Origin of the sequence: Micromonospora sp. NPDC002717, assembly GCF_040295705.1 — a bacterium.
Lineage (GTDB): Bacteria > Actinomycetota > Actinomycetes > Mycobacteriales > Micromonosporaceae > Micromonospora.
Map to the genome: position 1 here is coordinate 1 of NZ_JBEOVW010000045.1, position 41358 is coordinate 41358.

Consider the following 41358-nt stretch of genomic DNA (forward strand, 5'->3'; position numbering starts at 1 on the left):
GGTCGGCGCGGGCGGGTCTGACGCCGATGAGCGCCGAGACCGGGTTGGAGCTGTTCGACGCGGCCCTGGTGGCGGATCGGGCGGCCCTGGTGCCGGCCGTGATCGACGTACCGGCGCTGCGGGCGGCGACCGCCGGCGGTCCCGTACCGGCCGTGCTGCGCACCCTCATCGGCGTGACCAGCACCCGCCGCCAGGCGGGGCAGGGCGGTGGCGGGTGGGCCGACCGGCTCGCCGGACTGACCGAGGACGAGGGCCGGGCCCAGGTCGACGTGTTGGTGCGGGGCCTGGTCGCGCAGGTGCTGGGGCACGGCGGGGCGGAGGCGGTGCCGGCGGACCGGGCGTTCCGGGAGTTGGGCTTCGACTCGCTGACCGCGGTGGACCTGCGTAACCGGTTGAACGCGGCCACCGGGCTGCGGTTGGCCTCGACGCTGGTGTTCGACTACCCGACCCCGGCAGTGCTCGCCGACCACCTCTGGTCGGAGTTGGCCGGGGTGCGTCAGTCGACCGCCGACCCGGTCGCCGGCACGATCGTCGGCACCGACGAGCCGATCGCGATCGTGGGCATGGCCTGCCGCTACCCGGGTGGGGTGGAGTCTCCCGACCAGTTGTGGGAGTTGCTGGCGACCGGCGGCGACGGGATCTCGGAGTTCCCCGCCGACCGGGGCTGGGACCTCGAGTCGCTGTTCGACCCCGACCCGGATCGCAGCGGGACGTCGTACACGCGGCACGGTGGTTTCCTGTACGGGGCGGCGGAGTTCGACCCCGGGTTCTTTGGGATTTCGCCGCGTGAGGCCTTGGCGATGGATCCGCAGCAGCGGTTGCTGCTGGAGGCGTCGTGGGAGACGTTCGAGTCGGCGGGTCTGGACCCGGCGCGGCTGCGGGGCAGCCGGACGGGCGTGTTCGCCGGCGTCATGTACCACGACTACGCCTCCCGCCTGATGGAGCAGCCGGGCGAGGTGGAGGGCTACGTCGGCACCGGCACCTCCGGCAGCGTGCTGTCCGGGCGGGTGGCGTACACGTTCGGCCTGGAAGGCCCGGCGGTCACCGTCGACACCGCCTGCTCCTCCAGCCTCGTCGCGTTGCACCTCGCCGCGCAGGCGCTGCGCAGCGGCGAGTGCGACCTGGCGCTGGCCGGTGGCGTGACCGTGATGGCGACGCCGGGCACGTTCATCGAGTTCTCCCGGCAGCGGGGTCTGTCGCAGGACGGCCGGTGCAAGTCGTTCGCGGCGTCGGCCGACGGCACGGGCTGGTCTGAGGGCGTCGGCGTGCTGCTCGTGCAGCGGCTGTCGGACGCGCAGCGGGAGGGCCGGCGAATCTACGCCGTCGTGCGCGGTACCGCCGTGAACCAGGACGGCGCGTCGAACGGTTTGACGGCGCCGAATGGTCCGTCGCAGCAGCGGGTGATCCGGCAGGCCCTCGCGAACGCCCGGTTGACCACCTCGGATGTGGACGCGGTGGAGGCGCACGGCACGGGCACGGTCCTCGGTGACCCGATCGAGGCGCAGGCGTTGCTGGCGACGTACGGGCAGGATCGGCCTGCGGAACGGCCGTTGTGGCTGGGGTCGATCAAGTCGAACATCGGACACACGCAGGCGGCGGCCGGTGTGGCCGGTGTGATCAAGATGGTCATGGCGATGCGGCACGGTCTGGTGCCGCCGACGTTGCATGTGGACGAGCCGTCGCCGCACATCGACTGGACGGCCGGTGCGGTGGCGCTGGCCACCGAGGCCATGCCGTGGCCGGCTGTGGATCGGCCGCGTCGGGCGGCGGTGTCGTCGTTCGGTATCTCGGGCACGAACGCGCATGTGATCATCGAGCAGCCGCCGGCCGAGGTGCTGGAGGGTGAGGTCGTCGTCCGGGAGACGCCGCCGGTGGTGCCGGTGCTGCTGTCCGCCCGCTCGGATGCGGCCCTGGCCGCGCAGGCCGGACGGTGGGCGCGCTGGCTCGCCGCCGACGAGGCCCCGCGCCCGCTGGACGTGGCCTGGTCCTCGGCCACCACCCGGCCGGCGCTGGAACAGCGTGCCATTGCCGTGGTGGCCGACCGGGACGGCCTGCTCTCCGCGCTCCGGACCCTCGACGCGGGACAGCCTTCCGGCGCTGTCGTCACCGGCTCGGCCGCCGTACGCGGTCAGCTCGCGGTGCTGTTCTCGGGTCAGGGCGCGCAGCGTGCGGGCATGGGCCGGGAGCTGTACGACGGGTTCCCGGTGTTCGCGACCGCGTTGGACGAGGTGTGTGCGCGGCTGGATCCGTTGCTGCCGCGTCCGTTGCGGGAGGTGTTGTTCGCCGAGGCGGGCACGGCCGAGGCGGCGTTGTTGGATCAGACGGTGTTCACGCAGGCCGGGTTGTTCGCGGTTGAGGTGGCCCTGTTCCGTTTGGTGGAGTCGTTCGGTGTGGTGCCGGACATGCTGGCTGGTCATTCGATCGGTGAGATCACGGCCGCGTACGTGGCCGGTGTGTTGTCCCTGGGCGATGCCGCCGCGTTGGTGGCGGCGCGGGGTCGGTTGATGCAGGCCCTGCCGGCCGGCGGCGGGATGCTCGCCGTGGCCGCTGACGAGGCGGCGGTGGTGGAGTCGATTGCCGGGCTGACCGATCGGGTCGGGATCGCGGCGGTCAACGGTCCGACGTCGGTGGTGGTGTCCGGGGCGGTCGAGGCTCTGGACGACATCGAGCGCGTGTGGCGGGAGCGGGGTGTCCGCACCCGTCGACTCACCGTGAGTCACGGGTTCCACAGCCCGTTGATGGAGCCGATGCTGGCCGAGTTCCGTACGGTCCTGGACGGGTTGACGTTCGCGGCGCCGTTGCTGCCGGTCGTGTCGAACGTGACCGGCGCGCTCGCTGACGCCGACGAGATCCGCACGGTCGACTACTGGGTGCGGCACGTCCGTGAGGCGGTCCGGTACGCCGACGGGGTCGCCGCGTTGCGGGCCGCTGGTGTGGACACGTTCCTGGAGGTCGGCCCGCAGAGCGTGCTGACGGCGATGGCGGCGGACATCCTGCCCGACGACGACGTGCTGGCCGTCGCCGCCCAGCGCAGGGACCGGCCGGAGACGCACGCGCTGCTGCACGCCCTGGCCGAGTTGCACGTCCACGGTGTGCCGGTGACCTGGCAGCAGTGGTTCACCGACAGCGGCGCGCGGCGGGTCGACCTGCCCACGTACGCCTTCCAGCACCAGCGCTACTGGCCCGAGGGCGCGCCGGCGGAGCAGGTCGCCCCGGACAGCGGCGACGCCGACTTCTGGGCCGCCGTCGAGCGCGGCGACCTGGCCGCGCTCGCCGCCGAACTCGGCGACGACACCGAGGCCCTGGGTGCCCTCAGCCCGGCCCTGCCGGTCCTCTCGCGCTTGCGGCGGGCCCGGTCCCGGGACACCACGCTGGACGGATGGTCGTACCGGGTCGTGTGGGAACCGGTGCGGCCGGCCCCGGCGGCCGGGCTGTCCGGGCGGTGGCTGGTCGTCACCGTCGACAGCGGCGCCGACGCGGGCGTCGCGAAGACGCTCACCGAGGCGGGCGCGCAGGTCGACACGCTGACCATGCCGCCCACCCTCGCCCGGGCAGACCTGGGCGAGCGGCTGCGCGGGATCAGCGCGGACGGCTGGGCCGGGGTGCTCTGCGTCCTGCCCCGGCAGGACCAGCCCCTGGCCCACACCCCGGCGGTTCCCGCCGGCACGGCGGCGCTGCTCACCCTCACCCGGGCGCTCACCGACACCGGCCTGCCGGGACGGGTGTGGGCGCTCAGCCGCACCGCGATGCCGGTCACGGCGGGGGAGCGGGCCGGCGACGTCTGGGCCGCGCTGGCCTGGGGACTGGGCCGGGTCGTCGCCCTGGAACAGCCGGACCGCTGGGGCGGCCTGCTCGACCTGCCGGCCCGCGCCGACCGGAGCACCCGCGCCGGGCTCGTCGCGGTCCTGGCCGACGGCACCCTGGACCAGGTGGCCGTCCGCCGCAACGGCCTCTTCGGCCGGCGGCTGGTGCCGGCCGCGCCGCCCGCCGGTTCGGGCTGGCGGCCCGCCGGCACGGTGCTGGTCACCGGTGGTACGGGTGCGCTGGGCCGGCACGTGGCGCGGTGGCTGCTGGCCAACGGTGCCGGCGAGGTGGTGTTGGCTTCCCGGCGTGGCCCGGGTGCGCCGGGCGCGGTGGAGTTGGTGGCCGAGTTGGGTGCGGTGCGGGTGGTGGCCTGCGACGTGACCGACCGGGCGGCGGTCGACGCCCTCGTGGCCGGGCTGCCCGAGCTGACCGCCGTCGTGCACACCGCCGGCGCGTCCGGCGGCACCGTGCCGGCGTACGAGGTGACCGACGGCGAGCTGTCGGACACCCTCGCCGGCAAGGTGCTCGGCGCCGTGCACCTCGACGCCGCCTGCCGGGACCGGGACCTCGACGCGTTCGTGGTCCTCTCCTCGGTGGCCGGCGTCTGGGGCGGCGGCGGCCAGGCCGGCTACGCGGCCGGCAACGCCCTGCTCGACGCCCTCGTCGCCGCCCGCCGGGCGGCGGGCCTGCCCGCCACCGCCCTGGCCTACGGCCCGTGGGCGGAGGACGGCATGGCCGCCGGGGAGACCGCGGACGGCCTGCGCCGCCGCGGGTTCACCCCGCTCGCGCCCGACGCCGCCGTCGCGGCGCTGGGCCGCTGGGTGAACGCCCCGGAGGCGGCACCGGTGATCGTCGACGTCGACTGGTCCCGGTTCGTCACGGCGTTCACCGTGGCGCGGCCGAGCCACCTCTTCGACCGGGTCGCCCCCGCCGTCGCCGAGGAGCCGGAGCGGCCGGAGAGCGCCGCCGCCACCGACGGGCTGCGGGCCCGGCTCGCGGCGCTGCCGGCGACCGGCCAGGAGGCGCTGCTGGTCGACCTCGTCCGCGCGGAGGCGGCGGCCGTTCTCGGTCACGCCACCACCGACCAGGTGCCGGCCGGGCGGGCGTTCCGCGAGCTGGGCTTCGACTCCCTCGCCGCCGTGCAGCTGCGGGACCGGCTGGGTCGGGTCACCGGCCTGACCCTGCCGTCGACCGTGGTCTTCGACCACCCGTCGGCGGCGGAACTGGCCCGCTTCCTGCGTACCGAAATCGTGGTCGGCGCGGACGGCGGCCCGGCCGTCGGCGGCGCGACCGTGGTCCGGCCGCCGGTGGACGAGCCGATCGCGATCGTCTCGATGGCCTGCCGGTTCCCCGGCGGGGTGTCGTCGCCGCAGGAGCTGTGGCGGCTGCTGGCCGACGGGGTGGACGCGGTCACGCCGATGCCCACCGACCGGGGTTGGGACCTCGACGCCCTGTTCGACAGCGACCCGGAGCGGGTCGGCACCAGCTACACCCGCAGCGGCGGCTTCCTGCACGACGTGGCCGGCTTCGACGCCGCGTTCTTCGGGATCAACCCGCGCGAGGCCCTGGCGATGGACCCGCAGCAGCGGCTGCTGCTGCACGCCACCTGGGAGGTGTTCGAACGCGCCGGCATCGACCCGCAGCGGGTCCGTGGCTCCGCCACCGGCGTCTTCATGGGCACCAACGGGCAGGACTACGCCACGCTGCTGCTGGGCGCCCGCTCCCAGGTGGAGGGCTACCAGGCCACCGGCAACGGGGCGTCGGTGGTCTCGGGCCGCCTGGCGTACTCGTTCGGGCTGCACGGCCCCGCGGTCACCGTCGACACGGCCTGCTCGTCGTCGCTGGTGGCGCTGCACCTGGCCGCGCAGGCGCTGCGCAGCGGCGAGTGCGACCTCGCCCTGGCCGGCGGCGTGACCGTCATGTCCACCCCGGGCGCGTTCCTGGAGTTCTCCCGGCAGCGCGGCCTCGCCGCCGACGGGCGGGTCAAGGCGTTCGCCGCGGCCGCCGACGGCACCGGCTGGGGCGAGGGCGTCGGCGTCCTGCTGCTCCAGCGGCTCTCCGACGCCCAGCGGGACGGCAACCGGATCCTCGCCGTCGTGCGGGGCAGCGCGGTCAACCAGGACGGCGCGAGCAACGGCCTCACCGCACCGAACGGGCCGGCGCAGCAGCGGGTGATCCGGCAGGCGCTGGACAACGCGGGGCTGACCCCCGACGACGTGGACGCGGTCGAGGCGCACGGCACCGGCACCACGCTCGGCGACCCGATCGAGGCGCAGGCGCTGCTCGCGACGTACGGGCGGGGTCGACCCGCCGACCGGCCGCTGTGGCTCGGGTCGGTGAAGTCGAACATCGGCCACACCCAGGCCGCGGCGGGCGCCGCCAGCCTGATGAAGATGGTGCTGGCCCTGCAGCACGAGGTGCTGCCGGCGACCCTGCACGTCGACGCGCCGACCCCGCACGTCGACTGGACGTCGGGCGCGCTGGCGCTGCTCACCGAGGCGCAGCCGTGGACCGCCGCGGACCGGCCCCGCCGGGCCGGCGTCTCCTCGTTCGGGATCAGCGGCACCAATGCCCACGTGATCCTGGAACAGGCCCCGGAGCGGCCGGAGCCGGTCGCCCCCGACGGGGTGCGGCCCGAGGCGACGCTGCCGTGGCCGGTCTCCGCCGCCGACCTCGCCGGGCTGCGCGACCAGGCCGGCCGGCTGGCCGACCGGGTCGCGACGGGCGATGACCCCGCCGACCTGGTCGGCTGGGCGCTCGTCGACGGCCGGGCCCACCTCGGGCGCCGGGCGACCGTGGTCGCCGCCGACCGGGCGACCCGGCTGGCCGCGCTGCGGGCGCTGGCCGGCGGGGAGGACCACGCGGCGCTGGTCACCACCCGGCGGCGTTCGGGCGGCCTCGCCGTCCTCTTCTCCGGCCAGGGCGCCCAGCGCCCCGGCGCCGGCCGGCAGCTGTACTACACGTTCCCCGTGTTCGCGGCGGCCCTCGACGAGGTCTGCGGGGTGCTGGACCACCAGCTGCCGCAGCCGCTGAAGCCGGTGCTGTTCGCGGCCGAGGGCAGCGCCGAGGCCGCGCTGCTCGACGAGACGGTGTTCACCCAGGCCGGGCTGTTCGCGCTGGAGGTGGCCCTGTTCCGGCTGGTCGAGTCGTTCGGGGTGGTGCCCGGGCACGTCGCCGGGCACTCGATCGGCGAGATCACCGCCGCGCACGTCGCCGGGGTGCTGTCCCTCGCGGACGCCGCCACGCTGGTGGCCGCCCGGGGCCGGCTGATGCAGGCCCTGCCCGCCGGCGGCGGGATGCTCGCCGTCGCCGCCGACGAGGCGGCGGTGGTCGGGTCGCTGGCCGGGCTGACCGACCGGGTCGGCGTCGCGGCCGTCAACGGCCCCACCTCCGTGGTGGTCGCCGGTGCGGTCGACGCCCTCGACGGGCTGGAGCGGCTCTGGCGGGAACGGGGGGTGCGCACCCGCCGGCTGCGGGTCAGCCACGCGTTCCACAGCCCGCTGATGGAGCCGATGCTGGCCGGGTTCCGGGCCGTCCTCGCCGGGCTGACGTTCGCCGCACCGCTGCTGCCGATCGTGTCGAACCTGACCGGAAGGGTCGCCGACCCCGACGAGATCCGTACACCCGACTACTGGGTGCGGCACGTCCGCGAGGCCGTCCGGTACGCCGACGGCATCGCCGCGCTGCGCGACGCGGGGGTGGACACGTTCCTGGAGCTCGGCCCGCAGGCGGTGCTGACCGCGATGACCGCCGGCCTGCTGCCCACCGAGGACGACGGGACGGCCGTGGCGGCGCTGCGCGCCGGCACCGACGAGCCGGCCGCCCTGCTGTCCGCGCTCGCCGTCCTGCACGGCACCGGGCGGGACGTCGACTGGGCGGCGGTGCTCGGCGTGCTGGCCGGCCCCCGCCCGGATCCCCGCCGGCTGCCCGAGCTGCCCACGTACGCGTTCCGGCCGCAGCGCTACTGGCCGACGCTCGACGCGGCCCCGACCCCGGCCGCCGACCCCGTGGACGACGCGTTCTGGCAGGCGGTTACCGACGGCGACCTGGACCGGCTCGGCATCGACCCGGACCAGCCGCTGCGCGACCTGCTGCCGGAACTGGAGTCGTGGCGGCGCCGCCAGCACCTCGACGGCACCCTGGCCGGCTGGCGGTACCGGGTCACCTGGGAGCGCCGGGCGCTGACCGGCCGCGACCCGGGCACCTGGCTGGTGGTGGCCCCGCCGCACCAGGTCACCGACCGGGTGCTGGCCGCGCTCACGGCCGGCGCCGCGACGGCGCACCTGTTGACCGTCGACCCGGCCACGGTCACCCGGGACGGCCTGGCGGCCGACCTCGACCGGCTCACCGCCCTGCACCAGCCGACGGCGCTGCTCTCCCTGCTGGCGCTGGACGAGGCGCCGCACCCGGAGCAGACCGCGTTGCCCACCGGCCTGGCGGCGAACCTGCTGCTCGTGCAGGCGCACACCGGCCGCTCCGGCCCGGCCGTGCCGCTGTGGCTGGCCACCACCGGCGCCGTCGCCGTCGACGACGAACCGGTCGTCCACCCGACGCAGGCCACCACGTGGGGCCTCGGGCTCGTCGCCGCGCTGGAGCACCCCCGGCACGTCGGCGGCGTCGTCGACCTGCCGGCGGGCGCGGGCGAGGCGGCGTACGCGGTGCTGGTCGGCGCCCTGACCAACGGCGACGGGGAGGACCAGCTCGCCGTCCGGGAAGCCGGTGTGCACGCCCGGCGTCTGGTCCGGGACACCGGACGGCCGGCGGCGGGCGGCGGGTACCGCCCGCACGGCACCGTCCTGCTCACCGGCGGGACCGGCGCCCTCGCCCGGCACACCACGGACTGGCTGGGCCGGCAGGGCGCGGAGGTGCTCCTGCTGGCGGAACCGGCGACGGGCAAGCTCGGCGACCTGATGGAGCAGCTCGCCGCCGAGAGCCGGCCGGTCACCGCGCTCGTGCACGTCCCGGCGGAGACCGGCTCGGCGCCGCTGGCCGAGCTGACCCTCGCCGGCCTGGCCGCCGACCTGACCGCCACCGTCGGCGACGTGCCGAGGTACGCGGACGAGCTCGCCCACCGGCCGCTCGACGCGTTCGTGCTGTGCACCTCCACCACGGGGGTGTGGGGCGCGGGCGGGCGGGCCGGCCAGTCCGCCGGCGACGCGCTGCTGCACGCGCTCGCCGCGAACCGGCGGCACGGCGGTCTGGTGGCGACCGCCGTGGCGTGGGGGCCGTGGCGCGACGATCCCGAGTCGGCCGAGCTGGCGCAGCTGCGCCGGCGGGGCCTGCCGGGCCTGCCCCCGGACCTGGCCGTCGAGGCGTTCGGGCAGGCGCTGCGTGAGGAGGCGGCGCTGGTCGTCGCCGACGTGAGCTGGGACCGGTTCGTGCCGACGTTCGCGTCGATGCGGCCGTGCCCGCTGCTGACCGGCATCCCGGAGGCGCGCGCGGCGCTACCCGCCGACGACGACCGCCAGCCGGCGGACGACGAGGCGGCGACCGCGCTGCGGGAGCGGCTGCGCCCGCTGAGCCCCGGCGAACGGGAGGGCGTCCTCGTCGAACTCGTGGGCGGCCTGGCGGCCACCGTGCTCGGCCACACCGGGGGCGGGGGACTGGAGCCCGACCGCGCGTTCCGCGAGGTCGGCTTCGACTCGATGACGGCCGTGGAGCTGCGCAACCGGCTCCGCGCCGCCACCGGCGTGCAACTGCCCGCGAGCGTGGTCTTCGACTACCCGACGCCGGCCGCGCTCGCCCGGCACCTGCGCGACCGGCTCGTCGAGGACGGGGCCGCCGCGGCCGCCCCGCTGCTCGCCGAGCTGGAACGGCTCGACGGCGTCTTCGCGGCCAGCGCGCCGGACCGGCTGACCCGGCAGAAGCTGCTGGTGCAGTTGCAGGCGTTCGTCGCCCGGTGGGGCGACGACCGCGGTCCCGTCGAGGAGAAATCGGTCACCCACGCTCTCGACGACGCGACGGACGCCGAGATCTTCGATTTCATCCACCGCGAGCTGGGCGGGCCCGGCGGCAATTTGCCGGGCCTGTAGAAATGGGGCTTCCCGACCGTTGTCGACGGTCGTGACGCCCTCGGCCGGGCGGGGTCCCGCACCCGCCCGGCCGCACCCCGTGAGGGCGGTGCGCCGGGCCGCTCAGCAGGGCGGGTCGGCCCAGCCTGCACCCGTGCCGCCTAGGGGCACCCGTAGGGGCACGCTAGGGGTTGTGACCGCCGTCCGGCGACAATTACCTTTCCTCCGGCGAGTAAGACCTGGTGTGGGCTGAAACGCTTTTGTCTGGCAATTCGTGGTCGGCTGAATGGGCTTAGATCTTCGCGGCTTGTGGCGTCTGTGGACGGTATTGGGTCGCCTGTTTCTTTCCGGCCCGAAGAGGTGGCGCTAATGGCGACTGAAGATACGCTCCGGGAGTACCTGAAATGGGTGACGGCGGACCTTCACCAGACCAGGAGGAAGCTCGGCGAGCTTGAGGCGGCCAGCCGCGAGCCGATCGCCATCGTCGGCATGGCCTGCCGGTTCCCCGGCGGGGTGGGCTCCCCCGAGGAACTGTGGGAGCTGGTCGACTCCGGACGGGACGCCGTCTCCGCGTTCCCCGCCGACCGCGGCTGGGACCTGGCGCGGCTGTTCCACCCGGACCCCGACCACCCCGGCACGTCGTACGTCGCCGAGGGCGGCTTCGTCGACTCGGCCACCGACTTCGACGCCGCGTTCTTCGGCATCTCGCCGCGCGAGGCGATCGCCATGGACCCCCAGCAGCGGCTGCTGCTGGAGGCGTCCTGGGAGGCGTTCGAGCACGCCGGGATCGACCCCTCGGCGCTGCGCGGCCACCAGGTGGGCGTGTTCGCCAGCACCACCGGCCAGGACTACGTGGGGCTGCTCCAGCAGCCGCCGCCCGGCACCGAGGGCTACATCCTCACCGGCACCGCGGCGAGCGTCGTGTCCGGCCGGATCTCGTACGCGCTCGGCATCGAGGGCCCCGCCGTCACCGTGGACACGGCCTGCTCGTCGTCGCTGGTCGCGCTGCACCTGGCCTGTCAGGCGCTGCGGCAGGGGGAGTGCACCCTGGCGCTCGCCGGCGGGGCCACCGTCATGTCCACCCCGTCCGCCTTCATCGGCTTCAGCCGCCAGCGCGGCCTGGCCCTGGACGGCCGGGTCAAGTCGTTCGCCGCCGCCGCCGACGGCACCGCCTGGGGCGAGGGCGTCGGCCTGCTGCTCGTCGAGCGGCTCTCCGACGCACGGCGCAACGGCCACCCCGTCCTCGCCGTGGTGCGCGGCAGCGCGGTCAACCAGGACGGCGCGAGCAACGGGCTGACCGCCCCCAACGGCCCGTCCCAGCAGCGGGTCGTGCTCCAGGCGCTGGCCAGCGCCCGGCTCGCGCCCGAGCAGGTCGACGTCGTGGAGGCGCACGGCACCGGCACCACCCTCGGCGACCCGATCGAGGCCCAGGCGCTGCTGTCGACGTACGGGCAGGGTCGGCCCGCCGACCGGCCGCTGTGGCTCGGCTCGGTCAAGTCGAACATCGGGCACACCCAGGCCGCCGCCGGCGTGGCCGGGGTGATCAAGATGGTGATGGCGCTGCGGCACGAGACCGTGCCGGCGACGTTGCACGTCGACGAGCCCACCCCCAACGTGGACTGGACGGCCGGCGCGGTGTCGCTGGTGACCGAGCCGCAGCCGTGGCCCGCCGGGGAGCAGCCCCGCCGGGCGGGCATCTCCTCGTTCGGCATGAGCGGCACCAACGCCCACGTGATCATCGAGGAGGCGCCCGCCGCCGAGGCGGCCCCGTCGGAGACCCCGGACGGCCCCGACGCCGCGACCGACGCCGCCACCGTGCCGGCCGCCGCCACCGGCATCGCCCCGGTCACCGCGGCCGGCCTCGTGCCGGTGCTGGTCTCCGCCCGCGACGCCGACTCCCTGGCCGCCCAGGCGACCCGCTGGGCCGACTGGCTCGACGGCCGTCCCGAGCTGCGGCTGACCGACGTCGGCTGGTCGTCGGTGCGCACCCGGGCCAGCCTGGAACACCGCGCCGTGCTGCTCGCCGCGGACCGCGCCGGCCTGCGCGACGGCCTGCGCGCGCTCGCGGCCGGCGGCGACGCCCCGGGCCTGGTCACCGGCGCGGGGTCGCGGGGCGGCAAACTCGCGTTCCTCTTCTCCGGCCAGGGCGCGCAGCGCAGCGGCATGGGCCGTGACCTGGCTGCCGCGTTCCCCGTCTTCGCCGACGCGCTGGCGGAGGTCTGCGCCGAACTGGACCGGCACCTGCCCCGCCCGCTCGCCCCGGTGCTCTTCGCACCCGAGGGCGACGAGGCCGCCGCGCTGCTCAACCAGACCCTCTACACCCAGGCCGGCCTGTTCGCCGTCGAGGTCGCGCTGTTCCGGCTCCTGCGGAGCTGGGGAATCGTCCCGGACGTCCTGCTCGGCCACTCGATCGGTGAACTGTCCGCCGCGCACGCGGCCGGCGTGCTGTCGCTGCCCGACGCCGCCACGCTCGTCGCGGCCCGGGGCCGGCTGATGCAGGCCCTGCCGGCCGGCGGCGCGATGCTCGCCGTCCAGCTCCCCGCCGACGCGGTCCGGGCCGCCCTGGCCGGCATCGAGGACCGGGTCGCCGTGGCCGCCGTCAACGGGCCCACCGCCGTCGTGGTCTCCGGCGCCGCCGACGCCGTCGAGGAACTCGAACGCCGCTGGGCGGACCAGGGCGTACGCACCCGGCCGCTGCGCGTGAGCCACGCCTTCCACAGCCCGCTGATGGAACCCATGCTCGCCGAGTTCGCCGCCGTGGTGCGCCGGCTGGAGCTGCACCCGCCGGCGCTGCCGATCGTGTCGAACCTGACCGGCGCGGTCGCCGACCCCGACGAGATCCGCACCGCCGACTACTGGGTCCAGCACGTGCGGGAGGCGGTTCGGTTCGCCGACGGCGTCGACCAGCTGCGCGCCCTGGGCGTGCGTACCTTCCTGGAGGTCGGCCCCAGCGGGGTGCTCACCGCGCTGGCCCGCGACGTCCTGGCCGCGGCCGGCGCGGACGACGACACGGCCGCGGTGGCGCTGCTGCGCCGGGACCGCCCCGAGCCCGCGTCCGTGCTCACCGCCCTCGCCGAGCTGCACGTCGGCGGGGTCGGGGTGGGCTGGGCCGAGCTGTTCGCCGGAGCGGACACCGCGCGGGTGCCGCTGCCCGGGTACGCCTTCCGCCGGCAGCGGTTCTGGCCCGAGCCGCCGCCCGCCGCCCCCGACGCCGCCGCGCCCGACGGCGGCGACGACGAGTTCTGGACCGCGCTGGAGCAGGCGGACGTCGACACCCTCCGCAGCGAGCTGGGCGACGACGACGAGCAGGTGCGGGCGCTGCTGCCGGCGCTGCCGGTGCTCACCTCCTGGCGCCGGTCCCGGCGGGAACGCTCCACGGTGGACGGCTGGTCGTACCAGGTGACCTGGCAGCCGGTTCCGGTCGAGGACCGGAACGGTCCGGCGGGCCGCTGGCTGGTCGTGCTGCCGGCCGACGACGCCCCGGCGTGGGCCGACCGCCTGGCCGGTCTCTTCCCCGACGCCGAGCCGCTGGTGCTGCGCGTCGGCGCGGCGGACCTCGACCGCGCGGCGCTCGCCGCCCGGCTGCGGGACCTGGTCGACGGCCGGCCGGTCGACGGCGTGCTCGCCGTGGTCGCCGGCCAGGACCGGCTGCTGCCCGAGCACCCCGGCGTGACCCTCGCCGCGGCCGGCGCCCTCGCCCTGGTCCAGGCGATGACCGATTTGGACCTGGTGGCCCCGCTGTGGTGCGTCACCAGCGGCGCGGTGGCGGCGGCCCCGGGCGACCGGGTCGCGCACCCGCTGCAGACCGAGGTCTGGGGCCTGGGCCGGGCGGCGGCGGTCGAGCAGCCGCACCGCTGGGGCGGCCTGGTCGACCTGCCGGCCACCCTCGACGACACCACCGCCCGGCGACTCGCCGCCGTGCTGGCCGGCGCGGGCGGCGAGGACCAGGTGGCCGTCCGGCCCGGCGGGATCTGGGCCCGGCGGCTCACCCCGGCCCCGCCGGCGGCGGACGAGCCTCCCGCCGGCGACTGGTGGGCCGGCACCGTCCTGGTCACCGGCGGCACCGGCGCCCTCGGTGGCCACGTCACCCGCTGGCTGCTCGACCGCGGCGTCGGGCAGGTGGTCCTGGCCAGCCGCCGGGGCACCGCCGCCCCGGCCGTGGCGGAGCTGCTCGACCGGTACGGCGCCGACGGGCGGGTCACCGTCGCCACCTGCGACGTCACCGACCGGCAATCCGTGGTGGACCTCGTGGACGCGCTGCCCGGCCTGACCGCGGTCGTGCACGCCGCCGGCACCGACCAGCTCACCCCGCTGACCGACACCACCCTCGACGAGTTCTCCCACGTCGTCGCGGGGAAGGTGCTCGGCGCCCTGCACCTCGACGCCTGCCTCGCCGACCGCGAGCTGGGCGCGTTCGTCATGTTCTCCTCCATCTCCGGCGTGTGGGGCAGCGCCGGCCAGTGCGCCTACGGCGCCGGCAACTCCCTGCTGGACGCCCTGGCTGTCAACCGGCGCGACCGGGGCCTGCCGGCCACCGCCGTCTCCTGGACCGCCTGGGGAGGCGCGCACGGCATGGCCGCCGAGAACGTGGCCACCGAGCAGCTCAACCGGATGGGCCTGCCGCCGATCGACCCGGAGAAGGCGCTCGTCGCGCTGGACCGGGCGCTGCGCCGCCCGACGCCCTGCGTGACCGTCGCCGACGTCGACTGGACCCGGTTCCACCCCGCGTTCACCGTGGCCCGGCCCAGCCCGCTGCTCGGCGACCTGCCGCAGGTGCGGGCGCTCGTCGCCCAGGAGGAGGCCGCCGCGCCCGTCGCGGGCGGGGTCGCCGCGCCGCTGCGCCACCTCGCTGCGCTGCCGGCGGCGGAGCAGGAGCGGGAGCTGCTGCGGCTGGTCAACGAGCAGACCGCGGCGGTGCTCGGTCACGCCACCCCCGACGAGCTGCGCGGGCGCCCGTTCAAGGACCTCGGCTTCGACTCGCTGACCGCCGTGGACTTCCGGGGTCGGCTGAACACAGCCACCGGCCTGCGGCTGCCCACCACGCTGGTCTTCGACTACCCCACGCCCGCCGAACTGGCCGCGCACCTGCGTGAGCTGGTGTCCGGCGCCGACCCGGTCGACACCCCCGAGACCGTCGTCGTGGACGCGGACGAGCCCGTCGCGATCGTCGGCATGGCCTGCCGCTACCCCGGCGGCGTCGACGGGCCGGAGGCGTTCTGGCGGCTGGTCGCCGACGGCGTGGACGCGATCTCACCCTTCCCCACCGACCGGGGCTGGGAGATCCCGGAGCCGGCGGAGGGGAAGCCCGCCCCGGCGGGCGGCTTCCTCTACGACGTGGCGGACTTCGACCCCGCCTTCTTCGAGATCTCGCCCCGCGAGGCGGTGGCGATGGACCCGCAGCAGCGGCTCACCCTGGAGGCGTCCTGGGAGGCGCTGGAACGCGCCGGGGTGGACCCCGCGTCGCTGCGCGGCACCCGTACCGGCGTCTTCGTGGGCGCTTCCAGCTCCGGCTACGGCACCGGGCTGACCGAGGTCCCCGAGGGGGTCGAGGGCTACCTGATGACCGGCGCCGCGCACAGCGTGATCTCCGGGCGGGTGGCGTACACGCTGGGGCTGGAGGGGCCGGCCGTCACGGTCGACACCGCCTGCTCCTCCTCGCTGGTGGCGCTGCACCTCGCCGGGGCGGCGCTGCGGCGGGGCGAGTGCGACCTGGCGCTGGCCGGCGGCGTGGCGGTGATGGCCACCCCGACGGCGTTCCAGGAGTTCTCCCGCCAGGGCGGCCTCGCCTCCGACGGGCGGTGCAAGTCCTTCGGCGCGTCGGCGGACGGCACCGGCTGGTCCGAGGGCGTCGGCATGCTGCTCGTGCAGCGGCTCTCGGACGCCCGGCGGCAGGGCCGCCGGATCCTCGCCGTGGTGCGCGGCTCCGCGGTGAACTCCGACGGCGCGTCGAACGGCCTCACCGCGCCAAACGGCCCGTCCCAGCAGCGGGTGATCCGGCAGGCGCTCGCCAGCGCCCGGCTGGCGGTCACCGACGTGGACGTCGTCGAGGCGCACGGCACCGGCACCACCCTCGGCGACCCGATCGAGGCGCAGGCCCTGCTGGCGACGTACGGGCAGGACCGGGGCGACGCGGGCCCGCTGCTGCTCGGGTCGGTGAAGTCGAACATGGGCCACGCCCAGGCCGCCGCCGGCGTCGCCGGCATCATCAAGATGGTCCTGGCGATGCGGGAGGGCATCGTCCCGGCGTCGCTGCACGCGGACACGCCGTCACCGCACATCGACTGGTCGTCCGGCGACGTGGAGCTGGTGACCCGGTCCCGGCCGTGGCCGGCGGTCGACCGGCCCCGCCGGGCGGCGGTCTCCTCGTTCGGGATCTCCGGCACCAACGCCCACGTGGTCGTCGAGCAGCCCGCCGACGCCGACCTGACCGGCGACGCCGAGCCGGCCCCCGCCCCGGCGCCCGGGCTGGTCGCCGCCGACGTGGTGGTGTGGCCGGTGTCGGCCCGCTCCGCCTCCGCCCTCGCCACGCAGGCGTCCCGGCTGGCCCGGCACCTGCGGGAACACCCCGGCCTCGCCCCGGCGGCGGTCGGCTGTTCCCTCGCCGCGACGCGGTCGGCGTTCGACCGGCGCGCCGCCGTGGTCGGCGCCACCCCGGGCGAGCTGCTGGCCGGCCTGGACGCGCTCGCCGCCGGCACGCCCGCCGGCAACGTGGTGACCGGCACCGTCGCCAACCACGGCGCGGGCCCGGTGTTCGTCTTCCCGGGGGCCACCCCGGCGGGCGCGGCGGCCGGACTGGTCGGCCGCTGCCCGGTCTTCGACGACACGCTCGCCGAGTGCCGGCAGGCCCTGGCGCCCTGGCTCGACGTCGACCCGGCCGCCCTGCTGACCGGCGCGGACCCGTCCTGGGCCGAGCGCCCGGAGCTGGCCCGGCCCGTCCTGTTCGCCGTCGGGGTGGCGCTCGCCGCCGTCTGGCGGCACGCCGGGGTGACCCCGGCCGCGGTCGTCGGGGACGGCGACGGCGAGGTCGTGGCCGCCTGCGTGGCGGGCCTGCTGTCCCTGCCCGACGCCGCCCGGACGGTGGCGCTGCGGGCCCGGGCCGCCGCCGGCGAGCTGGACCCCGACGGCGTCCGCGCCGGGTTGGCGGGGATCGTCCCGCAGCCCGGCACCGCCCGGCTGGCCTCCACCGTCACCGGGGACTGGGCCGACCCGGCCGGCCTCGGGGCCGACCACTGGGCCGGCGAGGCGGGACGGCCGGAGCAGTTCGACGCCGCCGTCCGCGCCGCCGTCGCGGCCGGACACGTGACCTTCGTGGAGGTCTCGCCGGAGCCGGCGCTGACCGACCGCGTCGCCGCCGTCCTCGACGGGACCGGCGCCACCGGCCACGTCCTGGACACCCTCGGCGGGCCGGACGACGCCGCCACCCGACTGCTGACCGGCCTCGCCGCCGCGCACACCCTCGGCCTGCCGGTGGACCACCGTCGGCTGCTGCCCGAGGCCGCGCCGGTCGACCTGCCCACGTACGCCTTCGACCGGCAGCGCTACTGGCTGGAGCGCACCGGCGCCCACCGCTCCGTGCTGCCCGCCGTGGGGCTCGACGTGGTCGACCACCCGCTGCTCAGCGCGGTAGCCGACCTGCCTGGCGACGAGGGCCTGCTGTTCACCGGCCGGATCACCCTCGCCACCCACGCCTGGCTGGCCGACCACGCCGTGCTGGGCACGGTGCTGCTGCCCGGGACGGCGCTGGTGGAGTTGGCGTCCTGGACCGGGCGGCACGCCGGCGCCGCGACCGTCGCCGAGCTGAACCTGGAGGCGCCGTTGGCGATCCCCACCGAGGGGGGAGTCGACCTGCGGGTCCGCGTCGGCGCGCCGGACGAGACCGGGCACCGGCCGGTCGCCATCCACTCGCGGCGCGACGACGACACCGACCCCGACGGTTCCCGGGCCTGGCAGCGGCACGCCTCCGGCCAGCTCAGCGGCACCGCCGACCCGGACCCCGCGTCGGCGGCCGTGTGGCCGCCCGCCGACGCCGAGCCGATCGCCCTCGACGGGCTCTACGCCCGGCTCGCCGCCCAGGGCTACCACTACGGCCCGGTCTTCCGCGCGCTGCGCGCCGCGTGGCGGTCGGGCCCGGACATCCTCGCCGAGGTCGCCCTGGACGCCGACGCGTCCACCGACACCACGGCCTTCTCCGTGCACCCGGCCCTGATGGACGCGGCGCTGCACGCCATCGGTGCCAGCGCCACCGAAGCCGCGGCCACCGCCGGCGCCGACCGCGCCCCCGAGGGCGGCCCCGACATCCGCCCAGGCCTGCCGTTCACCTGGTCGGGCGTGACCATCCGGCCCACCCGCGCTCGCGAGCTGCGGATCCGGCTGCGCGCCACCGACGCCGGATCCGTGTCGTTGACGATCACCGACACCGGCGCGACGCCGGTCGCCTCCGTCGACGGTCTGGTCCTGCGGCCCATCTCCGGCGAGCAGCTCAGCGCCGCCCGCCGGTCGGCCAGCCGGTCCCTGCACCGCCTCGACTGGGTCGCCCCCGCCACCGGCCGCGCCGACGGCACGTCCCGGCTGGTCGTCCTCGGCGACGACTGGCCCGGCGCCGACCGGCACCCGGACCTGTCCGCGCTGGTCGCCGAGGTGCGCGCGGGCGGCACCGTGCCCGACTCGGTGCTGGTGACCTGCGTCGGGCCGGCCGCCGACGAGCCGCACCCGGCCCGCCAGGCGCACCGCGTCGCCCACCGCACGCTCGCGCTGGCCCAGCAGTGGCTCGCCGAGGAGTCCCTCGCCGCCGCCCGGCTGGTGGTGGTCACCCGCGGCGCGGTCCGGGTCGACCCGGACGAGCGGATCGCCGACGTGCCGGCCGCCACCGCCTGGGGCCTGCTGCGCTCGGCCCAGTCGGAGAACCCGGACCGGATCGTGCTCCTCGACGTCGACGACGACGCTGCGGCCGCCGCGCTGCTGCCGGCCGCCCTGGCCACGGGCGAACCGCAGCTCGCCGTACGCGCAGGCCAGCTCCGGGTGCCCCGACTGACCCGGCTCGGCCCGCCCCCGGCCGAGGGGTCCGGCCCCGACCTGGCCGCCGGCACCGTCCTGGTGACCGGGGCGACCGGCCTGCTCGGGCGGCTGGTGGCGCGGCGGCTGGTGACCCGGCACGACGTACGCCACCTGCTGCTGGTCAGCCGCAGCGGGGCGGACGCCCCGGGCGTCGCCGGGCTGGTCGACGAGCTCGCCGGCCTGGGCGCCACCGCTCGGGTGGTCGCCTGCGACGTCACCGACCGCGACGCGCTGGCCCTGCTGGTCGACCAGATTCCCGCCGACCGGCCGCTGACCGGCGTGGTGCACGCGGCCGGGGTGCTCGACGACGGCGTGCTGCCGGCGCTCACCCCGGACCGTTTCGACACCGTGCTCCGTCCGAAGGTCGACGCGGCCTGGCACCTGCACGAGCTGACCGAGAAGCTGGACCTGGCCGCGTTCGTGCTCTTCTCCTCGGCGGCCGGCCTCTTCGGCGGCCCCGGGCAGGCCAACCACGCGGCGGCGAACTGCTTCCTCGACGCCCTCGCCCAGCACCGCCGCGACCGGGGACTCCCGGCGCTCTCCCTGGCGTGGGGCCCGTGGGTCAACGACACCGGCGACGGCCAGACCGGGCACGTCGACGAGGCCCGGATGAACCGGGGCGGCTTCGTCCCGCTCGGCGCCGACGAGGGCATGGACCTGTTCAGCGAGGCGCTGCGCTTCGCCGAGCCGGTGGTCGTACCGGTCAACCTGGACCTCGCGCTGATCGGCCGGCACGGGCCGGCGGCGGTGCCGCCGGTGCTGCGGTCGCTGGTCCGGCCGGCGTCGACCGGCGCGGCCCGGGCCGCCGAGCGAGACCCGGCGGAGGCGCTGCGGGAGACCCTGGCCGCCACCGCGGAGGCGGACCGTGACCAGGTCCTCTCCGACCTGGTCCGCACCCACGCCGCCGCGGTCCTCGGCTACGCGTCGATCCGGTCGATCGACGCCGAACGCGGCTTCGTCGAGCTGGGCTTCGACTCGTTGACCGCGGTCGAGTTCCGCAACCGGCTCAACGCGGCCACCGGGCTGCGGCTGCCGTCCACGCTGATCTACGACCGGCCGACCACGGCCGCGCTGGTCGAGTACCTGCGGGGCGCGCTGCTGGCGGAGCGGAGCACGTCCGCGCTGACGGTGCTGGGTGAGCTGAACAAGCTGGAGCACGCCATGCGCGCGGTGGCCTCCGGTGACACCGACCGGGCCGCCGTCGGCGCCCGGCTGCGCGAACTGCTCTCCCTGTGGACCTACACCGAGTCCGACGCGGACTCCGCCGCCGCCGACGGCGCCAGCCTCGAGTCGGCCTCCGCCGAGGAGATCTTCAGCCTGCTGGACGAAGAGCTCGGCTCGGCCTGATCCGGCATGTCGCACACCTCTATTCCTGATACGGAGTGGCCCGATGCCCACTGAGGCAGAGTTCCTCGACTACCTCCGGCGTGCGACTGCCGACCTGCGCGACGCGCGCCGGCGGGTGCGCGAGGTGGAGGCCAAGGACCGCGAGCCGATGGCCGTCATCGGCATGGCGTGCCGGTTCCCGGGCGGGGTGTCCAGCCCCGCGGAGCTGTGGGACCTCGTCGACCGGGGCGGCGACGGGGTGGGCGACTTCCCGACCGACCGGGGCTGGGACCTGGAGCGGCTGTTCCACGCCGACCCGGACAACCCGGGCACGTCGACCAGCAGCCAGGGCGGCTTTCTCTACGACGCGCCGCAGTTCGACCCGGGCTTCTTCGGCATCAGCCCCCGCGAGGCCCTGGCGATGGACCCCCACCAGCGGCTGCTCCTGGAGATTTCCTGGGAGGCGTTCGAGCACGCCGGTCTCGACCCGCAGCGGCTGCGCGGCAGCCGGACCGGCGTGTTCGCCGGGGTGATGTACCACGACTACGCGTCCCGGGTGCTGGACCTGCCCGACGGCGTGGAGGGCTACATCGGCACCGGCAACTCGGGCAGCGTGGTGTCCGGGCGGGTGGCGTACACCTTCGGGCTCGAGGGCCCGGCGGTCACGGTGGACACCGCGTGCTCGTCGTCGCTGGTCGCCGTGCACCTCGCGACGCAGGCGCTGCGCCAGCGGGACTGCGACTTCGCGCTCGCCGGCGGCGTGACGGTGATGTCCACGCCGGGCACCTTCGCCGACTTCTCCCGCCAGCGGGGCCTGGCCTCAGACGGCCGGTGCAAGTCGTTCGCCGCCGCCGCCGACGGCACCGGTTGGTCCGAGGGCGTCGGTGTGCTGCTGTTGCAGCGGCTGTCGGACGCCCGGCGGGACGGCCGGCGGATCCTCGCCGTCGTCCGGGGCAGCGCCGTCAACCAGGACGGCGCGAGCAGCGGGCTGACCGCGCCCAACGGCCCGTCCCAGGAGCGGGTGATCCGGCAGGCCCTCGCGAACGCCCGGCTCTCGCCGGCCGACGTGGACGTGGTCGAGGCGCACGGCACCGGCACCACCCTCGGCGACCCCATCGAGGCGCAGGCGCTGCTGGCCACCTACGGCCAGGACCGGGGCGACGGCGGGCCGCTCTGGCTGGGCTCGGTCAAGTCGAACCTGGGTCACACCCAGGCCGCCGCGGGCGCCGCCGGCCTGATCAAGATGATCGAGGCGATCCGGCACCGCACCATGCCCGCCACCCTGCACGTCGATGCGCCGTCCCCGCACATCGACTGGTCCGCCGGCCAGGTCTCGCTGCTGACCGAGGCCCGACCCTGGCCGGCCGCCGACCGGCCCCGCCGGGCCGCCGTGTCGTCGTTCGGCATCAGCGGTACGAACGCCCACGTCATCCTGGAGGAGGCGCCCGTCGAGGACGCCCCGCCCGGGGACGACGCCACGCCCGTCGCCGACGCGCCGGCGGCGCTGCCGCTCGCCCCGGTGTTCCTCTCCGCCCGCATCCCGGAGGCGCTGGCCGGGCAGGCCGAGCGGTGGGCCGCCCACCTCGGCCGCGCCGACTCCCTCCGGCCGGCGGACGTCGCGGCCGCCTCGGTCGCCCGGGCCGGGCTCGACCACCGCGCGGTGGTTCTGGCCGGCGACGCGGACGACCTGCTCGCCGGGCTGCGGGCCCTCGCCGGCGGCGAGCCGCACGGCATGGTCACCACCGGGGTGGCTGCGTCGCGCGGCCGGGTGGCGTTCCTCTTCTCCGGTCAGGGCGCGCAGCGTGCCGGGATGGGTCGTGAGCTGTCCGCCGCGTTCCCGGTGTTCGCCGCCGCGTTGGACGAGGTGTGTGGGCACCTGGATCCGTTGTTGCCGCGTCCGCTGCGTGAGGTGTTGTTCGCGGAGGCGGGCACGGCCGAGGCGGAGTTGCTGGACCAGACGGTGTTCACCCAGGCCGGGTTGTTCGCCGTCGAGGTGGCGCTGTTCCGGTTGGTCGAGTCGTTCGGGGTGGTGCCGGACCTGGTGGCCGGGCACTCCATCGGCGAGATCGCGGCGGCGCACGTCGCCGGGGTGCTCTCCGTCGAGGACGCGTGCGCCCTGGTCGCGGCGCGCGGCCGGCTCATGCAGGCCCTGCCCGCCGGCGGCGGGATGCTCGCCGTGGCGGCGGACGAGGCGGCGGTGGCCGCGTCCCTCGCCGGGCTGACCGACCGGCTGGACGTGGCCGCCGTGAACGGCCCCACCGCCGTCGTGGTCGCCGGGGACGACGAGGCGCTCGACCAGGTGCAGCGCACGTGGTCCGAGCGCGGCGTGCAGACCCGCCGGCTGCGGGTCAGCCACGCCTTCCACAGCGGTCGGATGGACCCGATGCTCGCGGAGTTCGGGGCCGTCGCCGACGGGCTGACCTTCCGGCCGCCGACGATCCCGGTGGTGTCGAACCTGACCGGCCGGGTCGCCGAGGCGGAGCAGCTCTGCGACCCCGGCTACTGGGTGCGGCACGTACGCGGCACCGTCCGCTTCGCCGACGCCGTCGACTGCCTGCGCGCCGAGGAGGTCGACACCTTCCTGGAGGTGGGACCGAACGGCGTGCTGACCGCCATGGCGCAGGGCTGCCTCGCCGAGCGGGCGGAGGACGGGCCCTCGCCCCTGCTGGTCCCGGCCTCGCGCCACGACCGGCCCGAGCCGCAGGCACTCCTCGAGGCCCTCGCCCGGCTGCACGTGCACGGCGTGAGCGTCGGCTGGGCGGACCACCTCGGCGGTGGCGAGCACGTGGACCTGCCGACGTACGCCTTCCAGCACCAGCGCTTCTGGCTGGAGCCGGCGGGCCGGTGGACCGACGTGTCCGGGGCGGGGCTCGGGGCGGCCGGGCACCCGCTGCTCGGCGCGGCGGTGTCGGTGGCCGGCGAGGACATGGTCGTGCTGACCGGCCGGCTGTCCACGGCGACGCACGCCTGGCTGGCCGACCACGCCGTCTCCGGCGTGGTGGTGGTGCCGGGCGCGGCGCTGGTGGAGCTGGCGGTGCGGGCCGGCGACGAGGTGGGCGCGTCCCGGGTACGCGAGCTGACGATCGCCGCCCCGCTGGTGCTGCCGGAGGCCGGTGCCGTGCGCGTGCAGGTGCGGGTCGGCGCGGCCGACGAGGCGGGCACCCGGTCGGTGACCGTGCACTCCCAGCCGGAGGAGGCCGTCGACCCGGAGTGGGTCCGCCACGCGGAGGGTGTGCTGGAGCCGGCGTCGGCCGACGAGCCGGGCGTGGGGGAGTGGCCGCCCGTCGGCGGTGTCGAGGTGGACCTGGCGGGTTGGTATCCGACGCTGGCGGAGCACGGTCTGGCGTACGGGCCGGTGTTCCAGGGGCTGCGCCGGGCCTGGACCAGCGGCGGTGAGGTGTTCGCCGAGGTGGCGTTGCCCGACGAGGTGGCCGGCGACGCGGCCGGCTTCGGGGTGCACCCGGCGTTGCTGGATGCGGCCCTGCACCCGATCGGGTTGCTGTTGGGCGCGGAGTCGGGTGGGCCGCGGGTGCCGTTCGCGTTCGAGGGTGTGCAGGTGCACGCGTCGGGTGCGCGGGTGCTGCGGGTGCGCCTGACGCGCGCGGGCGCGGCGGTGCGGCTGGTCGCCGGTGACGAGTCGGGTGCCGCCGTGGTGTCGGTGGACTCGCTGGCGTTGCGGGAGCTGACCGCGGTGTCGTCGGCGGGTTCGGCGGCCCGCTCGATGTTCGAGGTGGCGTGGCAGGCCGAGGAGGTCGCCGCGGCCGGGGACGTCTCCGGGTGGGCGTCGGTGGGCTCGTCGGTCTCCGTGGACCTGCCGGCGTTCCCGGACGTCGAGGCGCTCGTCGCGGCGGTCGACGCCGAGCCGTCGGGCGTGCCGCCCCGCCTGCTGCTGGTGCCGGTCGGGTCGGCCGGGGACGCGGCCCGCCCCGAGGACGCCGACCACGGTCCCGACGCGGTGCGCGAGACCGCGTCGGCCGTGCTGGCGACCGTGCGGTCGTGGCTGGCTGCCGACGTGCTGGCGGATGCGCGGCTGGTGGTGGTGACCCGGGGTGCGGTCTCGGTCGGGGTCGAGGACCGGGTGACCGACCTGGCGGGTGCGGCGGTGTGGGGTCTGCTGCGGTCGGCGCAGTCGGAACACCCCGGCCGGATCGTCCTGGCCGACGTCGACGGCGACCTGCACGCCGGGTTGCTGGGCGTCCTGGCCGGGGTGGCGGACGAGCCGGCGGCGACGGGCGGCCAGGTCGCCGTCCGCTCCGACGCGGTGTTCGTGCCGCGTCTGGTGCGGGCGGGCGTCGGCGCGGCGGTGGAGACGCCGAACCTCGGCGACGGCGCGGTGCTGGTGACCGGTGGGACGGGTGCGCTGGGCGCGTTGGTGGCGGAGCACCTGGTCGCCTCGTGGGGTGTGCGGTCGCTGGTGCTGGTGTCGCGGCGTGGCCTGGAGGCCGCGGGCGCGGCGGAGTTGTCGGAGCGGTTGACCGCGTTGGGTGCCGCCGTGCGGGTGGTGGCGTGTGACGTGACGGACCGGGACCAGGTGTTCGGCCTGGTCGGTGAGGTCACCGCCGAGGGTCGGCTGGCGGGTGTGGTGCACACGGCTGGTGTGTTGGACGACGGTGTGGTCGAGGGGTTGACCGCGGAGCGGCTGGCTGGGGTGTTGGCGCCGAAGGTGTCGGCGGGCTGGTGGCTGCACGAGGCGACGGCGTCCCTGGATCTGGATTTGTTTGTGGTGTTCTCGTCGGTGGCGGGGGTGTTGGGTTCGCCGGGTCAGTCGGCGTACGCGGCGGGTAACGCATTCCTGGACGGGTTGGCGGTGTATCGGCGGCAGCTCGGGTTGCCGGCGGTGAGCCTGGCGTGGGGCATGTGGGACACGGCGGGTATGGCGGCGTCTCTCGACGAGGCGGACCGGGCGCGGTCGACCCGGGGCGGCGTCACCGCGATGAGCGCCGAAACCGGGCTGCGGCTGTTCGACGCCGCCGTGGGCGCCGACCGGCCCGCCCTGGTGCCGGCCGTGATCGACCTGGCCGCCCTCCGCGCCGCCGCCGGCGCCGGCCTGGTGCCGCCCATGCTGCGGGCGCTGCTCGGCACCACCACGACGCGCCGCCAGGCGGGACAGGGCGGCACCTGGGCGACCCGCATCGCCGGCCTGGCGCCCGAGGAGGCGCGCGCCCAGGTCGACGTGCTGGTACGGGGCCTGGTCGCGCAGGTGCTGGGGCACGGCGGCGCCGAGGCGGTGCCGGCGGACCGGGCGTTCCGCGAGCTGGGCTTCGACTCCCTGACGGCGGTGGACCTGCGCAATCGGGTGAACGCGGCCACCGGGCTGCGGCTGCCGTCCACGCTGGTGTTCGACTATCCGACCCCGACCGTGCTCGCCGACCACGTGTGGTCCGAGCTGGCGGGCGTACGGCCATCCGGTGCGGACGCGACCAGCGGCACCGTCGCCGGTGCCGACGAGCCGATCGCGATCGTCGGCATGGCGTGCCGCTACCCCGGCGGCGTCGACGACCCGGACCAGCTGTGGGAACTGCTGGCCACCGGCGGCGACGGCATCTCGGAGTTCCCCGCCGACCGGGGCTGGGACCTGGAGTCGCTGTTCGACCCCGACCCGGACCGCAGCGGCACCTCGTACACCCGCCACGGCGGATTCCTGTACGGGGCAGCGGAGTTCGACCCCGGGTTCTTCGGCATCTCCCCGCGTGAGGCCCTGGCGATGGATCCGCAGCAGCGGCTGCTGCTGGAGACGTCGTGGGAGGCGTTCGAGTCCGCCGGCCTGGACGCGCGGCGGCTGCGGGGCAGCCGGACCGGCGTGTTCGCCGGTGTCATGTACCACGACTACGCCTCCCGGCTGATGGACCAGCCGGGCGAGGTGGAGGGCTACATCGGCACCGGCACCTCCGGCAGCGTGCTGTCCGGGCGGGTGGCGTACACGTTCGGCCTGGAAGGCCCGGCGGTCACCGTCGACACCGCCTGCTCGTCCTCGCTGGTCGCGCTGCACCTGGCGGCGCAGGCGCTGCGGGCCGGGGAGTGCGAGTACGCGCTGGCCGGCGGCGTGACCGTGATGGCCACCCCCGGCACGTTCATCGAGTTCTCCCGGCAGCGCGGCCTGTCGCCCGACGGCCGGTGCAAGTCGTTCGCCGCCGCCGCCGACGGCACCGGCTGGAGCGAGGGCGTCGGCATGCTGCTCGTGCAGCGACTCTCCGACGCCCGGCGCGAGGGCCGGCGCATCCTCGCCGTCATCCGGGGCAGCGCGGTCAACTCCGACGGCGCGTCCAACGGCCTCACCGCGCCCAACGGCCCGTCCCAGCAGCGGGTCATCCGGCAGGCCCTCGCCAGCGCCCGGCTGTCACCCGCCGACGTCGACGCCGTCGAGGCGCACGGCACCGGCACCACCCTCGGCGACCCCATCGAGGCGCAGGCCCTGCTGGCCACCTACGGGCAGGACCGGCCCGCCGACCGGCCGCTGCTGCTCGGGTCGGTCAAGTCGAACCTCGGCCACACCCAGGCCGCCGCCGGCGTCGCCGGGATCATCAAGATGGTCCTGGCGATGCGGCACGGCCTGGTGCCGGCGACCCTGCACGTCGACGAGCCGTCCCCGCACATCGACTGGACCGCCGGGGCGGTGGCCCTCGCGACCGAGCCCACCCCGTGGCCGCAGGTGGACCGGCCCCGCCGGGCGGCGGTGTCCTCGTTCGGCATCTCCGGCACCAACGCGCACGTCGTCATCGAACAGGCCCCCGAGCCGGCCGCCGCGCCGCAGCCCACCGCCGCGACCCCGCCCGGCACCGACACCGCCGTGCCGTTCGTGTTCCCCGCGTCGGAACCCGTCGCGGTGCCGTTCGCGCTCTTCGCGGCGGACCCGGTCGCCCTGCGCGGCCAGGCGGGCCGGCTGCGGTCCCACCTGGCCGCGCACCCCGAGCTGGAGCCGGCCGACGTGGCGTACGCGCTGACCGCCAGCCGCGTGTCGTTCCCGTACCGGGCGGTGGTCCTCGGCGGCAACCGGGACGAGCTGGCCCGCGGCCTCGACGCCCTTGCCGCCGGTGACACCACCGCCGACGTGGTCACCGGCGCCGCCCTGCGCAACGCCGCCCCGATCTTCGTCTTCTCCGGACACGGCTCGCAGTGGCCCGGGATGGCCACCGACCTGCTCGACACGTCCCCCGTCTTCGCCGCCGCCATCGCCGAGTGCGAGGAGGCGCTCGCGCCCTGGGTGGACTGGACGCTCACCGACGTGCTGCGCGGCGCCCCGGACGCGCCGCCGCTGGTCGACTCGGGCGTGGTGCAGCCGGCGCTGTGGGCGGTCATGGTCTCGCTGGCCCGGCTGTGGGGCTCCCTCGGCGTACGGCCGGCGGGCGTGGTCGGCCACTCTCAGGGCGAGATCGCGGCGGCCTGCGTGGCCGGGGCGCTGTCCCTGGCCGACGGCGCGAAGGTCGTCGCGCTGCGCAGCCAGGTGCTGGCCGACATCGCCGGGCGGGGCGGGATGGCCTCCGTCGCGCTGCCCGCCTACCGGGCCCGCGACCTGCTCACCCCGTGGGCCGGCCGGCTGTCGGTCGCCGTCGTCAACGGTCCCGGCTCCGTGGTGGTCGCCGGTGACCAGGACGCCCTCGCCGAACTGCTCGCCGCCTGCCAGGCCGACGGCGTGCGCGCCCAGCGCATCGACGTCGACTACGCCTCCCACTCGCCGCACGTCGAGGCCGTCGCCGACCGGCTGACCGGCAGCCTCGCCGGGATCGTCGGCCGCCCCGCCGAGACGCCGTTCTGGTCCGCCCTGACCGGCCGGCCCCTGGACACCACCGAACTCGACGCCGGCTACTGGTACCGCAACCTGCGCGAGACGGTGGACGTGGAACGCGTCGTGCGCGGCCTGCTCGACGAGGGCCACCAGGTCTTCCTGGAGGTCGGCCCGCACCCCGTGGTCAGCTTCGGGATCCAGGAGACCATCGACGCCGCCGAGCACGAGGCCGTGGTGGTCAACACCCTGCGCCGCAACGCCGGGGGCTGGCCGCGGATGCTCACCGCCCTCGCCACGCTGCACGTCCACGGCGTCGAGGTGGACTGGACCGCCGTGCACGGCACGCGCACCGGCCCGGCCGTGCCGCTGCCCACGTACGCCTTCCACCGCCAGCGGTACTGGCCGGAGGCGCCGGCACTGTCCGGCGCCGCGGCGAGCGCCGAGGAGCCGGCCGACCGGCGATTCTGGGACGCCGTCGAGCGGTCCGACGCCGGGGCGCTCGCCGAGGCGATGCGGCTCGACGACACCGAGGCCCGCCGCCTGGACGACGCGCTGCCGGTGCTCGCCGCCTGGCGGCGGCGCCGCCGCGACGAGTCCACGGTGGACTCCTGGCGCTACCGGGTCGCCTGGAAGCCGGTCACCGTGCCGGCGACCGCCGCGCTGACCGGCACCTGGCTGGTGCCGGTGCCCGCCGCGCACGCCGACACCCCGCTGACCGGCGCGGTCGTCCGGGCGCTGGCCGAGGCCGGCGCGGAACCCACCCTGCTCACCGTCACCGACCCCGACCGGGCCGCGCTGGCCGACCTGCTGCGCGCCACCGACCCGGAGTCCGTCGCCGGGGTGTGCTCGCTGCTCGCCCTCGACGGCGCGCCGCACCCGGCGCACCCCGTGGTGCCGGTCGGGCTCGCCGGCACGCTCGCCCTGGTGCAGGCGCTCGGCGACGCCGGGGTGACCGCCCCGCTGTGGTGCGTCAGCAGCGGCGCCGTCAGCACCGGCCGGGCCGACCCCGTGGACCGGCCCGACCAGGCCCTGGTCTGGGGGCTCGGGCGGGTCGCCGCCCTGGAGCACCCCGACCGCTGGGGCGGCCTGGTCGACCTGCCCGCCGACCCGGACCAGCGGGCCCGCGCCCGGCTGGCCGCCGCGCTCGCCGGCATCGGGCACGAGGACCAGATCGCCGTACGCTCCTCCGGGCTGTTCGCCCGGCGCCTGGTCCGGGCCACCGCCGACGACCGCCCGGCCGGCGACGGCTGGCGGCCCGGCGGCACCGTCCTGGTGACCGGCGGCCTGGGCTCGATCGGCGCCCACGTGGCCCGCTGGCTGGCCCGTACGGGCACCGTGCACCTCGTGCTGACCAGCCGGCAGGGCCCCACCGCGCCCGGCGCCGCCGAGCTCGAGGCCGACCTGACCGGCCACGGCGCCACGGTCACCGTGGCGGCCTGCGACGTGGCCGACCGGGAGTCGCTGCGCGCCCTCGTGGACCGGCTGGCCGAACGCGACGTCCGGATCGACGCGGTGTTCCACGCCGCCGGTGTGCCGCACGCGGGCGCGCTGGGCGACACCGACCTCGCCGAACTGGCCGGCGCCCTGCAGGCCAAGGTCGCCGGGGCGGTCAACCTCGACGAGGTCCTCGGCCCGGACCTGACCGCGTTCGTGCTCTTCTCCTCCGGAGCCGGCGTCTGGGGCGGCGGCTACCAGGGCGCGTACGCCGCCGGCAACGCCTTCCTCGACGCGCTCGCCGAGGACCGGCGCCGGCGCGGGCTGCCCGGCACCGCACTGGCCTGGGGCGCCTGGGACGGCGGCGGCATGGTGGAGACCGAGGGCGCCGCCGACCAGATGTTCCGCTCCGGCGTCCGGCCGATGCACCCGGACCTGGCGGTCTCCGTGCTGGCCGGGGCGCTGGAACGGGCCGAGCCCGCCCTCACCGTCGCCGACATCGCCTGGGACCGGTTCCTCCAGACGTTCGCGCTGGCCCGGCCCCGACCGCTGATCGGCGACATCCCCGAGGTGGCCCGCGCCCTCGCCGCCGCCCGCTCCGGCGACGACGACGAGACGCGGGAGGCGTCCCCGCTGCGCGGCCGGCTCGCCGGCCTCGCCGCGGCGGAGCGGCGCCGGCTCCTGCTGGACCTGGTGCGGGTCCACGCGGCGGCGGTGCTGCGACTGCCCTCGCCGCAGGCGTTGGCGGCGGACCGGTCGTTCCGGGAGATCGGCTTCGACTCGCTCAGCGCCGTCGAGATGCGCAACCGGCTCGCCGAGGCGGTCGGCCTGACCCTGCCGGCGACGCTGGTGTTCGACCGGCCGACGCCCACGGCCCTCGCCGACCACCTGGTCACCCGGATCACCGGCGACGAGGCCGCGGCGACCCCGGCGGTGCGGGCCGCCGCCGCGCTGGACGAGCCGATCGCCGTCGTCTCGATGAGCTGCCGGTACCCGGGCGGCGTCGCCGACCCGGAGGACCTGTGGCGACTCGTCAGCGAGGGGCGCGACGGGATCGCGGAGTTCCCGGCCGACCGGGGCTGGGACCTGGACGCCATCTACGACCCGGATCCCGACCGGCCCGGCACCTCGTACGTCCGGGAGGGCGGCTTCCTCGCCGACGCCGCCGGCTTCGACGCCGCCCTGTTCGGCATCTCCCCCCGTGAGGCGATGGTCATGGACCCGCAGCAGCGGGTGCTGCTGGAGAGCGCCTGGGAGCTGTTCGAGCGGGCCGGCACCGCACCGGCCGACATGCGGGAGACCAACACCGGCGTCTTCGTCGGCACCAACGGCCAGGACTACGCGACGCTCCTGCTGGCCGCCCGGGTCGAGACGGAGGGCTACCAGGCCACCGGCAACGTCGCCGCCGTCATCAGCGGCCGGCTGGCGTACCACTTCGGGTTGCAGGGCCCCGCCGTCAGCGTCGACACCGCCTGCTCGTCCTCCCTGGTGGCGCTGCACCTGGCGTGCCAGTCGCTGCGGCAGGGCGAGTGCGACCTCGCGGTCGCCGGCGGCGTGACGGTGATGGCCACCCCCGGCCCGTTCCTGGAGTTCGCCCGGCAGCGGGGGCTCGCCCTCGACGGCCGGTGCAAGTCCTTCGCCGGAGCCGCCGACGGCACCGGCTGGGGCGAGGGTGTCGGCCTGCTGCTGCTCCAGCGGCTCTCCGACGCCCAGCGCGAGGGCCGGCAGATCCTGGCGGTCGTGCGCGGCTCGGCGATGAACCAGGACGGCGCCAGCAACGGCCTGACCGCGCCCAACGGGCCCGCCCAGGAGCGGGTGATCCGCCAGGCGCTCGCCAACGCGCGGCTGTCCGCCGCCGACGTGGACGCGGTCGACGGGCACGGCACCGGCACCCGGCTCGGCGACCCCATCGAGGCGCAGGCGCTGCTCGCCACGTACGGGCAGGACCGGCCCGCCGACCGGCCGCTGCTGCTCGGCTCCGTCAAGTCGAACATCGGCCACACCCAGGCCGCCGCGGGCGTCTCCGGCGTGATCAAGATGGTGATGGCGCTCCAGCACGACCTGCTGCCGCCCACCCTGCACGTGGACGAGCCCTCGCCGCACGTCGACTGGTCGGCGGGCGCGGTCGCGCTGCTGACCGACCCGCGGCCGTGGCCGGACGTGGACCGGCCGCGCCGGGCCGGCGTGTCGTCGTTCGGGGTCAGCGGCACCAACGTGCACGTCATCCTCGAACAGGCGCCGACCGCGCCGCCGGCCGGCACCGGGGCGTCCCGCCCGGCCGACGGGCCACCCGCCCGGCTGCCGGTGCTGCCCTGGGTGGTCTCGGCCGACGCCGCGGACAGCCTGCCGGCCCAGGCGGCCCGGCTGGCCGACTGGCTGCCGCGGACCGCCACCCCCGCCGCCGACGTCGCCCGGGGCCTGGCCACCGGCCGGTCCCCGCTGCGGCACCGCGCCGTGCTGCTCGCCGCCGACGCGGACGCCGCCCTCGCCGGGCTGCGGGCCCTCGCCGCCGGTCAGGAGCACCCGGGCCTCACCCGGGGCGTCGCCGAGCACGGCGGCGCGCTGGCGGTGCTCTTCTCCGGCCAAGGCGCCCAGCACGCCGGGATGGGCCGCCAGCTCTACGAGGCCTTCCCCGTCTTCGCCGAGACCCTCGACGAGGCGTGCCAGCACCTCGACGCGCACCTGCCGCGGCCACTGCGCGAGGTGCTGTTCGCCGAGCCCGGCACCGCCGAGGCCGACCTGCTCGACCAGACCGTCTTCACCCAGGCGGGGCTCTTCGCCGTCGAGGTGGCGCTGTTCCGGCTGCTCGAAGACCTGGGGATCCGGCCCGACCTCGTGGCCGGCCACTCCGTGGGGGAGATCGTCGCCGCCCACGTGGCCGGGGTGCTCTCCCTGCCCGACGCGTGCACGCTCGTCGGCAACCGGGGCCGGCTGATGCAGGCCCTGCCCGCCCGCGGCGGGATGCTCGCCGTCGCCGCGCCCGAGGTCGACGTGCGACGGGCGCTGACCGACGTGGAGGGGCGGGTCGACGTCGCCGCGGTGAACGGGCCGGCGGCCGTCGTCGTCGCCGGGGCGGAGGACGCGCTGACCGGGCTGGCGGAGCACTTCACCGCCCTCGGCGTGCGGACCAAGCGGCTGCGGGTCAGCCACGCCTTCCACAGCCCGCTGATGGAGCCGATGCTCGCCGACTTCGCGGCCGTGGCGGCGACCCTGTCGTACGGCGCGCCGACGGTGCCGCTGGTGTCGAACCTGACCGGCACGGTCGTCGACGCCGACACGCTGTGCACCCCCGACTACTGGGTCCGGCACGTCCGCGAGGCGGTCCGCTTCGCCGACACCGTCACCCACCTGCACGCCAACGGGGTGACCCGGTTCCTGGAGGTCGGGCCGGACACGGTGCTGACCGCCCTGACCGCCGACGCGCTGCCGGCCGACGCCCCGGTCACCGTGACCGGCGTGCAGCGGCCAGGCCAGGACGAGGTGGCCGCCCTGCTCGGCGCGGTCGCCCGACTGCACTGCCAGGGCGTGGCCGTCCGCTGGTCGCGGCTGCTGCCCGGCGCCGGACCGGTGGACCTGCCCACGTACGCGTTCGCCCACCAGCGCTTCTGGCCGACCCTCGACGCGGCGGCGGTCGACACCCCCGCCGCCCCGCAGGACGAGGTCGACGCGGCGTTCTGGCAGGCCGTGACGTCGGGCGACGGCGACGCGCTCGCCGGCCGGCTCGGCGTCGACCCCGACCGGCCGCTGCGGGACCTGCTGCCCGAACTCGCCCAGTGGCGACGCCAGCAGCAGGAGGACACCCTCGCCGGCGGCTGGCGGTACCGGATCACCTGGCGCCCCGAGACCCTCGCGGCGGGCGTCGCCGACGGCGCGTGGACCGTCGTCCACACCGGAACGGACCAGCCGGTCGTCGACCGGCTCGCCGAACTCGTCGCCGCGCGCGGCGGCACCGTACGGCTGCTCACCGTCGACCCGGCCACCACCGACCGGGCGGCGCTCGCCGCGCAGCTGGTCGGCGTCCCGCCGACCCGGATCGTGTCGCTGCTCGCGCTCGACGAGCGGCCGCACCCCGACCGGCCCGCCGTGCCCGTCGGCCTGACCGCGAACCTCGCCCTGGTGCAGGCCGTCACGGACACCCTGCCGCCGGTGCCGCTGTGGCTGCTCACCCGACAGGCCGTCAGCACCGCGGCCGACGACCCGGTCGTGCACCCCGCGCAGGCCACCACCTGGGGCCTCGGCCTGGTGACCGCGCTGGAACACCCCCGGCACTGGGGCGGCCTGCTCGACCTGCCCGCCACCCTGGACACCGCCGCCGCCGAGCACGTCCTGGCGGCGCTGACCGCCACCGGACACGAGGACCAGCTCGCGGTGCGGGACTCCGGGACGTACCTGCGGCGGCTGGCCCGCGCGCCCCGGGCCGAGGCCACGGGCGACTGGCAGCCGCCGGGCACCGTCCTGGTCACCGGCGGCACCGGCGCCGTCGGCCGGTACGCCGCCGCCTGGTTCGCCCGGCACGGCGCGCGGCGCCTGCTGCTGGTCAGCCGGCGCGGCGCGGCGGCCCCCGGCGCCGACGAGGCGGTGGCGGAACTGGCCGCCCTCGGCGCCGAGGCCCGGGTGCTGGCCTGCGACCTGGCCGACCGGGACGCGGTCGCGGACCTCGTCCGCGGGCTGCGCGCCGACGGCGAGACCGTGCACGCCCTGGTGCACGCAGCCGGCGTGGGGCGGCTCAACCCGGTCGCCGCGGTGACCGAGGCGGAACTCGCCGACGTGGTGTCCGGCAAGATCGCCGGTGCCCGGCATCTGGCCGAGTTCCTCGACCCCGAGCCGCTCGAGCTGGTCGTCCACTTCTCCTCCATCGCCGCCGTGTGGGGCGTCGGCGACCACGGGGCGTACGCCGCCGGCAACGCCTTCCTGGACGCCTGGGCGCAGTCGCGGCCGGCGGGTCGGACCCGGGTCCTCTCGGTCAACTGGGGACCGTGGGCTGGCGGCGGCATGGTGACCGACGCGCACGCGGCGGCGATGAGCCGGCGCGGCGTGTCCCTGCTCGACCGGGAACCGGCGATGGCCGCCCTGCGCGCCGGCCTCGCTGGCGACGACACCGCCCTCACCGTGGCCGACGTCGACTGGGACCGCTTCGCGCCGGTGTTCGCCTCCGCCCGGCCCCGCCCGCTGATCAGCGAGATCGCCGAGGTGGCCGCCCAGGCGGCGGCGGAGCGGGCGGACGCCGAGGACGGCGACCTGGTCGCCGCGGACCTGCGTAAGCGGCTCGGCGAGCTGACGCAGGCCGAACAGGCCCGGGTGCTGGTGGACCTGATCCGCGCCGCGGCCGGCGAGGTGATCGGGCACGACAGCCCGTACGCAGTGGAGGCCGGCCGGCCCTTCCGGGACCTCGGCTTCGACTCGCTGACCGCGGTGGAGCTGCGGGGCCGGCTCGCCCGGTCGACCGGCCTGAGCCTGCCCAGCTCGGTGGTCTTCGACTACCCGACCCCGCAGGCGCTCGCCGAGCACCTCCGGGCCGAGCTGCTCAGCGAGGCGTCGGTGGAGGCGCTGCCGACCCTGGCGGAGCTGGACCAGTTGGAGAGCGCCCTCGCGCTGCGCGACCCGGACGACATCGGCCGGGTGCGGATCACGATGCGGTTGCACAGCCTGCTCGAACGACTCGGCGCCGCCGAGGAACGCCGGGAGGAGACCGCCGAGGTGGCGGACCGGCTGCGGGTGGCCAGCAACCAGGAGCTGTTCGACCTCATCGACCAGGACCTCGGGCTCTCCTGAGCCGCCCGGGTCCTGTGGTGTCACGAGAAAGCGAGAAGTCATGGCGGACGAAGAGCGGCTGCGCGAATACCTGACGCGGGTCGTCGCCGAGCTGCACCAGACCCGCCAACGGCTCCGCGAGGTCACCGCCGAGGAGTCCGAGCCGGTGGCGATCGTGGCGATGAGCTGCCGCTACCCGGGCGGCATCAACTCGCCCGAGGACCTCTGGCAGTTCGTCTCGTCCGGCGGGGACGCCATCGGCGACTTCCCCACCGACCGGGGCTGGGACCTGGAGCGGCTCTACCACGCCGACCCGGACAACCCCGGCACCTCGTACACCACCGCGGGCGGGTTCCTGCACGACGCGGGGCAGTTCGACGCCGCGCTGTTCGGCATCTCGCCGCGCGAGGCCGTCGCCATGGACCCGCAGCAGCGGCTGTTGCTGGAGGTCACCTGGGAGCTGTTCGAGCGGGCCGGCATCGCCCCGCTGTCGCTGCGCGGCAGCCGCTCCGGCGTCTTCGTCGGCACCTCCGGCCAGGACTACGCCGCCGTGCTACACCGGGCGCCCGGCGTCGAGGGGTACGTGCTGACCGGCACCGCCGCCAGCGTCGTCTCCGGCCGGCTGGCGTACACGTTCGGGCTGGAGGGCCCCACGGTCACCGTGGACACCGCCTGCTCGTCGGCGTCGGTCGCCATCCACCTCGCCTGCCAGGCGCTGCGCCAACGGGAGTGCGGGCTCGCCCTGGCCGGCGGCGCGACGGTGCTGGCCACCCCCGGCCCGTTCGTCGAGTTCTCCCGGCAGCGCGGCCTCGCCGCCGACGGCCGGTGCAAGTCGTTCGCCGCGTCCGCCGACGGCACCGGCTGGTCCGAGGGCGTCGGCATGCTGCTGCTGGAACGGCTCAGCGACGCCCGCCGCAACAGCCACCCCGTGCTCGGGATCATCCGCAGCTCCGCCGTCAACCAGGACGGGGCGTCGAACGGCCTCACCGCCCCCAACGGCCCGTCCCAGCAGCGGGTGATCCGGCAGGCCCTGGCCGGCGCGAAGCTCACCCCCGACCTGGTCGACGTGGTGGAGGCGCACGGCACCGGCACCACCCTCGGCGACCCGATCGAGGCCCAGGCGCTGCTCGCCACCTACGGCCAGGAGCGGGGCGACGCCGCGCCGCTGCTGCTCGGCTCGATCAAGTCGAACATCGGCCACACCCAGGCCGCCGCCGGCATCGCCGGGGTGATCAAGATGGTGCAGGCGATGCGGCACGGGACCGTGCCGGCCACCCTGCACGTCGACGAGCCCACTCCGCACGTGGACTGGACCGCCGGCGCGGTCACCCTGGTCACCGAGGCCACCCCGTGGCCGGCCGTGGACCGGCCGCGCCGCGCCGCCGTGTCCTCGTTCGGGATGAGCGGCACCAACACCCACCTCATCCTCGAACAGCCCGAGCCGACCGCCGCCGAGGTCGACCGGGCGGACCTCCCCGCGCCCGCACCGGTGCTGCTCACCGGCCGCACCCGCGCCGCGCTGCGCGCCCAGGCCGAGCGCTGGTCCCGGTACGTCGCCGACGCCGACCTGCGACCGGCGGACGTCGCCTGGACCTCGGCCGTGTCCCGCTCGCCCCTGGAACACCGGGCGGTCGTCCTCGCCGACGACCGGGACGGCCTGCTCGCCGCCCTGCACGCCCTCGCCGACGACCGGCCCGCCCCCGGCCTGGTCACCGGCGCCGCCGCCGAACGCGGTGGGGTCGCGTTCCTCTTCTCCGGGCAGGGCGCCCAGCGCGCCGGCGCGGGCCGGGGCCTGTACGAGGCGTACCCGGTCTTCGCGGCGGCGCTCGACGAGGTCTGCGCCCATCTCGACCACCGGCTGCCCCGGCCGCTGAAGCCGCTGCTGTTCGCCGAGCCCGGCACCGACGAGGCCGCGCTGCTCGACCAGACCGTCTTCACCCAGGCCGGACTCTTCGCCGTCGAGGTGGCGCTGCACCGGCTGCTCGGCTCCTGGGGCCTGGCCCCCGACCTGGTCGCCGGGCACTCCGTCGGCGAGCTGACCGCTGCCCACGTGGCTGGCGTGCTCACCCTCGACGACGCCTGCGCCCTCGTCGCCGCCCGCGGCCGGCTCATGCAGGCCCTCCCCGCCGGCGGGGCGATGCTCGCCGTCGCCGCCGACGAGGCCCGGATCGCCGAGTCGATCGCCGAGCTGACCGACCGGGTCGCCGTCGCCGCCGTCAACGGGCCCGCCGCCGTCGTCCTGTCCGGCGACGGCGCGACCATCGACGAGCTGGCGGCGCTCTGGACCGGCCGGGGGGTGAAGGTGCGGCGGCTGCGGGTCAGCCACGCCTTCCACAGCCCGCTGATGGAGCCGATGCTCGCCGAGTTCGCCGCCGTCGCCGCCGGCCTCGACCTGCGCGCCCCCACCCTGCCGGTCGTGTCCAACCTGACCGGCGAGCTGGCCGACCCGGCGCAGCTCACCGACCCCGGCTACTGGGTGCGGCACGTCCGGGAGGCGGTCCGCTTCGCCGACGGCGTACGCACCCTGCGCGCCCACGGCGTCGGCACCTTCGTCGAGGTCGGCCCCGACGCCGTCCTCACCGCCACCGCCCAGGAGACCCTCGCCGAGGCCGAGGCCGAGGGCGCCGACGCCGCCCCCGCCGTGGTCGTGCCGGTGCTGCGCCGGGACCGCCCGGACCGCCGCGCCCTGTTCGCCGCCCTCGCCCAGCTCCACGTCGCCGGCACGCCGGTGCGCTGGGTGGACCTCTTCGGGGACCGGCCCGGCCGGCTCGTCGGGTTGCCCACCTACCCGTTCGAGCGGCAGCACTACTGGGTGCCGGCCGAGGCGCCCGCCGACGCGGCCACCGCCGCCGGGACCGGCGTGCTCGACCAGCGGTTCTGGGCGGCCGTCGAACGGGCCGACCTCGACGCGCTGCGGGACACCCTCGCCGTCGAGGACGAGGCCGCCGCCGAGTCGCTGCGCACCCTGCTGCCCGTCCTCGCCGACTGGCGGCGGCAGCGGCAGGAATACTCCGTGCTCGACGGCTGGCGTTACCGGGCCGACTGGCAGGTGACCCCCGAGCCCGCCCCCGCCCGGCTGACCGGCACGTGGCTGCTGGCGCTGCCCGCCGGCGGCGCCGACGACCCCGCCGCCGAGACCGTCCGGGCCGCACTGACCGGCGCCGGCGCCGACGTGCTGCCGCTGGCCGTCGACGCGGGCGCCGACCGGTCCGGCCTCGCCGCGTCCCTCGCCGGCGCCGACCTCGCCGGGGTGGTCTCCCTGCTCGCCGTCGAACCGCCCGCCGCCGACGGCGCGGTCCTGCCCGGCCTGGCCGCCACCCTCGCGCTCGTGCAGGCGCTCGGCGACGCCGGGGTCGACGCCCCCCTGTGGCTGGTCACCCGGGGCGCGGTCGCCGCCGCCTCCTACGACCGGGTCACCGACCCCGCGCAGGCCGCGATCTGGGGGCTCGGCCGCGTGGTGGGCGTCGAGGCCCCGCACCGCTGGGGCGGCCTCGTCGACCTGCCGCCCCGCCCCGACCACCGCACCGGCGGCCGGCTCGCCGCGATTCTCACCGGATCGACCGGCGAGGACCAGCTCGCCGTACGCGGCCCCGGCGTCTTCGTCCGCCGTCTGGTCCGCGCCGCCGTCGGCGACCGCCCGCCGGCGCGCCGGTTCACGCCCACCGGCGCGGCACTGATCACCGGCGGCACCGGCGGGCTCGGCGCCCGCGCCGCCCGCTGGCTTGCCGGCGCCGGAGCCGAGCACGTCGTGCTGGTCAGCCGCCGCGGACCGGACGCCCCCGGCGCCGCCGAGCTGGAAGCCGAGCTGACCGGCCTCGGCGCCCGGGTCACCGTCGCCGCCTGCGACATCGCCGACCGGGCCGCGCTCGCCGCCCTGCTCGACCACGTCGAGGCCGACGGCCCGCCCGTGCGCACCGTCGTGCACACCGCCGGCCTCGCGCAGAGCACCCCGCTGGCCGAGGTCACCCCCGCCGAGCTGGCCGAGGTGACCGCCGGCAAGACCGCCGGCGCCACCCACCTCGCCGACCTCCTCGCCGACCGGGAGCTGGACGCGTTCGTCGTCTACTCGTCCATCGCCGCCACCTGGGGCAGCGGCGGCCAGGCCGGGTACGCGGCCGGCAACGCGTACCTGGACGCGCTCGTGCAGCAGTGGCGGGCGGACGGCCGGGCCGGCACCGCCATCGCCTGGGGACCGTGGGCCGACGGCGGCATGCACGCGGCCGACGCGGACCAGAACCTGCGCCGCCGGGGCCTGCCCGCCATGGAGCCGACCGTGGCCATGGGCGCGTTGCCGCAGGCCCTCGACCACGACGACGTCACCGTGACCGTGGCCGACGTCGACTGGTCCCGCTTCGCCCCGGCGTACGCCTCCGCCCGCCGCCGGCCACTGCTGGAGGGCGTACCGGAGGCGCGGGCCGCCCTCGACGGCGGCGCCCCGGTGGACGACGGCGACGAGGGCCCGGCGGCGACCCTGCGCCGGCGGCTCGTCGGGCTGACCCCGGCCCGGCGGGAGGAGACCGTCGCCGACCTGGTCCGCGACCTCGCCGCCGACGTGCTCGGCCACGACGGCGGGGCCGCCGCCATCCCGGCGACCACCGCGTTCCGGGACCTCGGCTTCGACTCGCTGACCGCGGTGGAGCTGCGCAACCGGCTCGTCGCCGCCACCGGGCAGGCGCTGCCCACCACTTTGGTCTTCGACCACCCCACCCCGGTCGTGCTGGCCCGCTTCCTGCTCGCCGGCCTCTTCGACGCCGCCGCCGACCCGGCCCCCGCCGCCGCGCCGACCACCGTGGACGAGGACGAGCCGGTCGCCATCGTCGCCATGTCCTGCCGCTACCCCGGTGGCGCCGACGACCCCGAGGGGCTGTGGCGGCTCGTCGCCGACGGCGTCGACGCCATCGGTGACTTCCCCACCGACCGGGGCTGGGACCTTGACCGGCTGTACGACCCCGACCCGGCCAACCCCGGCACCAGCTACACGAACAAGGGCGGATTCCTGCCCGGGGCCGCGGAGTTCGACCCGGCCTTCTTCGGGATCTCGCCGCGTGAGGCGCTGGCGATGGATCCGCAGCAGCGGTTGCTGTTGGAGGCGTCGTGGGAGGCGGTGGAGCGGGCAGGGGTTGACCCGGGGGTGTTGCGGGGTTCGCGAACAGGGGTGTTCGTGGGCACGAATGGTCAGGACTATGGGGCCCTGTTGGCGGTGGCCGCGGACGAGGTGGAGGGATTCGCGGCGACCGGGAACGCCGCGAGTGTGGTGTCGGGTCGGGTGGCGTACGCGTTGGGGTTGGAGGGGCCGGCGGTGTCGGTGGACACGGCGTGTTCGTCGTCGTTGGTGGCGTTGCACCTGGCGGTGCAGGCGCTCCGACGCGGCGAGTGCGACCTCGCCCTCGCCGGCGGCGTCACGGTCATGGCCACCCCCGGCACCTTCTTCGAGTTCTCCCGCCAGCGTGGCCTGGCCGCCGACGGCCGGTGCAAGGCGTTCGCGGCGGGTGCGGACGGCACCGGGTGGGGTGAGGGCGTCGGTGTGCTGCTGGTGGAGCGGCTGTCGGACGCGCGGCGCAACGGTCACAAGGTTCTGGCGGTGGTGCGTGGGTCGGCGGTGAACCAGGACGGCGCGTCGAACGGGCTGACGGCGCCGAACGGTCCGTCGCAGCAGCGGGTGATCCGGCAGGCTCTCGCGTCGGCGCGGCTGTCCACGGCCGACGTGGACGTGGTCGAGGCGCACGGCACCGGCACCACCCTCGGTGACCCGATCGAGGCGCAGGCGCTCCTGGCCACCTACGGGCAGGGCCGGGACGGGCACGAGCCGCTGCTGCTCGGCTCGATCAAATCGAACATCGGGCACACGCAGGCCGCCTCGGGCGTGGCCGGCGTGATCAAGATGGTGCTGGCGATGCGCGAGGGCGTGGTCCCGGCGACGCTGCACGTGGACGAGCCGTCCCCGCACATCGACTGGACGGCCGGCTCGGTGGAGCTGGCGACCGAGGCGCGGCCGTGGCCCGCCGTGGACCGGCCGAGGCGTGCGGCGGTGTCGTCGTTCGGCATGTCCGGCACGAACGCGCACGTCATCATCGAGCTGGCCGAGGAGCTGCCCGCCGAGAGCGCGGAGCCCGAGGCCGGCCCGGACCGAGGTCCGGCGCTGGTCGCCTCCGACGTCCTGGTGTGGCCGGTGTCGGCGCGGTCGAAGGCGGCTCTGGCGGGTCAGGCGGCGCGGCTGGCGGGGTACGTCCGCGAGCGCGGTGACGTGGACCCGGC

At 76.7% G+C, this 41358-nt stretch carries 4 protein-coding genes; all 4 read left to right on the forward strand.

Annotated elements, in window-relative coordinates; all coding sequences use genetic code 11:
* A partial coding sequence (locus ABT006_RS32810; RefSeq protein WP_350712365.1) for a type I polyketide synthase occupies positions 1–9836 on the forward strand: 9836 nt, incomplete at its 5' end.
* 348 nt (positions 9837–10184) lie between these two features.
* On the forward strand, positions 10185–20216 hold the full coding sequence (locus ABT006_RS32815; RefSeq protein WP_350712366.1) for a type I polyketide synthase: 10032 nt from the start codon (positions 10185–10187) through the stop codon (positions 20214–20216).
* A 28-nt stretch (positions 20217–20244) separates the two neighbouring features.
* Complete coding sequence (locus tag ABT006_RS32820; RefSeq protein ID WP_502891049.1) at positions 20245–35124, forward strand: type I polyketide synthase; 14880 nt, start codon at positions 20245–20247, stop codon at positions 35122–35124.
* A 70-nt stretch (positions 35125–35194) separates the two neighbouring features.
* On the forward strand, positions 35195–41358 hold a 6164-nt coding region (locus ABT006_RS32825), incomplete at its 3' end, for a type I polyketide synthase (protein WP_502891050.1).

What these genes read in the sequence shown, in the direction of transcription:
- ABT006_RS32815 (WP_350712366.1), top strand. Translation starts at nt 10,185, where the DNA reads ATGGCGACTGAAGATACGCTCCGGGAGTACCTGAAATGGGTGACGGCG.